The 57671-nt window shown below is 55.8% G+C and carries 50 protein-coding genes, 1 tRNA gene, 1 pseudogene and 1 other annotated feature (1 of these 53 only partly in view); of the genes and pseudogenes, 22 read left to right on the top strand and 30 right to left on the bottom strand.

The window, feature by feature from the left end:
* Positions 1 to 217: 217 nt before the first annotated feature.
* Both EBA31_RS04640 and EBA31_RS04635 read right to left on the bottom strand, forming a co-directional pair.
* Positions 218 to 294: transfer RNA gene (locus EBA31_RS04640), tRNA-Arg, on the bottom strand.
* Positions 295 to 439: 145 nt separating this feature from the next.
* The gene (locus EBA31_RS04635) at positions 440 to 736 is read right to left on the bottom strand and encodes a hypothetical protein (protein WP_044548777.1); all 297 of its coding nucleotides are present in this window, start codon (positions 734 to 736) and stop codon (positions 440 to 442) included.
* A 414-nt stretch (positions 737 to 1150) separates the two neighbouring features.
* On the opposite strand from EBA31_RS04635, the gene folD reads away from it, so the two are divergent.
* Both folD and ybcJ read left to right on the top strand, forming a co-directional pair.
* Positions 1151 to 2017, top strand: a complete 867-nt coding sequence (gene folD, locus EBA31_RS04625) for a bifunctional methylenetetrahydrofolate dehydrogenase/methenyltetrahydrofolate cyclohydrolase FolD (protein ID WP_115059808.1) — start codon at positions 1151 to 1153, stop codon at positions 2015 to 2017.
* A 10-nt stretch (positions 2018 to 2027) separates the two neighbouring features.
* Positions 2028 to 2240 carry a ribosome-associated protein YbcJ gene (gene ybcJ, locus EBA31_RS04620; protein ID WP_012005606.1) on the top strand — a complete coding sequence of 71 codons (213 nt, stop codon included), beginning with the start codon at positions 2028 to 2030 and terminating at the stop codon, positions 2238 to 2240.
* A 68-nt stretch (positions 2241 to 2308) separates the two neighbouring features.
* Here the strand turns inward: ybcJ and cysS are convergent, their stop codons facing one another.
* Complete coding sequence (cysS, locus tag EBA31_RS04615) at positions 2309 to 3694, bottom strand: cysteine--tRNA ligase (RefSeq protein WP_046374321.1); 1386 nt, start codon at positions 3692 to 3694, stop codon at positions 2309 to 2311.
* A 309-nt stretch (positions 3695 to 4003) separates the two neighbouring features.
* Here cysS and ppiB point away from each other — a divergent pair, with 309 nt between their 5' ends.
* The 4 genes from ppiB (at position 4004) to purK (ending at position 6986) form a co-directional block, all read left to right on the top strand.
* Positions 4004 to 4498, top strand: a complete 495-nt coding sequence (gene ppiB / locus EBA31_RS04610; protein ID WP_020825563.1) for a peptidylprolyl isomerase B — start codon at positions 4004 to 4006, stop codon at positions 4496 to 4498.
* Between the two features lie 10 nt (positions 4499 to 4508).
* Positions 4509 to 5231 (top strand): UDP-2,3-diacylglucosamine diphosphatase, encoded by a 723-nt coding sequence (gene lpxH / locus EBA31_RS04605; protein ID WP_046374322.1) that lies wholly within the window; start codon positions 4509 to 4511, stop codon positions 5229 to 5231.
* Positions 5232 to 5397: 166 nt separating this feature from the next.
* Positions 5398 to 5922 carry a 5-(carboxyamino)imidazole ribonucleotide mutase gene (gene purE / locus EBA31_RS04600; protein ID WP_020825561.1) on the top strand — a complete coding sequence of 175 codons (525 nt, stop codon included), beginning with the start codon at positions 5398 to 5400 and terminating at the stop codon, positions 5920 to 5922.
* Positions 5919 to 6986: a 5-(carboxyamino)imidazole ribonucleotide synthase gene (purK, locus tag EBA31_RS04595; RefSeq protein WP_020825560.1), complete on the top strand. Its 1068-nt coding sequence runs from the start codon at positions 5919 to 5921 to the stop codon at positions 6984 to 6986. The genes purE and purK overlap by 4 nt, the downstream gene beginning before the upstream one ends.
* A gap of 65 nt (positions 6987 to 7051) precedes the next feature.
* Here the strand turns inward: purK and galE are convergent, their stop codons facing one another.
* From galE to ybbA, 4 genes are all read right to left on the bottom strand, one after another.
* Complete coding sequence (gene galE, locus EBA31_RS04590) at positions 7052 to 8068, bottom strand: UDP-glucose 4-epimerase GalE (protein ID WP_046374324.1); 1017 nt, start codon at positions 8066 to 8068, stop codon at positions 7052 to 7054.
* 73 nt (positions 8069 to 8141) lie between these two features.
* Positions 8142 to 9548: a sugar porter family MFS transporter gene (locus tag EBA31_RS04585; RefSeq protein ID WP_020825558.1), complete on the bottom strand. Its 1407-nt coding sequence runs from the start codon at positions 9546 to 9548 to the stop codon at positions 8142 to 8144.
* Positions 9549 to 9954: 406 nt separating this feature from the next.
* Positions 9955 to 12387 (bottom strand): putative ABC transporter permease subunit YbbP, encoded by a 2433-nt coding sequence (gene ybbP, locus EBA31_RS04580; RefSeq protein ID WP_122077547.1) that lies wholly within the window; start codon positions 12385 to 12387, stop codon positions 9955 to 9957.
* Positions 12384 to 13070: a putative ABC transporter ATP-binding protein YbbA gene (gene ybbA, locus EBA31_RS04575; protein ID WP_020825556.1), complete on the bottom strand. Its 687-nt coding sequence runs from the start codon at positions 13068 to 13070 to the stop codon at positions 12384 to 12386. The genes ybbP and ybbA overlap by 4 nt, the downstream gene beginning before the upstream one ends.
* Between ybbA and tesA the strand changes: the two genes are divergently transcribed.
* From tesA to EBA31_RS04560, 3 genes are all read left to right on the top strand, one after another.
* A complete protein-coding gene (gene tesA, locus EBA31_RS04570) occupies positions 13041 to 13679 on the top strand; it encodes a multifunctional acyl-CoA thioesterase I/protease I/lysophospholipase L1 (protein ID WP_044548763.1) in 639 nt (212 codons plus the stop codon). The two genes, ybbA and tesA, sit on opposite strands and share 30 nt — an antisense overlap.
* A 25-nt stretch (positions 13680 to 13704) precedes the next feature.
* Complete coding sequence (locus EBA31_RS04565; RefSeq protein ID WP_046374326.1) at positions 13705 to 14481, top strand: SDR family oxidoreductase; 777 nt, start codon at positions 13705 to 13707, stop codon at positions 14479 to 14481.
* Positions 14482 to 14559: 78 nt separating this feature from the next.
* Positions 14560 to 15414 (top strand): co-chaperone YbbN, encoded by an 855-nt coding sequence (locus EBA31_RS04560; RefSeq protein ID WP_041414284.1) that lies wholly within the window; start codon positions 14560 to 14562, stop codon positions 15412 to 15414.
* Between the two features lie 271 nt (positions 15415 to 15685).
* On the opposite strand, the gene cfa is transcribed toward EBA31_RS04560, so the two are convergent.
* The gene (cfa, locus tag EBA31_RS04555; RefSeq protein ID WP_122077543.1) at positions 15686 to 16837 is read right to left on the bottom strand and encodes a cyclopropane fatty acyl phospholipid synthase; all 1152 of its coding nucleotides are present in this window, start codon (positions 16835 to 16837) and stop codon (positions 15686 to 15688) included.
* 242 nt (positions 16838 to 17079) lie between these two features.
* On the opposite strand from cfa, the gene EBA31_RS04550 reads away from it, so the two are divergent.
* Positions 17080 to 17985 carry an SPFH domain-containing protein gene (locus EBA31_RS04550; protein ID WP_020825551.1) on the top strand — a complete coding sequence of 302 codons (906 nt, stop codon included), beginning with the start codon at positions 17080 to 17082 and terminating at the stop codon, positions 17983 to 17985.
* Between the two features lie 2 nt (positions 17986 to 17987).
* Positions 17988 to 18458, top strand: coding sequence for an NfeD family protein (locus EBA31_RS04545; RefSeq protein WP_122077541.1), 471 nt, complete (start codon positions 17988 to 17990; stop codon positions 18456 to 18458).
* Positions 18459 to 18586: 128 nt separating this feature from the next.
* Here EBA31_RS04545 and EBA31_RS04540 read toward each other — a convergent pair whose 3' ends face one another.
* Entirely contained in the window at positions 18587 to 20260 is a 1674-nt protein-coding gene (locus tag EBA31_RS04540; RefSeq protein ID WP_238387430.1) for a hypothetical protein, read from the bottom strand.
* 140 nt (positions 20261 to 20400) lie between these two features.
* Complete coding sequence (gene cueR, locus EBA31_RS04535) at positions 20401 to 20808, bottom strand: Cu(I)-responsive transcriptional regulator (protein ID WP_122077539.1); 408 nt, start codon at positions 20806 to 20808, stop codon at positions 20401 to 20403.
* 107 nt (positions 20809 to 20915) lie between these two features.
* Between cueR and copA the strand changes: the two genes are divergently transcribed.
* From copA to ybaK, 3 genes are all read left to right on the top strand, one after another.
* The gene (gene copA / locus EBA31_RS04530; protein WP_122077537.1) at positions 20916 to 23636 is read left to right on the top strand and encodes a copper-exporting P-type ATPase CopA; all 2721 of its coding nucleotides are present in this window, start codon (positions 20916 to 20918) and stop codon (positions 23634 to 23636) included.
* Between the two features lie 149 nt (positions 23637 to 23785).
* On the top strand, positions 23786 to 24589 hold the full coding sequence (locus tag EBA31_RS04525) for a TraB/GumN family protein (protein ID WP_122077535.1): 804 nt from the start codon (positions 23786 to 23788) through the stop codon (positions 24587 to 24589).
* Between the two features lie 225 nt (positions 24590 to 24814).
* Positions 24815 to 25294, top strand: a complete 480-nt coding sequence (gene ybaK, locus EBA31_RS04520) for a Cys-tRNA(Pro)/Cys-tRNA(Cys) deacylase YbaK (RefSeq protein WP_020825546.1) — start codon at positions 24815 to 24817, stop codon at positions 25292 to 25294.
* Between the two features lie 47 nt (positions 25295 to 25341).
* On the opposite strand, the gene EBA31_RS04515 is transcribed toward ybaK, so the two are convergent.
* Complete coding sequence (locus EBA31_RS04515; RefSeq protein WP_122077533.1) at positions 25342 to 26082, bottom strand: isoprenylcysteine carboxylmethyltransferase family protein; 741 nt, start codon at positions 26080 to 26082, stop codon at positions 25342 to 25344.
* Positions 26083 to 26318: 236 nt separating this feature from the next.
* Entirely contained in the window at positions 26319 to 27971 is a 1653-nt protein-coding gene (gene ushA, locus EBA31_RS04510) for a bifunctional UDP-sugar hydrolase/5'-nucleotidase UshA (RefSeq protein ID WP_122077531.1), read from the bottom strand.
* Positions 27972 to 28151: 180 nt separating this feature from the next.
* On the opposite strand from ushA, the gene EBA31_RS04505 reads away from it, so the two are divergent.
* Positions 28152 to 29369 carry an MFS transporter gene (locus tag EBA31_RS04505; protein ID WP_020825543.1) on the top strand — a complete coding sequence of 406 codons (1218 nt, stop codon included), beginning with the start codon at positions 28152 to 28154 and terminating at the stop codon, positions 29367 to 29369.
* A 247-nt stretch (positions 29370 to 29616) separates the two neighbouring features.
* Positions 29617 to 31308 (top strand): YbaL family putative K(+) efflux transporter, encoded by a 1692-nt coding sequence (gene ybaL, locus EBA31_RS04500; protein WP_122077529.1) that lies wholly within the window; start codon positions 29617 to 29619, stop codon positions 31306 to 31308.
* A gap of 270 nt (positions 31309 to 31578) precedes the next feature.
* Here the strand turns inward: ybaL and EBA31_RS04495 are convergent, their stop codons facing one another.
* The 12 genes and pseudogenes from EBA31_RS04495 to EBA31_RS04440 all read right to left on the bottom strand — a co-directional run bounded on the left by EBA31_RS04495 (position 31579) and on the right by EBA31_RS04440 (position 44917).
* Positions 31579 to 32883, bottom strand: a complete 1305-nt coding sequence (locus EBA31_RS04495) for an inosine/guanosine kinase (protein ID WP_020825541.1) — start codon at positions 32881 to 32883, stop codon at positions 31579 to 31581.
* 91 nt (positions 32884 to 32974) lie between these two features.
* Positions 32975 to 33937: a ferrochelatase gene (gene hemH / locus EBA31_RS04490; protein WP_044548739.1), complete on the bottom strand. Its 963-nt coding sequence runs from the start codon at positions 33935 to 33937 to the stop codon at positions 32975 to 32977.
* A gap of 146 nt (positions 33938 to 34083) precedes the next feature.
* Positions 34084 to 35232: a glycerate kinase gene (locus tag EBA31_RS04485; protein WP_122077527.1), complete on the bottom strand. Its 1149-nt coding sequence runs from the start codon at positions 35230 to 35232 to the stop codon at positions 34084 to 34086.
* A gap of 9 nt (positions 35233 to 35241) precedes the next feature.
* Positions 35242 to 36507: a GntP family permease gene (locus tag EBA31_RS04480; RefSeq protein ID WP_122077525.1), complete on the bottom strand. Its 1266-nt coding sequence runs from the start codon at positions 36505 to 36507 to the stop codon at positions 35242 to 35244.
* Positions 36508 to 36625: 118 nt separating this feature from the next.
* A pseudogene (locus EBA31_RS04475) lies at positions 36626 to 37758 on the bottom strand (sugar diacid recognition domain-containing protein).
* 166 nt (positions 37759 to 37924) lie between these two features.
* Entirely contained in the window at positions 37925 to 38569 is a 645-nt protein-coding gene (gene adk, locus EBA31_RS04470; RefSeq protein WP_020825536.1) for an adenylate kinase, read from the bottom strand.
* Between the two features lie 202 nt (positions 38570 to 38771).
* Positions 38772 to 40637, bottom strand: coding sequence for a molecular chaperone HtpG (gene htpG, locus EBA31_RS04465; RefSeq protein WP_162302866.1), 1866 nt, complete (start codon positions 40635 to 40637; stop codon positions 38772 to 38774).
* Positions 40638 to 40780: 143 nt separating this feature from the next.
* Complete coding sequence (recR, locus tag EBA31_RS04460; protein WP_020825534.1) at positions 40781 to 41386, bottom strand: recombination mediator RecR; 606 nt, start codon at positions 41384 to 41386, stop codon at positions 40781 to 40783.
* The gene (locus tag EBA31_RS04455) at positions 41386 to 41715 is read right to left on the bottom strand and encodes a YbaB/EbfC family nucleoid-associated protein (RefSeq protein WP_020825533.1); all 330 of its coding nucleotides are present in this window, start codon (positions 41713 to 41715) and stop codon (positions 41386 to 41388) included. The genes recR and EBA31_RS04455 overlap by 1 nt, the downstream gene beginning before the upstream one ends.
* A 41-nt stretch (positions 41716 to 41756) precedes the next feature.
* Positions 41757 to 43709 (bottom strand): DNA polymerase III subunit gamma/tau, encoded by a 1953-nt coding sequence (gene dnaX, locus EBA31_RS04450; protein ID WP_046374335.1) that lies wholly within the window; start codon positions 43707 to 43709, stop codon positions 41757 to 41759.
* Positions 42360 to 42424: a sequence feature (DnaX frameshifting element), on the bottom strand. Its footprint overlaps the gene before it by 65 nt.
* A gap of 83 nt (positions 43710 to 43792) precedes the next feature.
* Positions 43793 to 44344 (bottom strand): adenine phosphoribosyltransferase, encoded by a 552-nt coding sequence (gene apt, locus EBA31_RS04445; RefSeq protein WP_020825531.1) that lies wholly within the window; start codon positions 44342 to 44344, stop codon positions 43793 to 43795.
* A 192-nt stretch (positions 44345 to 44536) separates the two neighbouring features.
* A complete protein-coding gene (locus EBA31_RS04440; RefSeq protein ID WP_020825530.1) occupies positions 44537 to 44917 on the bottom strand; it encodes a DUF454 family protein in 381 nt (126 codons plus the stop codon).
* 150 nt (positions 44918 to 45067) lie between these two features.
* Between EBA31_RS04440 and priC the strand changes: the two genes are divergently transcribed.
* Positions 45068 to 45604: a primosomal replication protein PriC gene (gene priC / locus EBA31_RS04435; RefSeq protein ID WP_020825529.1), complete on the top strand. Its 537-nt coding sequence runs from the start codon at positions 45068 to 45070 to the stop codon at positions 45602 to 45604.
* Between the two features lie 101 nt (positions 45605 to 45705).
* Positions 45706 to 45885: a pleiotropic regulatory protein RsmS gene (rsmS, locus tag EBA31_RS04430; RefSeq protein WP_020825528.1), complete on the top strand. Its 180-nt coding sequence runs from the start codon at positions 45706 to 45708 to the stop codon at positions 45883 to 45885.
* 37 nt (positions 45886 to 45922) lie between these two features.
* Here rsmS and mscK read toward each other — a convergent pair whose 3' ends face one another.
* The 3 genes from mscK to acrR all read right to left on the bottom strand — a co-directional run bounded on the left by mscK (position 45923) and on the right by acrR (position 50472).
* Positions 45923 to 49318: a mechanosensitive channel MscK gene (gene mscK / locus EBA31_RS04425; protein WP_122077520.1), complete on the bottom strand. Its 3396-nt coding sequence runs from the start codon at positions 49316 to 49318 to the stop codon at positions 45923 to 45925.
* A gap of 100 nt (positions 49319 to 49418) precedes the next feature.
* Positions 49419 to 49772, bottom strand: a complete 354-nt coding sequence (locus EBA31_RS04420; protein WP_020825526.1) for a DsrE/DsrF/TusD sulfur relay family protein — start codon at positions 49770 to 49772, stop codon at positions 49419 to 49421.
* Between the two features lie 10 nt (positions 49773 to 49782).
* A complete protein-coding gene (gene acrR, locus EBA31_RS04415) occupies positions 49783 to 50472 on the bottom strand; it encodes a multidrug efflux transporter transcriptional repressor AcrR (protein ID WP_020825525.1) in 690 nt (229 codons plus the stop codon).
* Positions 50473 to 50614: 142 nt separating this feature from the next.
* Between acrR and sdeX the strand changes: the two genes are divergently transcribed.
* The 4 genes from sdeX (at position 50615) to ykgO (ending at position 55551) form a co-directional block, all read left to right on the top strand.
* The gene (sdeX, locus tag EBA31_RS04410) at positions 50615 to 51802 is read left to right on the top strand and encodes a multidrug efflux RND transporter periplasmic adaptor subunit SdeX (protein ID WP_122077518.1); all 1188 of its coding nucleotides are present in this window, start codon (positions 50615 to 50617) and stop codon (positions 51800 to 51802) included.
* Between the two features lie 17 nt (positions 51803 to 51819).
* Complete coding sequence (gene sdeY, locus EBA31_RS04405) at positions 51820 to 54966, top strand: multidrug efflux RND transporter permease subunit SdeY (protein ID WP_044548724.1); 3147 nt, start codon at positions 51820 to 51822, stop codon at positions 54964 to 54966.
* Positions 54967 to 55143: 177 nt separating this feature from the next.
* Positions 55144 to 55398 (top strand): type B 50S ribosomal protein L31, encoded by a 255-nt coding sequence (locus tag EBA31_RS04400; RefSeq protein WP_020825521.1) that lies wholly within the window; start codon positions 55144 to 55146, stop codon positions 55396 to 55398.
* A gap of 12 nt (positions 55399 to 55410) precedes the next feature.
* Positions 55411 to 55551 (top strand): type B 50S ribosomal protein L36, encoded by a 141-nt coding sequence (gene ykgO / locus EBA31_RS04395; RefSeq protein WP_012005563.1) that lies wholly within the window; start codon positions 55411 to 55413, stop codon positions 55549 to 55551.
* Positions 55552 to 55663: 112 nt separating this feature from the next.
* On the opposite strand, the gene EBA31_RS04390 is transcribed toward ykgO, so the two are convergent.
* The 3 genes in view from EBA31_RS04390 to EBA31_RS04380 are tightly spaced (at most 25 nt apart) and all read right to left on the bottom strand, a layout consistent with a single transcriptional unit that may run on beyond the window.
* Positions 55664 to 56542, bottom strand: a complete 879-nt coding sequence (locus tag EBA31_RS04390; RefSeq protein ID WP_020825520.1) for a metal ABC transporter substrate-binding protein — start codon at positions 56540 to 56542, stop codon at positions 55664 to 55666.
* A 25-nt stretch (positions 56543 to 56567) separates the two neighbouring features.
* A complete protein-coding gene (locus EBA31_RS04385; protein ID WP_041414279.1) occupies positions 56568 to 57425 on the bottom strand; it encodes a metal ABC transporter permease in 858 nt (285 codons plus the stop codon).
* Positions 57412 to 57671, bottom strand: the final stretch of a protein-coding gene (locus EBA31_RS04380; RefSeq protein ID WP_048759568.1) for a metal ABC transporter ATP-binding protein. 463 nt of this gene lie beyond the right edge of the window; the window shows 260 of its 723 coding nt (coding positions 464–723); the start codon falls outside the window, past its right edge; the stop codon is at positions 57412 to 57414. Before EBA31_RS04380 ends, EBA31_RS04385 begins: the two co-directional genes overlap by 14 nt.

Here is a 57671-nt window from a genome sequence, read left to right as displayed (position 1 = left end):
GTTTAATTTTCGAAAAAAATTAAGCCACTTAAATTAAAAAACGATTTAATTTATTATTTACACTTAAATTAATATCCATTTTTTCTGGCGTGAATTTATTTAGGATGTAAATAAATGATCAGAGGACGATAGCGCGATGCCGGTTTTTTGAGCCCAAAGGGCGTCCATATCAAATCGAGACAATGGAGGAGATATTGATGCTATTGGCGAAGCTTAATGGTACGCCCTACAGGGCTCGAACCTGTGACCTACGGCTTAGAAGGCCGTTGCTCTATCCAACTGAGCTAAGGGCGCATTGGGATGCGGCAACCGGGAGTTGCGGGTTGGATTATACGGTCAGAGATCATTGAGTCAATGCCTTTTCATGACGTTACGGCAGTCGCCGTGCTTTATGATGAATTTTCAACCATTGCCGCCGCTCTGCGTTGAGTTAACCGCGTCATTTTCCTTGGGTTAAATCCGACAGTTGGCGGCTGTTGCGCTGGGCCAGGCCGGAATCAGAGGGCTCAGGAAGACGATCCGACTGTTGCTGTTCTGCCGGGCGCTGCAGGCAAACGCGGGCCGAGCGCACCATCGCGTTGATGTTTCCCCAATCGGCATGCTGAGCCGTCAACAGGGTGCAAGCCGCCGATAACGGTTGCTGTAAGACTGCGCTAACCGGTGCGGCGTTTAACGAAGCCTGCGCCATTGGCCCCCATACCAGCAGCATAAAACCCATCCCTTTGATGTTTCTCATGCGCGCAGCCTCCGGCACAATGCGCCCAGGCGCGTTCTCCATGAGGGCGGTGTTTTGTGTGCGGCAAGCTGATGCAGCGCAATTAACTGCGCGACGTCAGCCGGGTGCAAGGACGAATCGAATACCGTTTCCCCCACGTGCCTTGGCTGGCATGCCTGGCTATCAAGAGGCAGATGTAAAAAGTGCAACCGGGTAATGAGCATCATGATTTTGACTCCCGTACCGCAGTGTGAATAGCCACAGCTTACGCAGCGAGCGGTAAAAAAGGCGTAGAGGATCATTCCGTTGGTATAAAAAAAGCGTAAATCGCCCCCGACAAACGCCGTCGATCGCGATTCAGCGCCTGACAGCGCGCTCCGCTTCTGACAAAATAGCGCTATCCCCGCTTTTCTTAATTGATGGATTTCCTCACTGATGTCAGCAAAGATTATTGATGGTAAAACGATTGCGCAGCAGGTTAGAAACGAAGTGGCTGAGCAAGTTAAACAACGTCTGGCTGCCGGGAAACGCGCGCCGGGCCTGGCGGTAGTATTGGTTGGCGAGAACCCGGCCTCACAGATTTACGTCGCCAGCAAGCGCCGCGCCTGTGATGAAGTGGGCTTCCTCTCCCGCTCTTACGATCTGCCTGCCACCACCAGTGAGGCTGAACTGCTGGCGCTGATCGATCGGCTGAACGCCGACGCTGAGATCGACGGCATTTTAGTGCAGCTGCCGCTGCCGGCCGGTATCGACAACGTCAAGGTGCTGGAGCGTATTCATCCGGATAAAGACGTCGACGGTTTCCATCCGTACAACGTTGGCCGCCTGTGCCAACGTGCGCCAAAACTGCGCCCCTGCACCCCACGCGGTATCGTCACCCTGCTTGAGCGTTACAACATCGATACCTATGGCCTGAATGCCGTCGTGGTTGGCGCGTCCAACATCGTCGGCCGCCCAATGAGCATGGAGCTGCTGCTGGCCGGGTGCACCACCACCGTAACCCACCGTTTCACCAAGAACCTGCGCCACCACGTTGAAAACGCCGATCTGCTGGTCGTGGCGGTCGGCAAACCGGGCTTTATTCCGGGCGACTGGATAAAACCTGGCGCTATCGTGGTGGACGTCGGCATTAACCGTCTGGAAAGTGGTAAAGTGGTCGGCGACGTGGATTTTGACGCCGCAAGCGAACGCGCCGCCTACATAACTCCGGTTCCGGGTGGCGTGGGTCCAATGACCGTTGCTACACTGATCCAAAATACCTTGCAGGCCTGCGAGGAATATCACGACGTTCAACCTAAATAAGTAAGGCAGTATGGAAACTTTTAATCTGGATAATCACCCGCACGTCGAACTGTGCGACCTGCTCAAATTCCAGGGCTGGTGTGAAAGCGGCGGTGCCGCCAAAGAAGTCATCGCCGATGGGCAGGTGAAAGTGAACGGCAAAGTCGAAACGCGCAAACGCTGCAAAATCGTTGCCGATCAGGTCGTGGAGTTTAACGGCGGTAAGGTTGTAGTTAAGCCGTAATCCCCGCTCCATAGAAAAAGGCGCTGAAGATTAACTCAGCGCCTTTTTTGTTTGTAGCCTAAAGCGGATTACTTACGGCGCCAGGTGGTTCCCTGCGGGCCATCTTCCAGCACGATGTTCATCTCATTCAAGCGATCGCGCGCGGCATCCGCCAACGCCCAATCTTTGGCTTTACGCGCATCGTTGCGCTGCTTGATCAAGGCTTCGATCTCCGCCACTTCACCATCATCGACCTGTGCGCCGCTCTGCAGGAACTGTTCAGGTTCCTGCTGCAGCAGACCGAGCACCTTCGCCAGCTTGCGCAGTTCTGCAGCCATGCCGTTCGCCGCCGTCATGTCTTCAGCTTTCAGACGGTTAACCTCACGCGCCAAATCAAACAGCGCCGAGTAAGCTTCCGGCGTGTTGAAGTCGTCGTCCATGGCTTCACGGAAACGGGCTTCAAACACGTCGCCGCCGGCCGGTTGGGCGTTGGCATCTGTGCCACGCAGCGCAGTGTACAGGCGTTCCAGAGCGGTACGGGCCTGCTTCAGATTCTCTTCGCTGTAGTTCAACTGGCTGCGATAGTGGCCGGACATCAGGAAGTAACGCACGGTTTCAGCGTCGTAGTAACCCAGCACGTCGCGAATAGTGAAGAAGTTATCCAGGGATTTCGACATTTTTTCTTTGTCGATCATCACCATGCCGGAGTGCATCCAGTAATTGACGTACGGGCCGTCGTGGGCGCAGCTCGACTGGGCAATTTCGTTCTCGTGGTGCGGGAACATCAGATCGGAACCGCCACCGTGGATATCAAAATGGGTGCCAAGCTGCTTGCAGTTCATGGCAGAACATTCAATGTGCCAACCCGGACGCCCTGCGCCCCAAGGCGACGCCCAGCTCGGTTCGCCCGGCTTGGACATCTTCCACAGCACGAAGTCCATCGGGTTGCGTTTCACGTCGTCGATTTCTACGCGCGCACCGGCCTGCAGCTGATCCAGATCCTGGCGTGACAGCAAACCGTATTGCGGATCGCTGTCGATGGAGAACATCACGTCGCCGTTGCTGGCCACATATGCGTGATCGCGATCGATCAGGCGCTGGGTGATCTCAATGATCTCGGCGATATGCTGGGTCGCACGCGGTTCAATGTCCGGTCGTTCGATCAGCAGAGAATCGAAGTCGGCGTGCATCTCCGCCAGCATGCGTGCGGTCAGTTGATCGCAGCTTTCGCCATTTTCAGTCGCGCGGCGGATAATTTTGTCGTCAACGTCGGTAACGTTACGCACATAGTTCAGCGAGTAGCCGAGATAGCGCAGATAACGTGCCACCACGTCGAAAGCAACGAAGGTACGCCCATGTCCGATATGACACAGGTCATAGATGGTTACCCCGCACACGTACATGCCCACTTTACCGGCATGAATGGGTTTAAATTCCTCTTTTTGACGACTCAGGGTATTAAAAATCTTTAGCATCGGGACATTCCGTGGTGTGCGTGATAACAAAAATGATAACCAGGGTTAAGGTTGTTCACCCAGCAGCGTATTGAAACCCGAAGCCTGATCTAATGCAAGGTTAAGGCCGCGCTTTGCTGAGCTCAGAGGTGGAAAACGGTGATAAATCAGCGATTGCCACAGATGTTATAATATAACAAATTGCGATTTACCACAGCCTGAGCGCGGTTTAGCCGCTGCTGACTCATTACAGGAGATATGTTATAACGGCGGTCTGATAGTTCACTCGCTCCATGTGACATCTCACTTCATCTTGTTAGGACTAAAACTATGGTTACTTTCCACACTAATCACGGCGACATCGTTATCAACACCTTCGCGGACAAAGCACCGGTTACCGTTGAAAACTTCCTGAACTACTGCCGTGACGGTTTCTACAACAACACCATTTTCCACCGTGTTATCAATGGCTTCATGATTCAGGGCGGCGGTTTTGAGCCGGGTATGAGCCAGAAAGACACCAAAGCCACCATCAAGAACGAAGCCAACAACGGTCTGAAAAACACCATCGGTACCCTGGCAATGGCGCGTACTAACGATCCACACTCCGCGACCGCACAGTTCTTCATCAACGTAGCAGACAACGACTTCCTGAACTTCCGCGGCGAAAACGCCCAGGGTTGGGGCTACTGCGTGTTTGCTGAAGTGGTTGAAGGCATGGACGTGGTTAACAAGATCAAAGCCGTGAAAACTGGCCGCAGCGGCATGCACCAGGACGTACCGGTAGAAGACGTGATCGTCACCAGCGTTACCGTCAGCGAGTAATCGCAGCTGAATGAACACGCTGTTCATTGCAGATCTGCACTTAAGCGCACAGGAACCGGCAATTACTGCCGGTTTTCTGCGTTTTTTGCGGCAAGATGCCATACACGCCGAAGCCCTGTACATACTCGGCGATCTGTTCGAAGCCTGGATCGGCGATGACGATCCCGAACCGCTGCATGCTGAAATCGCCGCGGCGCTGAAAACGCTGCAACAGGCAGGCGTGCCCTGCTACTTTATCCACGGCAACCGTGATTTTCTGGTGGGCAGGCGCTTTGCCCGTGCCAGCGGCATGCAACTGCTGCCGGAAGAAAAGGTGCTGGACCTGTATGGCCGCAAAATCCTGATCCTGCACGGTGACACGCTGTGTACCGACGATCGGGCCTACCAACAGTTCCGCCGAAAAGTACACAACCCACTGATTCAAAAATTGTTCCTGGCAATGCCTTTACGCTGGCGCCTTAAGATCGCCGCTAAAATGCGTGCCCGCAGCCGGCAAAGCAACCAATACAAATCGGACGCCATCATGGACGTCAACCCGCAGGCGGTTGAGCAAACCATGCTGAACCACCAGGTTCACTGGATGATCCATGGCCACACGCATCGTCCGGCCGTGCATGAGTTGACGCTGAGCAACGGCAAAGCTCACCGTTTAGTGCTGGGTGCCTGGCATGAAGAAGGCTCGATGATCAAAGTCAGCGCCGACGCCGTCGAACTGATCCAATTCCCTTTCTAAGCTTCTGACTTAACGCGCGGGTATAAAAATTCGCGCTTTTGACGATCAAAACCGGCGACGCAACCGTTTTCCTTGCCGTTCGCTCATGGTATGCTCTACGCCCTCATTCGGCCTCCCGCCGCAGGCAATCGGCCGTCGTTTGTACAATTACAGGAGCCTTACACCCATGGGAGCCAACGCCGCTTCAGCCACTCACGCTGAGGTTAAAATCGCAATTGTAATGGGATCGAAAAGTGACTGGGCCACCATGCAGTTTGCGGCCGAAGTCCTGACCTCACTCGACGTCCCGTTCCATGTCGAAGTCGTTTCCGCTCATCGCACGCCAGACAAGCTGTTCAGCTTTGCCGAACAGGCAAGCGCCAAGGGTATTGACGTGATCATTGCCGGTGCGGGCGGTGCTGCGCACCTGCCGGGTATGCTGGCGGCGAAAACCCTGGTGCCGGTGCTGGGTGTGCCGGTGCAAAGCGCTGCCTTGAGCGGCGTGGACAGCCTGTATTCCATCGTGCAAATGCCGCGCGGTATTCCGGTGGGCACCCTGGCGATCGGCAAGGCCGGCGCCGCCAATGCTGCACTGCTGGCAGCGCAAATTCTGGCGTTGCATGACGCTGAGTTGGCGCAACGCCTGGCCGATTGGCGTCAGGCGCAGACTGACGAGGTGCTGAATAACCCGGACCCGCGGGAGGAAGCATGAAGCCGGTTTGCGTACTGGGTAACGGTCAATTGGGGCGTATGCTGCGCCAGGCCGGTGAGCCGCTGGGGATCGCCGTCTATCCGGTTGGCCTCGACGCCGAGCCGGAAGCGGTACCTTATCAAAACAGCGTGATCACCGCCGAAATCGAGCGTTGGCCGGAAACCGCGCTGACGCGTGAGCTGGCGACCCACAACAGCTTCGTTAACCGCGATATTTTCCCCCGTCTGGCGGACCGCCTGACGCAAAAACAGTTACTCGATCAGCTCGGCCTGGCCACTGCCCCCTGGCAGTTGCTGACCGACGTCGCCGAGTGGCCGCAGGTTTTCGCGACCCTGGGCGAACTGGCTATCGTTAAACGTCGCGTCGGCGGTTACGACGGCCGGGGTCAGTGGCGTCTGCGCCCAGGTCAGGAAGCCGAACTGCCGGCCGATGCCTATGGCGAATGCATCGTCGAACAGGGGATTAACTTCTCCGGCGAGGTCTCATTGGTCGGCGCACGCGGACACGACGGTAAATCGGTGTTCTATCCGCTGACCCATAACCTGCATGAAGAAGGCATTCTGCGCACCAGCGTGGCGTTGCCGCAGCCCAATCCTGCGCTGCAACAGCAAGCTGAACAGATGCTGACGGCGATCCTTGATGAACTGAACTACGTCGGCGTCATGGCGATGGAGTGTTTTATCGTTGGCGATCGTCTGCTGATTAACGAACTGGCGCCTCGGGTCCACAACAGCGGCCACTGGACGCAAAACGGCGCGTCTATCAGCCAGTTCGAACTGCACCTGCGTGCCATTCTCGCCCTGCCGCTGCCGAAGCCGGTCGTGAGCACCCCGTCGGTGATGGTCAACCTGATCGGTACCGCGGTAAATCAGCAGTGGCTGGCGTTACCGCTGGTGCATCTGCACTGGTACGAGAAAGAGGTGCGCGAGGGCCGCAAGGTTGGGCATCTCAACCTGAACGATCCCGACGCCGGTGCGTTGCAACAGGCATTGCAGGCTTTGGCGCCGCTGTTACCGGCCGAATACCAAAGCGGTTTGGCCTGGGCGCAACAAAAGCTGGCTTAAGCGTTACGCCGCACTAAAAACAAAGGGTTCAGCAAGCTGAACCCTTTTTTACTGTCGATGAAAAACTATTGGCGGTAGCCCTGCGGGTTTTTACTTTGCCAGTTCCAGGTATCGCGCATCATCAGATCAAGGCCGCGTTGCACTTGCCAGCCCAGCTCCTGTTTCGCCAGGCTGGCATCGGCCCAGAAGGCAGGCAGATCGCCCGCACGGCGCGGTAAAATCTGGTAGGGAATGGTTACCCCCGAGGCTTTCTCAAACGCCTGCACCATTTCCAACACCGAATACCCTACCCCCGAGCCCAAATTATAGGCTTTGAAACCGGCGATCTGTTTTAAGTGGTCCATCGCCGCCAGGTGACCCTGAGCAACATCCATCACGTGAATGTAATCACGCACGCCGGTGCCGTCTTTGGTCGGGTAATCGCCGCCGAACACGCTCAGGCTTTCACGCTGGCCAATAGCGACCTGCGCGATATACGGCAGCAGGTTATTGGGAATGCCGCTGGGATCTTCACCAATCAGCCCCGACTCATGGGCGCCTACCGGGTTGAAGTAGCGTAGCGCGATAATCGAAAATGCCGGTTCGGCCTTGGCAAAATCCTGCAGGATCTGCTCCACCATCCATTTTGAGGTACCGTAAGGGCTGGTGGTACCGCCAATCGGCATATCCTCGCGATAAGGCACCGGCGCATTTTCACCGTACACCGTGGCGGAGGAGCTAAAGATAAACCGGTGAACGCCGGCCTGACGCATCGCTTCCAGCAGGACCAAGGTGCCCGTCACGTTGTTTTGATAATACTCCAGGGGTTTCTGGGTCGACTCCCCTACCGCCTTCAGACCGGCGAAGTGGATCACCGAAGCAATCTGCTGCTCGTTAAAGATCCGCTGCAAGCAGCCTGCGTCCTGTATATCACCCCGATAGAACTTTGCGGCTTTGCCCGTCAGCTGCGCTACGCGTCGCAAGGACTCTTCAGACGCATTGACCAAATTGTCCAGCACCACCACATCCTCACCCCGTTCCAGCAGCGCCAATACGGTGTGCGAACCAATGTATCCGGCACCGCCGGTCACCAAAATCGCCATAATATCCTCCTGTCGTCAGCATCTGGCGTTAACGCCAGATGCCTGAACGAATATCCTATGCCCAGCCTGTCGGCTAGCGCGAACCAATGTTGCGTAACGGTTTACCGGCCATCAGATTGCGTTCGATATGCTCCAGCGAGATATTTTTGGTTTCCGGAATCAACGCCAGCGTGATGAAGATAAATACCAGGTTAAGCGCTGCGTACACCCAGAAAGTGTGCGCGCTACCCAGCGAATTGAGCATGGTCAGGAACGTCGCCCCGACGATCATGTTGGCAATCCAGTTGGTGGCGGTAGAACAGGTTATGCCAAAATCGCGGCCTTTCAGCGGCTGGATCTCTGAACACAGCACCCAAATCAGCGGGCCGGCGCTCATGGCAAAACCGACAATAAACATCAGCAGCATGATGATGGCAAAGTATTGCTCGGCCGGCGAGGTCATGCCCACATTCATCATGGTCCCCAGCGCGCCCATGCCCACCGCCATGACGACAAAGCCCAGCGTCAGCGTCGGTTTGCGCCCCCAGCGGTCAACCAACCCGATGGCGATAAAGGTCGCCAGCACGTTAACCAGGCCGACAATCACCGTCCCCCACATCTGCTGTGCGGTACTGGCAAAGCCCGCCAGGCCAAAAATTTTCGGTGCGTAGTACATGATGACGTTCATCCCGGTGAACTGTTGCATCACCTGCAGCAGGACGCCAAGAAACACGGCACGGCGGAAGTTTTTATTGTCTTTAAACAGCGCCCAGCCGCTCTGTTTCAGCTTAAGGCTTTCGCGAATTTCATTCAGTTCGTGCTGCGCCTGAGCGCTGGTGTCACGCAGCTTTTCCAATACCTGGCGCGCCTGCTCATGGCGATTGCGCGAAGCCAGCCAGCGCGGGCTATCCGGCAAGAAGAACACGCCGATCAACAGCAATACCGCAGGGATGGTGATCACGCCCAGCATCCAGCGCCAAGCGCCGGTATAGCTGAATGCGGTATCCGACAGGTAGGCCGCCAGAATGCCGATGGTAATCATCAACTGATACATCGAGATCATGCTGCCGCGAATTTTCTCCGGGGCAATTTCAGACAGATAAATCGGCGCGGTATAAGAAGCCACCCCCACCGCCAGCCCAAGCAGCACGCGAGAAATCAGCAAGATTTCCACGTTGGGAGCCGCGGCTGAGCACAGTGAACCGACGACAAACAACACGGCGCCAATCATCAGGCTGTATTTACGCCCGATACGGAAATTCATCCAGCCACTGCCCACGGCGCCGACCGCCGCCCCAAACATCATTGAGCTGACCACCCACTCCTGCTGGGAGCTGGTGATGTTAAACGAGTCGGTGATAAACGGCAGAGCACCCGCAATAACCCCGATATCCAGACCGAATAGCAACCCAGCCAGTGCGGCCAGAAAACAGACGAAAAAAGTCATCCCTGCATTGCTCTGGCTCTTTTCAGCCGCCGACACTTTGACGGTAGTACTCATACAGCCTCCAAACGATAACGTGCTTAAGTTGCCCGTATGATAGGAGGCAATTCGCCAGAGAGAAGTGAGTGCGATCACATTAGTGGAAACGATTACATTTATTATTTGTTTAGATAAAAACAGAAACACAACCTTAAAAACAACACTCACCACTGATTTTAAAGGCTAAACATAAGCATTCATGCCCTAATATGGTGGTGACAGCAATATCATTTTACCTTGGCCGCTCCCAATAAATTGAGTAACCCGAAGGCAGAGTGTAACCGATTTCACGCAGAGTTCGGCCAAGAGGATGGCCGACAGATCGAGGCAGGGATTGAAAGCGGTAGTGTTAACGAGAAACGGGTCGTGCGGAGAGTAACGTCGACCGGCCCCTGACAATGGGCCGGTCGATAACCTGAAGGAACTAGCCGTCGTAGCTGCGGAACAGCGCCTGACCACGTAGCAAACGCACGCCCAGCCAACCGCCACACAGCGACAGCAACAGCGCGCTGAGCAACGGCAGTGCCCACCACAGCACCGGTGTCGGTGCCCACGGGAAGTCAAACACCTGGCTTTGCAACAGCCACAGTGCCGCCTCAGCGCCCACCGCAGCGGCGATGCCCGCCACCAGCCCCAGCAGGGCAAATTCACACCACAGCGTACTGCGCAACAGGCGCTTGCCTGCGCCCAGTGTGCGATACACCACCAACTCCTGACGTCGCTGACGCATCCCCACCTGCACCTGAGCCATCAGCAACAGGCCGCCACACAGCACCACCAGCACCACCATCACTTCCAGTGCGCGGCTGACCTGCTGCAGCACGCCGCCCACCTGTTTGAGGATCGAGCCGATATCCAGCAGGCTGAGCGTCGGGAACTGGCGATTAAGCTGGGTTAACATCTGGCCGTCCCCGTCATAGCGGAAACTGGTGAGCCAGGTTTGCGGCTGGCCATCCAGTGCACCCGGCGGGAAGATAAAGTAAAAGTTCGGCTTCAGACTTTCCCAATCCACCTGCCGCAGGCTGGTCACCTTGGCGCTGAACGACTGGGTATCGCCACTGAAGGTCAGCGTATCGCCCAGCTTGATCTTGAGCCGCCCGGCAATACCCTGATCCATCGACACTTCGCCGGTCTTAGGCGGCCAACTGCCCGCAAGCAAAGGATTGTGCGCTGGCAAATCCGCCAGCCAGGTCAGGTTCAGTTCGCGATTCACCGCTTCACCGCCCGGATCGTCCTCGTGCACCCGTTCGGTCGCCACCTGCTGGTTAATCTCGGTCAGGCGAACACGGACAATCGGATAGTAGGTCTCAGGTGCAATTTGATGCTGTTGCAGGAAAGTCTTCACCTGCGGCACCTGCGCTTCGGTCAGGTTCAACAGGAAGTAGTTTGGGCTGTCCGGCGGCAGTTGTTGCTGCCAGCGCTCGAGCAGATCGCCACGCAACACCAGCAATAACGCCAACAGCATAAACGACAGCGAAAAGGCCGCCAGTTGGCTCACCGTCACCCAAGGCTGATGCAACAGACGGTTAACCGCCAGACGCAGCGCCAGGTTTTTAAGCGTAATACGACGCAGCAGCAGCAGGCTGCCCCAACCGATAGCGCCCAACAGCAAGGCCAGCACCAGAATACCGGCCAGGATCGACCACAGCAGCGTGCTGGCGCCCATCAGCGCGGTCAGCAACGCTACCACAATCACCGCCGTCACCGGCAGGAAGTAGCGCAGCGGCCAGACGTTAGCCACCACATCGCGACGTAGCACCCGCAGCGGCTGAGTCGCCAACAGCTGCCGGTATGGCCGCAGCCCCACCAGCAGCGAAATCATCAGCAACGCGCCGATCGCCCACAGCCACGGCCAGGTCCCGGCGGCAGGCAGCTCCCCCGGCAACACCGGAGCCAGCAGGCGGATCAACACCGCCTCAAATCCCAACCCGATAATCCCCCCGCATATCGCAGCCAGCAGGATCACCGCCAGCCACTGGCCGACAATCAGCTTACGCAGCGCACTACGACCGGCACCCAGCGTTTTCAGCACCGCGATCAGATCGTAACGACTGCGGCAATAGTGGCTCATCGCCACCGCTACGGCGGCAATCGACAGCAGCAAAGTCAGCAATGCGGACAACAGCAAGAACTGCTGCGAACGCTGCAGCGATTTGCCTAATGCGCTGCCGGATTCCTGCAGTCCGAACCAGCGCTGATCCGGCCCAAGCTGCGGCGTCAGGCGATCTTCGTAACGCTGAATATCCTGCGCAGCTCCGGCAAACATATAACGGTAGGTCAGGCGACTGCCCGGCTGCACAGCCCCGGTTTTATCCACGTCCGCCAGATTGATCATGATACGCGGCGCGGTCTGGAAGGGGTTAAAGCCGGAATCCGGCTCCTGAATGATTTCACCGGCAATACGCAGTTGGGTGTCGCCCACGTCCAACGTATCCCCCACCTTTACGTTCAACAGCGCCAGCAAACGCGGTGCGACCAATACGCTGCCCGGCGTCAGCTTGGCATTAGCCGGACGGGTCTCCAGCTTGCCGTACAGCGGATAGGCCAGATCGGTGGCCTTCACGTCCGCCAATTGCGGCCGGTCTCCGGCGTAGGTCATGGTGGTGAACGACAGCTGCCGGCTGACCTTCAGCCCCTGCTGCTGCGCATCCAGCAGCCAGCCTTCCGGTACCGGCCGGGCGCTGCGCAGCACACGGTCACCGGCGATAAAATCGCGGCTCTGTTGGCTCAGGCCCTTGTCCATACGATCGCTGATGCTGCCCAATGCCAGTACGCAGGCCATCGACAGCGTCAGCGCCAGCCAAACGATCAGCAGCGACGGCGAGCGCCACTCGCGCCAGAACCAGCGCCAGATCATGCTTCCTCCCACAGCTTGCCTTCGCGCAGGCGCAGCCGCCGCTGGCAGCGCGCCGCCAGGGTTTCATCATGAGTGACCAGGATTAAGGTGGTGGAGAAATCGCGGTTGAGTGAAAACAGCAAATCGGCGATGCGCTCGCCGGTCTGGCGATCGAGATTGCCGGTCGGCTCATCGGCGAACAGCACCCGTGGCCGCCCGCTAAACGCCCGCGCCAGCGCCACCCGCTGCTGTTCGCCACCGGAGAGCTGCGCCGGCAAATGATCAAGGCGCTTGCCCAAACCCAACTGTTCCAACAGTTGCACCGCCTGCTCACGGCTCTGGCGGTCACTTTCACCGCGCAGCAGCGCCGGCAACTGCACGTTTTCCAGCGCATTGAGCGTCGGTACCAGCATAAATGATTGAAATACAAAGCCGACATTTTTGGCACGCAGCGCGGCGCGGCCCTCTTCGTCCAGCGCGGTCAGCGATTCGCCCAACAAATGCACCTCCCCTTCGCTGCCGTCGTCCAGCCCGGCGAGGATCCCCAGCAGCGTTGACTTGCCCGAACCGGACTCGCCAATCAGGGCAATTGTCTGCGCGGGTTTGACAACCAGCTCGACTCCGGTAAGGATGGAGAGCTGATGCTCACCCTGACCAACGTGTTTACTAAGATGATGAACTTCAAGAACGTTTTCCGCTGGCATCTTCCCTTCCTTTTGCTGTTGGGATTATTCAGTTTACGCGCTGTCGCCGCCGATACCCTGTTGATTTTAGGCGACAGTTTAAGCGCCGGTTATCGCTTGCCGGTGGCGCAGGCCTGGCCGACGCTGTTGGCCGATCAATGGCAGAAAAAGCCGGGCGATCCGCAACTGGTCAACGCCAGTATCAGCGGCGACACCGCTGCACAGGGGCTGGCCCGCCTGCCCGAATTGCTTAAACAGCACCAGCCGCGCTGGGTGCTGATTGAATTAGGCGCCAACGATGGTCTGCGAGGTTTCCCGGCACAGGACCTGCAGCGCGATCTCGGCCAAATCATCACCTTGGTACAGCAGGCCGGCGCACAGCCGCTGCTGATGCAGATCCGCATCCCGCCCAACTATGGTCGCCGTTATACCGAGGCCTTCAGCGCGGTTTACCCTCAGTTGGCTAAACAGTTCAACATTCCGCTGCTGCCGTTCTATATGGAGCAGGTGGTGGTAAAAGCGGAATGGATGCAGGATGACGGATTGCATCCCAATAAGGATGCCCAACCGTTTATCGCCACCTGGATGGCGGAACGTCTGGAACCTCTAGTAAAACATGAGTCTAACTAAATAGCGTTGTACACTAGGTAAAGTTATGCAAAAAGCAGTGTTGATAACCGGCTGTTCCAGCGGGATTGGATTGATTGCGGCACAGGATCTGCGTAACCGTGGCTACCGCGTGCTGGCCGCCTGCCGCAAACCGCAGGACGTGGAAAACATGCGCCAGCTTGGGCTGGAAGGCATTGAGCTGGATCTGGACGACAGCGACAGCGTCGAACGTGCCGCCGCACAGGTGATCGAACTGACCGGCAATCGGCTGTACGGCCTGTTCAACAACGGCGGCTTTGGCGTTTATGGGCCGCTGAGCAGCATTTCGCGCCAGCAGCTGGAACGCCAATTCGCCACCAACCTGTTTGGCACCCATCAGTTAACCCAGTTGCTGTTGCCGGCAATGCTGCCGCACGGCGAGGGGCGCATTATTCAGACCAGTTCGGTGATGGGGCTGGTTTCCAGCGCCGGACGCGGTGCCTATGCCGCCAGCAAGTTTGCGCTGGAAGCCTGGTCCGATGCTCTGCGCATGGAGCTGCACGGTACCGGCATTCAGGTCAGCCTGATTGAGCCTGGCCCCATCTCCACCCACTTTACCCAGAACGTCAATCAGGCGCAGAGCGACAAACCGGTGCATAACCCCGGTATTGCCAAGCGCCTGACGCTGCCGCCGGAAGCCATTTTGCCCAAATTGCGCCACGCGCTGGAAAGTCCAAGGGCTAAACTGCGTTACCCGGTGACCCTGCTGGCGCACGCGCTCAGCGTATTGCGTCGCATCCTGCCGGGCCGCTGCCTGGACTGGCTGCTGCGCAGCAACGGTTAATTGGGCCGGCGGGGTTGAAGAACGCCACTCCGCCCCCATTTAAAAGCCAATGGCTCCGCAAGATCAGAGAGAAAATACATGCTAGCTCAAGCTGTTGTTGATATTAACGAAACTAACCTGCACCAGACGCTGGAACAGTCAATGTCCCTGCCGGTGGTGTTCTACTTCTGGTCGGATCGCAGCCAACACTGTCTGCAGCTCACCCCGATACTGGACAAACTGGCGGCGGAATATGCCGGTCAGTTCGTGCTGGCAAAAGTGGATTGCGACGCCGAACAGGCCATCGCGGCCCAGTTTGGCCTGCGTTCTTTGCCGACGGTGTACCTGTTCAAAGACGGCCAGCCGGTCGACGGATTCCAGGGCCCGCAGCCGGAAGAGATGATCCGCGAATTCCTGCAGCGTTTCCTGCCCAAAGAAGAAGATTTGAAGCTGGCGCAGGCGACTGAATTGCTGGCCGAAGGTAATGCCACTGAGGCGTTACCGCTGTTGAAAGACGCCTGGCAAGCCAGCCAGCAACGCAGCGATATTGGCCTGACACTGGCAGAAACCCAGATAGCGCTGAACCGCACTGAAGATGCCGAAACCGTGCTGGCGACCATTCCGCTGCAGGATCGTGATACCCGCTATCAGGGTCTGGTGGCGCAGATTGAGCTGCTGAAGCAGGCTGCCGACACGCCGGAAATTCAACAGTTGCAACAGCAGGTGGAACAGCAACCGGAGAACGTCGATTTAGCCGTGCAGCTGGCGCTGCAACTGCATCAGGTCGGGCGCAATGAAGAAGCGTTGGAGCTGCTGATGGGGCATCTGAAGAAAGATCTCGCCGCCGCCAATGGCAACGCGCGCAAGACGCTGATGGATATTCTGGCCGCGCTGGGCACCGGTGACGCATTAGCAGCTAAGTACCGGCGTCAGTTGTATTCATTACTGTATTAATACCCGTCATACTTGAAGCTGCATCTGTGTTGGCTGCGTTTGCTCACCCCAGTCACTTACTTAAGTAAGCTCCTGGGGACTTACAAACTTGCCGCCGTGATGCAACTCCAATTATTTAGGGTATGGCCTTAGTTATTTGGGACAGATCCCCAATGGATTTCCCGCCACATCTAGGCGGCAAACGCGAGAAGCCCTGGGAGCTTAGATAACTAAGTGACCAGGGCTCGAGCGTGCAGCCAACAACGATGTGGCTGGAAAGACGAAGGGGATATCAGCGATAAACACGAACCCCACCGTCCACCCCCTTCGGGCTGAACAACACCTGCCATAGCTGAATATCCCGTGCACGGAACGCGCCGGCGCAGGCATTCAGGTAATAGGTGAACATCCGCTCGAACCGCTCGGAATACTCTTCGGCCAGCTGCGGCCACGCCCGTTTGAAATTTTCATACCAGGCCATCAGCGTTCGATCGTAATCGGCGCCGATATTGTGCCAATCCTCCATTACAAAACGCCCTTCGCTGGCCTCGGAAATATGCCGTACCGATGGCAGGCAGCCGTTGGGGAAAATGTATTTGTCTATCCAGGCGTCGACGTGCAAATTGGTTTGATTGGCACCTATGGTGTGCAGCAGGAACAGCCCATCGGGCTTGAGGTTGCGCGCTGCTACGCGGAAATACGTGTCGTAGTTCTTCGGCCCCACGTGTTCGAACATGCCGACGGAGACAATGCGGTCAAACTGACGGTCAAGATCGCGATAATCCTGCAGTTGTATCTCCACGTCTAATCCCTGGCAGCGTTCCTGCGCCAGCTTTTGCTGTTCGGCGGAAATCGTCACGCCATACACGGACACGCCGTAGTTTTCTGCCGCATATTGAGCCAATCCGCCCCAGCCACAGCCGATGTCCAGCAGTGACATACCGGGTTTCAGCTGCAACTTCTCGCAGATCATTTTCAACTTGGCCTGCTGCGCCTGCTCCAGCGTGTCAGCGTCTTTCCAATAGCCGCAGGAATATTGCATATAGGGATCGAGCATCGCGCGGAACAGATCGTTACCGATATCGTAATGCTCCTTACCCACCTGCCAGGCGCGTTTACGCGACTGACGGTTAAACAGCCGGGCATAGGCGATGCGCGCAACGTCGCTCAGGTTTTTAGGCAAGCGCTCATCGACGCCCGCCTGCAGAATGCGGGTAAATAGCACATCCAGTCGCTCACAGTCCCACCAGCCATCCATGTAGCTTTCGCCGAACCCGAGCGATCCCTCCTGCAAAATGCGTTTAAACAACGCCGGATTATGTACCTTGATATCGCAGGCGCGGTTGCCGTTGATGGCTACATCGGCGGAGGACAACAATTCCTCCACAATGCGATACCAACGATCTTTTTTCGGGGCGAGTTCATCAACACTGATTGAGTCCATAACAATCCTTGGCGCTAGATGTCATTTCAAAAAGCATAGTCGCAAATATAAATGACAAATATTTGAAGTGAAAAACGGCAATGCTTTTTACTCTAGCCAAGGCGGACAACGTCATGAAATGAATTAAAATTATTGGAAACATGCCAATTTGGAATGTTAATGGCACAACGCCCCTGATTTATTAGTCTTTGCACGGTAGCTGGCGTAATATTCGTTTACATATGTCCGACAGGAGGTTTGCCATGTTTACCCTTATTCCCATCGTGATTGTCGTCGCGCTAATCATCGTATTTGCCGGCGTCAAAATTGTTCCGCAGGGGTTCCAATGGACGGTGGAACGCTTCGGCCGCTACACCAAAACGCTGATGCCAGGTTTAAACCTGGTGGTGCCTTTTATGGACCGCATCGGCAGAAAAATCAATATGATGGAACAGGTACTTGATATTCCATCTCAGGAAATCATCTCGCGCGATAACGCCAATGTGGCCATCGATGCGGTGTGTTTTATCCAGGTGGTGGATCCGGCCCGTGCCGCTTATGAGGTCAGCAACCTGGAACTGGCGATCGTCAACCTGACCATGACCAACTTCCGTACCGTGCTCGGCTCGATGGAGCTGGACGAAATTCTCTCGCAGCGTGACAGCATCAACAGCCGCCTGCTGCACATTGTCGATGAGGCCACCAACCCCTGGGGCATTAAAATCACCCGTATCGAGATCCGTGACGTACGTCCACCGGCAGAGTTAATCTCGGCAATGAACGCCCAGATGAAGGCCGAGCGAACCAAGCGTGCGGATATTCTGGAGGCTGAAGGCGTACGTCAGGCTGCTATCCTGCGTGCCGAAGGCGACAAACAGTCGCAAATCCTCAAGGCGGAAGGTGAGCGTCAGTCTGCGTTCCTGCAGGCGGAAGCCCGTGAACGTGCCGCGGAAGCCGAAGCTCGTGCGACTCAACTGGTGTCCGATGCTATCGCCAGTGGCAATATCCAGGCGGTGAACTACTTTGTGGCGCAGAAATACACCGATGCGCTGCAGAAGATCGGCTCCGCCAATAACAGTAAAGTCATCATGATGCCGCTGGATGCCAGCAGCCTGCTCGGTTCAATTGGTGGCATTGCCGAGCTGTTGAAAGACACCAAAGGCAAGTAACCATGCTCGAACAAATTGCAGCAAACCCGCACTGGTTCTGGCTCTCCCTTGGCGGGCTGCTGCTGGCGGCCGAAATGCTCGGCGCCAGCGGCTACCTGTTATGGAGCGGCGTATCCGCGGTGGTGGTCGGCGCGATTGTCTGGTTGTTGCCGCAGTTGGCCTGGGAATGGCAGGGGGTGATTTTTGCCGTGCTGACCGTGGTGGTGGCCTACCTGTGGTGGTATTGGCTGCGCCAACGTCCGGCGGCGGCCTCCAGCGGTTCGCAGGTACTGAACCAGCGCAACCGCCAGCTGATTGGCACCCGCGCCACGCTGACGGAACCCATGCACAACGGCATGGGGCGCATTAACATCGGCGACAGCAGTTGGCGTGCGCAGGCCAGTGACGATCTGGCGGTGGGCACCGAGGTGGAAGTGATCGCCGTCGAAGGCATAACGCTGGTGATCCGCGCGCTACCTCAACAATCCCGTTAACTCATTAAGCCGGGAGGGTCCCGGCTTTTTTGTTTATGCAATCAATGCCGAGTTTAGAACAATGACTTTTGAGGTTGCAGGATAGGTCACTTTCCATGGCAGACTGTCGGAAGGATAGTGTTCAATAGTTAATTGTGTATCTGCCCCCGAAGACTTGGCAGGACTGTCGGGTTGCCTTTGATCTGCCAGGTTTTAACGAATAAGGCTCCGTCTCCGAATATTTTAACCGCTGAGTCAATGGCATCTGCCGTTTGTTGGATTGTCAAATTCTGTGGCAGTTGGGTGACGCTTGCCATAGTTTGTAAACTAACGGACTTGTTGTTGTTCACAATCAGATTATCAATGTTCGCATTTGCCTCCATCAACACTACCGGCAGCATGTTATTTGCCGACTTGCTGTTAAATACCAAGCTACCAATTGTTGCTGGTTTCTTAATGCTGCAAAGACTCCCTCCACTTCCGAAAGCACTTGCATATTCATTAACCGTAATCTGATCTATAACCAGACCACTCATGTTAAGATCTAAAGCCTTATTGCCAATCAGACGACCGAACGTTAATTTACCAATGCGACTATCCAACTGAGTACCAGACGCACTTAATCCTGGATGTACCCGGCACGATGCTATAGAAATATTGTCAATGAGGTTGCCTTCTGAACCATCATGTATTTCCACTCCTCTAATACAGTGCCCAACAGTAACATTATTGATTCGGTGTTTGCTGCCACCGACATACACTGCCGGCGCTCCGTTTAGAATGGCAGAAGCATTCGTCTGTTCAAGATAGTAACAGTCGCCACCCACAATATTGTCGCAAAAATTATTTTTTCCATCGACAATGACCCCACCACCACCCCATGTTCCACATTTAACATCAATGACATAACAGTTTGAAGTCATTCCATCGAGTTGACTATCCTGCCCTAAAGCAACAATAGAACCAGACACATAACCAGGCTCAAAAGTACTGGCTGGTATTCCCGCGCCAGCAATAGTGACTTTAGCAACAATATTTTTATTGCCCTTAACTAAAACCCCATCGCCAAGGCAATAACCACCTGTTATATTACTGACCACATTATCATTGTTCTTAACGACAATTAAATTATCCCTACACTCATCGACACTCACGTCGAAAGCGACGGAGTCGCCCATTAATACCATACCGTCACAAAATCCCCGCACTGTCATATGATAGAAGTAACTTTTGTCTCCCGCGACAAAACCGTTATGTGAAGACACCTGGTGATAAACACTTTCACGCTTTACCCAGCCATATAACGTGCCACCAAACATTTCCACACCATGCAAATAGTCATAAGCCTCAGAAGTAGAGGTTTGATTAGCAAAAAATGGTTTCAGATGACCTGGCTTAGCCTTAATAGTTGCACCATTCAGATTAATAACTTTCTTACCAGAATTACCATTCTTAATACGTACGGTGTCAGACGTCATATAAGTTGCCCCCTGCTGACAAACCGTATCATATGTTGTCAAAAAAGCGGCCGTTAGTGCGTTAGTATCATCTGCACTACCATTGCCACGGGCACCAAACATATTTGGCGATACCAGAGACTGACTGTTTAACGCACGAACCCATGTCCACTGTGAATTGGGTTTTATATAAATTCCTGCATCATCAATAAGGTCAGGATCAGTAGAAGAAATGAAAACCCCACCGCCAGACTGCAATTGATCATCTCCGTGCCAGCCTGAATAATAAGAAACAACCTCGATAAATTCATTAGCCGAGGTAGGGATAATAGTTCGTAATGTTGCGATATCAGGACAAGTATTCATAACGAAAAACCTCTTAGTAAGCGAAGTCCTTATGGACATAGCAACAATAAAAGGCATTTGGTAGGGGATAAATGGGAGTAAGTTGTATGGTTGATCAATGAACATAAGTTCTGTGATCTAGCTAATAACCGTTATCTTTTTCACCGTTTCTCTGTGTGGCAACACCCTGCCAGGTTATTAATGATCGGGCACTCTGCTCCGTCATCCCCCGGGCACTGATCCGCCAGCGCCAGTAAACGCTGGCGCATCTCACCCAACTCGGCGATGTGCTTTTCAATGTCCGCCACTTTTTGCAGGGTGCGTGCTTTCACATCGGCGCTGTGACGGGCCGGATCGTTGAACAACGCCACCAGTTCGCCGCATTCGTCCAGGTTAAACCCCACCTGCCGCGCCTGACGCAGCAACGTCAGCTCCTCAATGTGCTTCGGGCTGTAGCTGCGGTAGCCGTTATCGGTGCGGATCGGCGCGGTAACCAGCCCTTTCTCTTCATAGAAGCGGATTGCCTTGCTGGTTAAACCGGTTTTTTTCGCCACGTCGCTGATATTCATTTATCCCCCTTGACCTTCCCCTTGCTGGAAGGTTTAGACTCCATTCTTAGTGAAAATAGGCTAAGCGGTCAACCTTTAAACACCGCACCTGAGCGAGGAATCGAATCATGTCACAAACCACAGTGCTGGCATTGCAGGGGCTGACCTGCATGAACTGCGCGCAGCGGGTGAAAAAAGCCCTGGAAAGCCGCGAAGATGTCGAACAGGCAGAGGTCAATGTCCACTATGCCAAAGTCACTGGCGAGGCGTCGAGCCAGGCGCTGATCGACAGCGTAGTCGCTGCCGGCTATCAGGCCGCCGTGGCGCAACAGCCGGATACCGAGCTGCAGTTGAACGGTCTGAGCTGCATGCACTGCGCTGCCAGCACCCGCAAAGCGCTGGAAGCGGTGCCGGGGGTGATTGCCGCCGACGTCAGTATCGACAGCGCCAAGGTTTACGGTGACGCCGCTTCCGAGGCGTTGATCGCCGCAGTTGAAGACGCGGGTTATCACGCGAGCCTTGCCGGAGCCGCTACCTCCCCAAAAACTGAGCCGTTGACTGAATCAGTCCCTGTATTGCCGGAAACCCAGGCAACGGCCTCGTCTCCCCTTCCGGCAACCTCTAATGGCGATGATGATGACAGCGTGCAGCTTTTGCTCAGTGGCATGAGCTGCGCCAGCTGCGTCAGTAAAGTGCAAAATGCACTACAAAGCGTATCCGGTGTAGATCAGGCGCGCGTCAATCTGGCGGAACGCAGCGCGCTGATCACCGGCAGCGCCGATCCACAAGCGCTGGTCGCGGCGGTCGAGAAAGCCGGTTACGGCGCAGAAATGATCCAGGACGAAACCGAACGCCGCGAGCGCCAACAGCAAACTGCGCAAGCCAATATGAAGCGTTTTCGCTGGCAAGCCGCGCTTGGCCTGGCGCTGGGTATCCCCTTGATGGCCTGGGGGCTGTTTGGTGGCAGCATGTCACTGACGCCGGAAACTCAGCGTCCGTGGCTGCTGGTCGGCCTGCTCACGCTGGCGGTGATGGTGTTCGCCGGCGGGCATTTCTATCGTAATGCCTGGCGCGCGCTGATGAACGGCAGCGCCACCATGGACACCCTGGTCGCACTGGGCACCGGTGCCGCCTGGCTGTATTCAATCAGCGTCAACCTGTGGCCGGATTTCTTCCCGATGGCGGCGCGGCATCTGTACTACGAAGCCAGCGCAATGATCATCGGTCTGATAAACCTGGGCCATGCGTTGGAACAACGCGCTCGCCAACGCTCATCGCAGGCGCTGGAACGGCTGTTGGATCTGACGCCGCCGACGGCGCGCCTGGTGACCGACGATGGCGAGAAAAGCATCCCGTTGGCGCAGGTGCAGCTCGGCATGACGCTGCGGCTGACAACCGGCGATCGTATTCCGGTAGACGGTGAGATAATTCAGGGTGAAGTCTGGCTGGATGAAGCAATGCTGACCGGCGAGGCGGTGCCGCAACAAAAAAGCGTGGGTGATACCGTACATGCCGGGACGGTGGTCGATGACGGCAGTGTGCTATTCCTTGCCGGCGCTATCGGCAGCAAAACCACCCTGGCACGCATCATCAAGCTTGTGCGTCAGGCGCAGAGCAGTAAGCCTGAGATCGGTAAGCTGGCGGATCGCATTTCTGCAGTATTCGTCCCGACGGTAGTGGCTATCGCCCTTTTCAGCGCCGCAATCTGGTATTTCTTTGGCCCGCAACCGCAGCTGGTTTATACGCTGGTGATCGCCACCACGGTCTTGATCATCGCCTGCCCTTGCGCACTGGGTTTGGCGACGCCGATGTCGATCATCTCCGGAGTGGGCCGCGCCGCCGAATTTGGCGTGCTGGTACGTGATGCCGATGCCTTGCAGCAGGCAAGCCAACTCGACACCCTGGTGTTTGATAAAACCGGCACCCTGACCGAAGGTCAGCCGCGGGTGGTGGAAATCCTCACGTTTAACCAGGTGAGCGAGCAGCAGGCACTGCGCTGGGCTGCCGCATTGGAACAGGGCGCCAGCCACCCGCTGGCCCGTGCCATCGTTGATCACGCCGAAGGACAAGCGCTGCCGCAGGTTGAGCAGTTCCGTACCCTGCGCGGTGCCGGCGTTAGCGGCGAAGTGGACGGCATGAAGTTGCTGCTGGGCAATGCTGCGTTATTACAACAGCATCAGGTAGCCATCGCCGAGCTGGACACACAGATGCAGCAACAGGCAGAGCGCGGCATTACGCCGGTGCTGCTGGCCGTCGAGGGTAAGCCGGCCGCGCTGTTCGCCATCCGTGATCCGCTGCGCGCCGACAGCGTGGAAGCGCTACAGCGCTTGCACCGTCAGGGCTATCAGTTGGTGATGTTAACCGGCGACAACCCGGTGACCGCCAACGCCATTGCCAAAGAGGCCGGTATCGACCGGGTGATTGCCGGCGTGTTGCCGGAGGGCAAAGCCGAAGCGATCAAACAGCTGCAGGCGCAGGGTCACCGCGTAGCCATGATCGGCGACGGCATCAACGACGCGCCGGCGCTGGCGCAGGCCGATGTCGGCATCGCCATGGGAGGCGGCAGCGATATCGCCATTGAGACTGCCGCCATCACCCTAATGCGCCACAGCCTGAACGGCGTCGCCGATGCGCTTGAGCTGTCTAAAGCCACATTGCGCAATATGAAGCAGAACCTGCTGGGAGCCTTTGTTTACAACACGCTCGGCATCCCGATTGCCGCCGGGGTACTGTATCCGTTAACCGGCACCCTGCTCAGTCCGGTGGTGGCGGGCGCGGCTATGGCGCTGTCCTCCATTACCGTGGTCAGTAACGCCAACCGACTGCTGCGTTTTAAACCCAAACGCTAAATACCCAAGGGGCGCAAATAGTGCGCCCCTTTTTCTTTGGGATAATTCCTTCACTCTTCAGGCTTTCTTGTCCGGCGGATAGCGTTTAGCATGGGGAATCCTCACCTTGCCAAGCCAAGGGTGAACACGCTATTCAGGAGCCACGCTGTATGGGTCAACTGTTACGCCGAATCGCCGCCTTTCTCGGCCTGATATCCCCGATGACTTACGCCTACCCGGCGCTGGATATTCGACTGCCCGGCGATCGTCAGTTCCATCTGGTGGGCAGCATTCATATGGGCACGGTGGATATGTCGCCGCTGCCGGCCAAGCTGGCAGCTCGCCTCAAACAGGCAGATGCCCTGATTGTTGAAGCCGACATCACCGGTTCCGCCTCGCCCTTTGACCGCATCGAACAGCAACCGGAACTTGAACAGCGGCTCTCAGAGTCAGAATTTCAGCAATTACTGACGCTGTGCCAGGAGCTGGGTGCCGACGTCGACAGTTTTTCCACCCTGCCCGGCTGGCAGGTAGCGTTAATGATGCAAGCCCGTCAGGCTCAGCGATTGGGATTACGCGCCGAATACGGCGTGGATTATCAACTGTTGCAGGCGGCCAGAGACCAGCATAAAAAGGTGATTGAGCTGGAAGGGGCGGAACACCAGATGAGTATGCTGGAACAGTTACCGGAGGGAGGAATGGCATTGCTGCGCGACACGCTGGAGCACTGGCACACTAACGCGCGCTTGCTGCAAACCATGGTGAGTTGGTGGATAGACGCGAAACCCAGCGGTATGCTCGAAACCCTGCCCGCCACATTCAGCGCCGATTTGTACGACGTGTTGATGCACCAACGAAATCGCGACTGGCAACAAAAGCTGGAGGCGTTACCGCCAGGAAATTACGTGGTGGCGGTAGGCGCACTGCATCTGTATGGCGAGGATAATCTGCCGGCGATGCTGCAGGCGCAGTAAAAAAGTGGCCAATATCGCTACTGGCCAGTCAAAGAGGAATTTCTTGTATTTTAGTTATACGCATAGCAACCGTGTTAACGGTTACAACAGACAGGGTAGCAACCCAGTGAACATCTTGGCAACCCGCTTTACGCGGCTGCCACTCAGGTTGCTGTTACCGTTATATTTTTGTAATTTTGTTGCATCCGTTTGCAACCTCCCACTTAACGGGGAAGAGGAAAACACATGACGCCCGCAGTGATCCTGCTTGAGAAACAAAAAGTCGCTTTTACCCTTCATCCTTATCATCACGACAGTGCTGAAACCAACTTCGGCGATGAAGCAGTGAAAAAATTGGGGCTGGATGCAGACCGCGTCTATAAAACGTTACTGGTGGCGCTGAACGGCGACGCCAAACATCTGGCAGTGGCGGTCACGCCGGTAGCTACACAGTTGGATCTGAAAAAGGTCGCTCGTGCGCTCGGCGCCAAAAAGGCAGAGATGGCCGATCCGCTACTGGCGCAGCGCGTGACGGGTTATCTGGTCGGCGGCATCAGCCCGCTGGGGCAAAAAAAGCGGCTGCCAACGGTGATCGACAGCCCGGCACAGCAGTTCGCCACCATTTATGTCTCCGGCGGTAAACGCGGGCTGGACATCGAACTGGCGGCGCAAGATCTTTGCCGGCTGTTGGCCGGCAGCTTCGCCGATATCGCCAAGCGCGACTAGAAGCCTGATGACGCGGCCGCAGTCCCAACGTCGGCCGCGGGATCTGATTACTCCGTCGGCTTATTCCGTATCCCCATTCGCGGCAACAACATGGGAACATGTCGGCAATACCGCTGATAATCCGCCCCTAAAGCTTTAAGCAGGCTACGTTCTTCAAAATAAACACCCACCAAAATATATAATGTCATACCTGAATTAAATAATAGACGCCCAGCGGTCATCTCTGGCGTGAACCAAAATGCCAGTAACATTCCCGTCATCATGGGATGCCGTGTCAACCGGTAAAATCCTCTTACCTGAAAAGGCAAATCGGTATATTGGCGTTCTCTCCATTGCAGCCAGGATTGTCGCAAGCCAAATAAGTCGGTGTGGCTGATCATGCAGGTTGACGCAAAGACCACGAGCCAGCCTAGCGCACTAATACCGTTAAGCCCCCATGCGGCAACACTGTCTGGCGGTAGCCGCCACAAGACGCCCGGCAGTGGTTGCCACACAAGCGCCAGCAGCGCCAACGACGCACCGGCAATTAACACATAGGAGCTTCTTTCCAATGCCGGGGACAGCGCCAAACGGGCCTTGAACCTCTCATGGGCCATAACGGAATGCACCAAGCCAAACAGCAAAAGCAAAACGATATTCACCAGCCAGGGCCATACGTCGGTATCCTCCCTAACGGCGACCATATTTCTCAGCCCCCAGCCGTTAAGTAATAAAATAAGCAAAACAAAGCCAACCAACCCCAAAAAATAGCCGACGACGCCATATAAAAGCACTGCTGCCCTGTACATTTCATTTCCTCTTCAATCACGATTATTTCGCTGAGTTTTATTCCCTGGAAAAATTATGATTTAAGCAAGATAAAATCATTAACCCTAAAGGTATAGACAAAGAAAATAGAAATACAATTATGCAAGACAGGGAAAACAATATTGAAATTAATAATATTCGAATTCTTTTATACTGGAAGTGTGGTAATGCGGGGAAAATCGACGGCGGCTTTTAACCGGTAAAAGCCGCCATAATATTATTGATAAACGATCTCGCCTTTAGGCTCATAAGCCGCTGCGTCCAGCGGTGAGTGCTTCTCGATGTATTGCTTCAAGACTTCGGCATCGATAAACCCGGTGTTGACGTAGCTTGGCAGGGTATCCAGCTTCGGATAACCGTCGCCGCCCAACGCATTGAAGTTCAACGTGGCCATACGGTAGGTTTTGTCCGCCTGCAGCGGTTCCCCCTTGATCTTGACGTTGCTGACGCCCTGACCGTCCGCCGTTAGGCTAACGTTGGCAAACTGCGCATAGGCCCCGGAATCTACCTTCATGTTGGCGACTACAGCCAGGTATTTTTCCACGTCGCTGCCTTTCATCTCGACGTAGACCAGCGTATTGCCGAATGGCTGCACTTTCAGCACGTTTTTATAGGTGATATCGCCGCCTTCAATCGAGTCACGCACCCCGCCACCGCTCATCACCGCAAAGTCAGCCTCGGCACGTTCCATCTGCGCTGCCAACAAGACGCGTGACAGGTTGGTCTGTACAAAGCGCACTTTGCTGCGGTCGCCTTCCAGCTTGCCGTTGACGCTGCCAATCTTGACGTCCAACTGCGCCTTACCTTTTTCCTGGAACGGCGTCAGCAGCTTCATCATGGAAGGATCTTCTGCGATCTGTTGGGTGTAAAACACGCGCTCACTGGTGCCGTCGGCTTTCTCCACCTTCTTCTTCAGGTTGACCGGGATCAGTTGGTAATGCACCAGCTTCAGCTCACCGTTACGGAACTGGAAATCGGCGCGGCCCACGTACTTGCCCCACTCATGCGCCTGCACAATCCAGGTGCCGTTCTGACGATCCGGCGCGCACGGCGTGCCCGGCACATAATCCACCTGCTTGTGGTTCTCGCCCGCCATACAGACCGGATCCTGCGAATGACCACCAACGATCATGTCCAGATAGCCGGCAGGCAGGCTGCGCGCCATCTCAACATCGCCCGGCGCGTTGGAGCCGTGATTGCCGTCATCGTAATGGCCCATGTGCGTTGCGGCGATAATCACGTCCGGCTTTTCGTCCTTACGCAATTGCTCCACTACCTGTTTGGCTTCCTGTGCAGGAACACGGAACTCGATGTCGGTAAAATACTCCGGGTTGCCAATCTTGGCCGTGTCATCCGTCGTCAGGCCGATGACCGCAATCTTGATCCCCTGCTTGTTAAATAAGGCATAGGGCTTGAACAGACGCTGCTGGGTGCTTTTTTGATAAATGTTGGCCGACAGCAGGGGGAAGGTCGCCCACTTTTCCTGCTGACGCAGCACGCTGAGCGGGTTGTCGAATTCATGGTTACCGATCGCCATTGCGTCGTAACCCACCAGATTCATGCCGCGGAAGTCCGGTTCGGCATCTTGCAGATCGGATTCCGGCACGCCGGTGTTGATATCACCGCCCGACAGCAGCAACAGACTGCCCCCCTGCGCTGCGACTTCCTGACGGATGCTGTCTACCAAGGTTTTCTGTGCACCCAAGCCATATTCGCCATGATCGTTCTGCCAGAAATGGCCGTGGTGATCGTTGGTGTGCAAAATGGTGATGTCGTAGGTCTTATCCTTTTCCCAGGCGCTGGCGGCTCCCGACAGGAAAGTCAGGGATACGGCCAGAGCGCATGCGGTGGTTTTTAGCGAAAAGCGCATGGCAGAACTCCATATGATCATTAACGGCTTTTTTGAGGTGACCGAAATTGTAACGCGAAACAAAGCCCTTTGATTTCAAATTTTTGCGATATACGTCAAATTATGTCGGATATGGCAAATATTGAACAACTTGCTAAGATATCTGCTCTGTCCTCTAAAACTTACCAGGCTAATAATAAAATGACCGACCGTAGCGATACTGCCATGCCACCGGCCAAGGGCAGCGCGGTTAAAGGGACTGCATTCTCGATTCTCGGTGCCATCAGCGTCTCTCACCTGCTTAACGACATGATTCAATCGCTGATCCTGGCGATTTACCCGATCCTGCAGGCTGACTTCAGCCTCAGCTTCGTGCAGATCGGCATGATTACTCTGACCTATCAGCTCACGGCTTCCTTATTGCAACCGTTAATCGGTTACTACACGGATAAACACCCGCAGCCCTATTCGTTGCCGATCGGCATGGGCTTTACGCTTTGTGGGCTGCTGCTGCTGTCCGTCGCCAATACCTTCCCGCTGGTGCTGCTGGCGGCGGCGCTGGTCGGCACCGGTTCCTCGGTATTCCACCCTGAGTCCTCCCGCGTTGCGCGCATGGCCTCCGGTGGCCGACATGGCCTGGCTCAATCGTTGTTCCAGGTCGGCGGTAACTTTGGCAGCTCTCTCGGCCCCCTGCTGGCCGCGCTGATTATTGCGCCTTATGGCAAAGGTAACGTGGCCTGGTTCTCACTGGCCGCGCTGTTGGCTATTGTGGTGCTGTTGCAAGTCAGCAAATGGTATCAACATCAGCACCGGGCAACAAAAGGTCAGCCAAAAGCGTCCTCGACGGTGAAACCGCTGCCAAAACGTACTGTCACCTATGCGCTGGGCATCCTGCTGGTGCTGATTTTCTCCAAATACTTCTACTTGGCCAGTATCAGCAGCTATTACACCTTTTATTTGATACATAAGTTCGGCGTTTCCGTGCAGAATGCGCAGTTTCACCTGTTTGCATTCCTTTTTGCCGTAGCAGCAGGAACCATAATTGGCGGGCCTCTCGGCGACAAGATAGGGCGTAAATATGTCATTTGGGGCTCAATACTGGGTGCGGCGCCATTTACGCTGGCTTTACCCTATGCTTCTCTCTACTGGACCGGCATTTTAACCGTCATTATCGGGGTAATTCTCGCTTCGGCATTTTCGGCCATTCTGGTTTATGCACAGGAGCTGATCCCCGGGAAAGTGGGTATGGTTTCCGGTTTATTCTTCGGTTTTGCTTTTGGTATGGGGGGATTAGGCGCAGCCGTTCTTGGTTATGTCGCAGATTTGACCAGTATCGAATTGGTCTACCAAATCTGTGCTTTCTTGCCACTGATCGGCATTATCACCGCATTACTGCCTAATATGGACCATAACTCGTAATACCCCTGATAAAACCCGGCTGAATCATTGCGCTCAGTCGGGTTATCTCCCGAACAAACCAACGTTATTTGACTTATTTAGTGTTAAATCTCCTTACTGCCCTGCCCAAAGCGGAATCCTCTGCTTTTTCGCAAAAAAGCTCAATTTAGCTAAGCAAGACGCGAACAAATGCAATAAACTAAATGTATCTTTTCGTAACTTTGTTGCGTTTCCCCTCTGCTGCCATGCATAGCTAGAAGGAGTCTGGATGCATAATTCAACACCCTTAATCACCACCATTGTCGGAGGGTTAGTACTTGCCTTCCTCCTCGGAATGCTGGCGAATCGCCTGCGCATCTCCCCGCTGGTGGGGTATCTTGCCGCAGGCGTGCTCGCCGGCCCTTTTACCCCCGGTTTTGTTGCCGACACCTCGCTGGCACCGGAACTGGCGGAAATCGGCGTGATCCTGTTGATGTTCGGTGTTGGCCTCCATTTCTCGCTTAAAGACCTCCTGGCAGTTAAACATATCGCTATTCCCGGTGCCGTAGCACAGATTGCCGTCGCCACTCTGTTGGGTATGGGGCTATCAAAGCTGCTCGGCTGGGATTTGATTTCCGGCCTGGTGTTCGGTCTCTGTCTTTCTACCGCCAGTACCGTGGTGCTGCTGCGTGCGTTGGAAGAACGCCAACTGATCGACAGCCAACGCGGGCAAATCGCCATTGGCTGGCTGATCGTTGAAGACCTGGCGATGGTGCTGACGCTGGTATTGCTGCCTGCGTTCGGCAACATGCTGGGCAATGACAACGCCAGCAGCGGCCAGTTGCTGACTGAGCTGGCAATCACCATTGGTAAAGTCATCGCCTTTATTGCGCTGATGATTGTGGTGGGCCGCCGGCTGGTGCCGTGGATCCTGGCGAAAACCGCCAGCACCGGCTCGCGCGAGCTGTTTACCCTTGCCGTGTTGGCACTGGCGCTCGGCATTGCCTATGGCGCGGTGAAGCTGTTCGACGTTTCCTTTGCCCTGGGAGCCTTCTTCGCCGGCATGGTGCTGAACGAGTCGGAGCTGAGCCATCGCGCGGCCCACGATACCTTACCGTTGCGCGATGCCTTCGCCGTGCTGTTCTTTGTGTCGGTCGGCATGCTGTTTGATCCGATGATCCTGATCAACGAGCCGCTGGCGGTGCTGGCAACGCTGGCGATTATCGTGTTCGGGAAATCGGCGGCAGCGTTCCTGCTGGTGAAAATGTTCGGCCACTCCAAACGCACCGCGCTGACTATTTCTGCCAGTCTGGCGCAGATTGGCGAGTTCGCCTTCATTCTGGCCGGCCTTGGGATCACGCTGGGCATGATGTCGGAGCACGGCCGCAATCTGGTGCTGGCCGGGGCTATCTTGTCGATTATGTTGAATCCGTTGCTGTTCACGCTGCTTGAGCGTTATCTGGCCAAAACCGAAACCATGGAAGACCAGATAATGGAAGAAGCGGTGGAAGAAGAAAAGCAGATCCCGGTCGATATGTGCAACCATGCGCTGGTGGTCGGCTATGGCCGCGTCGGCAGCCTGCTGGGGGCAAAGTTGGCCGAAGTCGGTATTCCGCTGGTGGTGATTGAGAACTCCCGCCCACGGGTGGAAGCCCTGCGTGAACAAGGCATCAAAACGGTGCTGGGCAACGCTGCCAATCCGGAAGTGATGGATCTGGCGCGACTCGACTGTGCACGCTGGCTGTTGCTGACCATTCCCAACGGTTACGAGGCCGGTGAAATCGTGGCTTCGGCACGTACCAAGCGGCCGAACATCGAGATCATCGCCCGTGCGCACTACGATGACGAAGTGTCTTATATCTCCGATCGCGGGGCGAATCAGGTAGTGATGGGCGAACGAGAAATCGCCAACAGCATGCTGAATATTCTCAAACTGGATACGCTGAGCGAAGAAGAGAAAATGGGCGGTTGCCCGATCTGATCGGCGATTCGATATAAAAAAGGTCCGGCATGCCGGACCTTAATCTGATAACAAGTTGTTTTTGAACCCGAGATAGCCGGGCCTAGCGCACCGAGGGGCGGTTATGGGACACATCCTTGTGTCCCACCCTGCGGGCCGACTTGGACGTCGTTCCCATTTGCTCCCGGCAAATGGGTCGGCGGGCAAGCCGCTACGACCCCTTCGGCACGCTCTCCCTAATAACGGGCTTTATGAGTAATCTAAGGTCCGGCTTGCCGGACCTTTTGCTTGTTAGCGTTCCCAGTAAGACTCTTCCAGACTGTCTTCCCGCTCCGGCAGGCCACGCGTCAGGCGCGGCGAATGCTGATTCAGCACCTGATAGCTGACACGGTTAGCGTATTTACACACCTGCGCCAGCGAGGAATAGGTCAGATAGCTGCGAACGTGCTTGCTGGAATTAGGCACGTTATTGCGGTGATAACCGTTGGCGGCGATATCATGCAGCAACGCCGACAGTGCGCCATCGCCGGCACCGTTGGTGTTCATGATTTTCTCCGGCCCGCCCATGTAAGGCGCGATGTGCGAATAGATGCGGAACGGATTTTCACAGCTTTCACGGCGCATAGCGCGGCTGAACTCATAACGGTTGAATTCGGCAATATGCCCCGGCAGCAGCGGATGCTGGGTTTCCCGCTTATTCGACTCTTCGGTATAACCCGCCATATACAGACCGTTTGGCCCGGCGGTGCACAGCACCAGATCCACCCATTCGAGCGCCATGTCAGAGGCAGTCAATGGATCGCTCAACCCGGTCAACTCCAGCGCTTCATCTTCGTTCATCGCCAGGATCGACACGTGTTGTTGCAGGAAGTCGCGCCACCATTGCGGGTTATCGGCGATCACGTACTTGGTGCCCAGCGTCAGTACTACCGGTACGTCGTGCTTTTTGGCAAATTCAATTGCCTGCATGGTGGCAGCCGGCATAGGCTCCCCTTCCTTGCAGCGCACCAAATATGACGTCAGCACCAGCGCCGAAGCACCGGCAATCACCTCTTCCTTCACGCTTTCCGGCCGCAGTTGATTCATCTGCCCGGGGCTGATGGCAAAGGTCCGTTCGCCGCTTTCGCCGATCAGCGTAAAGCAGCGGCCAATAGCACCGTCAACCGCCTGCAGGTGGTTAAGATCGGTACGGCTGGAGGTGTTGCACAGATAGCGATAGGCGTAGCTGCCAATCTTGATATTGCTGCACATCACGCCGAGCAGAACGGAACGGTCGTCCGCCAGCACGGAGTAGTTGTGCAGAGTATTGCCGATGGTGCCGCCGGCAAATTGGTGGGTGATCAGATTATTGTCGATCAGTTCCTGATACAGCGCCTCGGCGACGTCATCCTCAATCACCAGGGAGTGCCCCAGGCTCAGACCGTAACGCTGGACGAAGGCATCGTCCACTTTGGCTTCGATATCCACCAGCGTCTGATCGATACCGACGATATAGGAGGTGCTGATTTCATTTTCAGGCTGAGCTTGCTGCAAGAGCGGATCGCGGGCGTTCACCGGAAAATAGTGTTTGGACTTACGTTTACCAGGAAATTTCATTTATTTGGCGGCAGTGGCAGTTAACAGGCAGAGAATGTTAGCACATTCCTGCCCGATTGATGATGACTGTCACTATTTTGCGCTCTGGGGATCAGAGGTGCTGCGCCACCAGTTGCTGCATCATATCAATGTGCGCCGGTTCGTCGTTCAGCGCAGAAATGTACTCAAACTTCTCGCCGCCCGCCTCGAGGAAGATTTCGCGGTTTTGCTCTTTGATTTCTTCCAGTGTTTCCAGACAGTCCGCCGAAAAACCTGGGCAGATAAGCTGAATATGTTTAACGCCTTGCGCAGGCAGGCCTTTGAGGGTTTCGTCGGTATACGGCGTCAACCAGGGTTCACGGCCAAAACGCGACTGGTAGGTCATCATGACCCGATCCGGCGCCAACGGCAAAGTGTCGGTCAATGCACGAAACGTATCCTCACAACGCTGCGGATAATCGTCGCCAAGGCGTGCATAGCGCTTGGGAATGCCGTGGAATGACAGCACCAGCCGGTCCGGTTGGCCATGCTCGGCAAACGAACGCTCCACGCTTTGACGCAATGCGGCGATATAGGCCGGGTGTTCGGCATAGTCGCGGATAAAGCTGATCGACGGCAGGCGGCGATAGCCTTTCAGTATGCGCGCCACGCCGTCCCACACGGCTGCACTGGTTGAACAGGAGTATTGCGGGTACAACGGCAGTACTACCAGATTGGTCACGCCCTGTGCCAACAGCTTGTCTATCGCTTCGCCCAGGCTCGGTGAACCGTAGCTCATGCCCAATTCAACCGGCGTGTTCGGCATACGTGCGGCCAATGCGCGCTGTTGACGGCGGCTGTAGACCAGCAGTGGTGAGCCTTCGTCCATCCATACCGACTTATACAGCTTGGCAACGCGCGGCGAACGGATCGGCAGGATCGCACCGTTGAGGATCGGCCACCAGATCAATGGGGCTGTATCCACTACGCGGTCGTCACTGAGGAATTCCTTCAGATAGCGTTTTACCGCCGACGAGGTCGGAGCATCCGGCGTGCCCAGGTTCACCAGTAATACCCCGTGTTTCTCTTGCTTCATCTCAGTTCCCCTTGATTCCTTGCAAGCTAACCCCCTGTTCTGGGTCAGGGGGTTAACGTCGATTAATGGCGCCTATTGTAACGGAAAAGCGCCTCGTCGGAACCGATATCAGCAACAGGCGTTGCCCATGATAAAGGGGAATGATATTAACTCTGCGCCAGTCGCCAGACCGCCGCCACATTACGCGCCGTCACCTCCAGGTTATCGGCCGCTTCCGCCAACGCTTCCTCCAGAGAGACAACGCGATCGAGCACCGAAAAAGCGGCGTCAATACCGTGCTGGTGCACCACCTGATAATCTTTCGACAGGCTGCCGGCAATGCCGATCACCGGCAAACCAAAGCGTTTGGCCACCCGCGCCACGCCAATCGGCGTTTTGCCGTGGATAGACTGACTGTCCAGTCGCCCTTCGCCGGTGATCACCAGGTCGGCATCACGCAACGCCTCTTCCAATTGAAGGGTTTCGATCACGATCTCAATACCGGGGCGCAACCGGGCGTTTAGCATGCCAAGCAACGCCGCCCCCATTCCCCCTGCCGCTCCTGCACCGGGCGCGTTGATAACCTCACGCCCGGTAGCCTGTTCCAGCAATGTGCCGTAATGGCGCAGCGCCGCATCCAACTGCGTGACCATTTCCGGCGTGGCCCCCTTCTGCGGGCCAAACACCGCGGAGGCTCCGTTAGCACCACACAAAGGATTATCCACGTCGCAGGCCGCCGTGATGCTCACCTGCTGCAGACGCGGATCCACCCCGGAAAGATCGATATAGGCCAACTGCGCCAGCGCGGCCCCTCCAGGCGGCAAAGCCTGTCGATTATCGTCCAGCAGTCTGGCCCCAAGCGCCTGCATCATGCCGGCCCCGCCGTCGTTGGTGGCGCTGCCGCCAATGCCAAGAATAATCGTCTTAACGCCGCGATCCAACGCAGCCTGGATCAGCTCACCGGTGCCATAACTGGTGGTCATGCGCGGATCTCGCTGCGCCTTGGGAGCCAGATGCAACCCGGAAGCCGCCGCCATCTCGATAACGGCAGTTTCTCCCTCTCCCAGCAAACCATAGAAGGCCTGTACCGGCTGGCCCAACGGCCCAGTGACCGCGACCGTGACGATTTCCCCGCCCGTAGCTGCCACCATCGAATCCACCGTGCCTTCGCCGCCGTCCGCCATGGGTAGCTTCACATACTGTACCTGCGGGAAGATCTGGCGGAAGCCGCGTTCGATGGCTTCCGCCACCTCCAACGCACTCAGGCTTTCTTTAAACGAATCCGGCGCAATCACCACTTTTTTCAGCGTTTTCATTACTCTTCCTTATCCCGCCAGATTAAATACGCCAAACATCAACGCCGAGACGGCCGCGATGGTAAAGCCGACCAGTGTTTCATAAGGCAGTAGCTTCAACCGTTGATGCACGGCCATATTGACGCTGCCGCCGGTGGCATGGAAGAAGCTGCCGTGCGGCAGGTGATCCAGCACCGTCGCGCCGGCATGGATCATAGCCGCCCCCGCCAGCCCGCTGACGCCCAGCTCCAGCAGAGTGCTGCTGAAGACCCCGGATGCCACGGCGGTACCGGCAGTTGTCGAAGCGGTGGCCATCGACATTAATGCCCCAGAAAGCGGAGCCAGCAGCCAGGCCGGCATGCCGGTGCTGCTCAACCCGCTGATGAGCACGTCCTTCAGCGAAGAGTTGGCGATAATGCCTGCCAGCGTACCGGTGCCAAGCAGCATAATCGCCACCGGCGCCATACGGGACAGGCCGGAAACCATAAACTGGTTGCACTGGCGGATGCGGCCCATCAGCAATGCGCCCACCAGACCGCCCAGCGGCAGCGCTATCAGCGGATCGATGGCAATACCGGCGATCGGCCGCAGCGACAGCAGAACAATGGCAACCAAGGGTGCGCTGATCGCCGCCGCAAAGCCCGGACTAATGCCTTCGGCTTGCTGCGTCAGCTCTTCCGCCATCACCTTATCGCCCTTATCACTCAAACGGCGGGCCAGCAGATAGGCCACGATCAATCCGCACAATCCTGGCACGATACCGGCCATCATCACCGAGGTCAGCGGCACGTGGAAGTTGTCGGCTGCGGCAATGGTGTTGGGGTTTGGTGACATCACGTTACCGGCCTTGCCGCCGCCGATCATCGCCAGCAGTATCGCCGCACGCGAGATCCCGGCCTTCTGAGCGATGGAAAGGGCAATCGGCGCCACGGTGATCACCGCAACGTCGATAAATACGCCCACTGCCGTCAGGATCAGTGTAGCTACCGCCAGCGCTAACAGCGCACGGGTTTCCCCGACTTTGCGGACGATGGTTTCAGCGATGGTGTGCGCCGCGCCGGACTCGATCAACACCCCGGCCAGCACCCCCGCCGCCAAAATGCGCATCACGGCATTGGTAATGCCCTGCGCACCGGTGATCATCAGCGTCACGGTCTGCACCAGATCGGCGCCGCCGCATAATCCGCCCGCCAGCGCACCGGCAATCATGCCGTAGGCAGGCGGGACCTTGCGTAAAATCAGGACGATAGCGACGACCAATGCCACCAGCGCCCCAAGCGTGGATACCGTTGTCATTATTGTTTTCCCCGTTGTTGGTGTGGGGAAAACATATCCTGAGCGCCGGACATTGGCGTGAGAGAAAGCCACAAAAACATGCGCGCGCACACAGCGGAAAGTTGTGGTTTTACACAACTCAGCCGTGCATCAGCATGCCGATATACAGCTGCAAGGCGTCCGTTAACTGATTGATTTTTAATTCAGTAATGGCTTCAATACGCTGCAGGCGATAGCGCAAGGTATTGACGTGAATATGAAGCTCGGCGGCGGTCTGCGTCTGATCACAATTCCGCGAAAAATAGTGCCTCAGCGTGCTGCGTAATACCCCTTTTTCATCCTGTTCGCCCAAAACCTGCCAGGGGCGGGAAAGCTCTTGAGCCCGCCAGTCTTCACCCAGATCGCACAGCAGTGACGGTAGCGGATAATCTTGGTAAAACAGCGTCTTGTGCCGTAACTTCAAGCGTTTCGCCATCGCCTGGGTGGCGCGAGCCGTCAGGCTTGAACGGTGCAACCCTGCTTCGCCGCTAAAGAAACCACCGACAATCAACCGCAGGTTGAAACGCGACTGAAGCTGGCTCTGTAACTGCTGCGCCTGTTTGCGCTCCTGCTTCACATTCCACTCCCCTGCACCAGACTGGCAGGACGCAGCAGGATCATTTCGTTGAACCCGGTGATGGCGATCAGCGCTTCGCGCTGAGTCTGCTCCAGCTCCGTCAGCAATTCACGCAGCAGGTGCGGCTGCGTGTCCTGTAATTCCGCGATCCAGACAATCCGTGGCTGTTGCAGATCTAACCCCAGGTAGGCGGCCATCGCCTCCAGCGAGCCTGATGCCGGCTGCGGCTGCAGCAACTGATTGGCCAGTTCCTCGCGGTAGCGTTTTTCCCACTGATGTTGATCCAGCAACGCCGCCTGCTCCACCATCATTTCGGCCGCCATTTTCACCAGTTCGGCATAGGCACGTACCTGCGCGGGTTCACCGGAAATACCGATCACCCCCACCTGTTGGCTGTGAAAACTGAAGGGCAAATTGATGCCGGGCCGCACTCCCTTGAGGTGCGCGGCAGTCACCGCATCGATTTCCACCACCCGGTTTTCGGTCAGCGCCAGAACAGCGCCTTCATGACGCTGAAATAGGCGTGAGGGATTGCCGGAAGCGATGATGACGCCGTTGCTGTCCATCACATTGACAGAATGGCTGATGATGCTCATCGCCCGCTGCACGATCTGGCGTGCGGTGGATTCTGCCAGCAAATGGGTTGGTCTGAGCATGCGGATTGTCCCCGGGGATTAAGATGGGGGAGTTATACGCCATTTCTCTCGGTGGATTAAAGGGCACAGGCGCAACAAGCCACGGCGATCACAATTCGGCGGGTAAATAATAAAAAAAACGCCAGGCGGATGAGGCCTGGCGCTATGCACAGCAATGAAAAACCGATTAGCCGAGGATGTTCGCCAGTTCGGCGCTCACTTCGGTCACTTTGCGGGTGCCGTCGATTTTACGGTATTGGGTGTTACCTGCAGCAGCTTCTTTGCTGTAGTAGGAAATCAGCGGTGCAGTCATCTGATGGTATTCCACCAGACGTTTACGTACGGTTTCTTCCTGATCGTCTTTACGAGTTGTCAGTTCTTCACCGGTCGCGTCGTCTTTACCTTCCACCTTCGGTGGATTGAATTTAATGTGGTACACGCGGCCAGAAGGGGCATGTACGCGACGGCCAACGATGCGATCGATAATCAGCTCGTCCGGTACGTCAAATTCCAGCACGTAATCCACATTGATGCCGGCTTCTTTCATCGCGTCAGCCTGTGGAATGGTGCGCGGGAAACCGTCCAGCAGAAAACCTTTACGGCAATCTTCCTGGGTGATGCGTTCTTTAACCAGTGCAATGACCAACTCATCGGTCACCAGCTTGCCGGCGTCCATGATTTCTTTCGCCTGCTTGCCCAATTCACTGCCGGCCTTCACGGCTGCGCGCAACATATCACCCGTGGAGATTTGCGGAATACCGTATTTCTCCATGATGAATTGAGCCTGAGTACCTTTACCAGCGCCCGGAGCGCCCAGCAGAATGATACGCATTGCGTAAATCCCCTTGCTATGTAGTTTTTATAAAATTGCGAAAACGCTCAACCATACCATTTCAGGGGGGCTGGCTCAAGGTACGCGAGGAAATCGATTGCGGCGCCAAAGGGAGGAAACAGAGAATAAAGCGCGGAAAATCGGCAGGAAAAACAAAAAAATACGCCCAAAATTCGCGGATTTTGGGCGTATATACTCGGAATTATGCGGACAACAGTTTATTCATACGACGGATAAACTGATTTGGATCCTCCAGGGTGCCGCGTTCAGCCAGCAGTGCCTGATCCAATAACAGATCAATCCATTCGGCGAATTGTTCGTTATCGCCCACATCGGATGCGCGTTTGACCAACGCATGCTCCGGATTCAGTTCGAAAATGTACTTCACCGCCGGCGCTTCCTGGCCCGCAGCGGCAAACAGCTTCGCCATCTGGGTGCTCATTTCGTCGGCATCGGTGATAACGATAGCCGGCGTGTCGGTCAGACGGTGCGTCAGACGCACGTCCTTCACGCGATCGCCCAGCAGGGTTTTCACACGGTCAACAAAGGGCTCCAGCTGCTTCTCGGCGGCCTTCTGCTCTTCGGTTTCGTCTGCCAGCTTGTCCAACGCGTCATCTGCCTTGCTGACGGATTGGAACGGCTTGCCGTCGAACTCGGTCAGGTAGCTCATCATCCATTCGTCGATGCGGTCGGAAAGCAGCAGCACTTCGATGCCTTTCTTGCGGAACAGTTCCAGGTGCGGGCTGCTCTTGGCGGCGGCATAGCTGTCGGCGGTGATGTAATAAATCTTCTCCTGCCCTTCTGCCATGCGGCCCACGTACTCTTCCAGCGAGACGGTTTGCGCCGAGCTGTCATTGTGGGTGGAAGCAAAGCGCAGCAGCTTGGCAATGGCTTCTTTGTTGCCACCATCTTCCGCCGGGCCCTCTTTCAACACCAGACCAAACTGCTGCCAGAACTTCTGGTAGCCTTCCGCATCGTCTTTAGCCAGTTTCTCCAGCATCTGCAACACACGCTTGGTCAGCGCACCGCGCAGGTTCTGGGTCACACGGCTGTCTTGCAGGATCTCACGCGAAACGTTCAGCGGCAGATCGTTGGAATCTATCAGGCCACGCACGAAACGCAGGTAGTTCGGCATGAACTGTTCAGCGTCGTCCATGATGAACACGCGCTGCACGTACAGCTTCAGCCCGTGCTTGTGATCGCGGTTCCACATGTCCCATGGCGCCTGGGCAGGAATGTACAGCAGGCTGGTGTATTCCTGCTTGCCTTCCACCCGGTTGTGGCTCCAGCTCAGCGGATCGGTAAAGTCGTGCGCGATGTGCTTGTAGAACTCTTTGTATTCTTCGTCGGTCACGTCAGCCTTGCTGCGGGTCCACAGGGCCTGCGCCTTGTTGATTTTTTCCCAGGTGACGGTGCCGTCTTCTTCGTTTTTGCTTTCAATCTCAACCGGCAGTGCAATGTGGTCGGAGTATTTGCCGATCACGGAACGCAGACGCCAGGCATCGAGATACTCATCTTCGCCTTCGCGCAGATGCAGGGTAATTTCGGTACCGCGATCTTCTTTGCTGATATCGGCAATGATGTAATCGCCTTCGCCGACAGATTCCCAGAACACGCCTTGATCGGCCGGAGCGCCCGCGGCACGAGTGCGCACGGTGACTTTATCCGCCACGATGAACGCGGAGTAGAAACCCACGCCGAACTGACCAATCAGCTGGCTGTCTTTGGCCTGATCGGAACCGATGGATTCCAGGAAGGCTTTGGTACCTGACTTGGCGATGGTACCCAGGTTTTCAATCACTTCCTCACGGCTCATGCCAATACCGTTGTCGGCAATGGTCAACGTACGCTGTTCTTTATCGAAGGAAAGGCGCACACGCAGCTCGCCGTCACCTTCATACAGCTCAGGCGTCGACAGTGCGCGGAAACGCAGCTTATCGGCGGCATCCGAGGCGTTGGAGATCAGCTCGCGCAGGAAAATTTCTTTATTGGAGTACAGCGAATGAATCATCAAATGAAGCAGTTGTTTTACTTCAGACTGGAAACCACGGGTTTCTTGACCTTTCATACTCATTGATTACCTCAAAGACAATAGCTACCAAAAGCGAACAATGAGGATTAAGTGGGGACAAGGGCGTTGTTTTTCAAGCGGCTGGCGGGAAATTTTTGCAGATAGCTGACGGGGCCAAATAGCCCCATCAGAGGAAAACATCAAAACTTGATAACGTGACGACCGGCCAATGAATGCGACAACGTGGTACCGTCGACCATTTCCAGTTCACCGCCCACCGGCACGCCGTGGGCTATGCGGCTGGCGACCACGCCATACTGGCCGCACATCTCGGCGATATAGTTGGCGGTTGCCTCACCTTCCACCGTCGGGTTGGTGGCCAGGATCACTTCAGTGATGCTTTCTTTTTCCAGCCGTTGCTCCAGCCGATCCAGACCGATATCACCGGGCCCAATGCCGTCCATCGGCGACAGATGGCCCATCAGCACAAAGTAACGTCCGGCGAACTGGCCGGTCTGCTCGATGGCGTGAATATCCGCCGGGCTTTCCACCACGCAGATCTGGCCGTTTTGCTGACGGCGCGGATTGGCGCAGATGGTGCAAACGTCCTGCTCGGTGAACGTACGGCAATCGGCACAGTGGCCGATCTCTGACATGGCGCGGGTCAGCGCCTGCGCCAGACGCATCCCACCGCTGCGATCGCGCTGCAACAGCTGGAACGCCATACGCTGCGCCGACTTCGGGCCAACGCCCGGCAGGCAGCGCAACGCCTCCATCAGTGTTTCAAGGAGCGGGCTGGTCTGCATTAGAACGGCATCTTAAAGCCAGGTGGCAGTTGCATGCCGCTGGATACAGACGCCATCTTCTCTTTCTGGGTTTCGTCGATACGGCGCGCAGCATCGTTAATCGCAGCGGCGATCAGATCTTCCAGCATGTCTTTGTCGTCTTCCATCAGACTCTGATCGATCTCCACACGACGGCAGTTGTGCGCACCGTTGATGGTGACTTTCACCAGACCGGCGCCAGATTCGCCAGTCACTTCCAATTTGGCGACTTCTTCCTGCATCTGCTGCATTTTTTCTTGCATTTGCTGGGCTTGCTTCATCAGGTTGCCCAGACCGCCTTTACCAAACATAGTCGTCTCTCGTCGCTAGGGCCGCGCACTTTACGCGGCGTTTAAATGGGGCGAATACTCTCTTCATCCAGGTCTGCGTCGAAGAACCGGCGCAGCGTTTGGATATTGGTATCCGCAACGATCGACTGGCGCGCCTGCGCCAGTTTTTCTTCATAAATGGCTTGGCGCCACTCCAGCGGAGTCCGCTCCGCCGGATTATCGTCTTCCACCACGGTCAGTTCAACCGGACTGCCGTACAGCTCGGTGAGTGCATCGGTCAACACCTTCTGCGCCGAAGGCGAGTTCAGATGGCGCTGCGACGACCGCAGATGGAGACAAATTTTACCTGGTTCCAGCACTTCTTTAACCGCGTTCAACGCCAGTTGCTGCACCAGTTTTGGAATTTTCAGCTTATCGATTTCTGCCGCCCAGGCATCGCGTTCCAGCGACTCCACCACCAGCTTGGCTGACAGTTCGGGCGTTTTTTCATGCTCAAGAGCCGTGCGCAGCGCTTTTGGCGTCGCCAGCGGTTCCGGCTCGGCCTCTGGCTCGGTCTGTGCACGCCAGCGATAAGCTTCCGGCTTGGCCGGTTTTTGCTGAACAAGTTTTTCCGCCTGGCGCTGCTGGCTGCGCTCAGTCACGGAAGCCAACCGCTCCAGTGCTGAGTTTGCCGGCCGCGCTTTTCCTGGCGCCGCCGGTTCACTCTTTTTTGGTGTGGATGCTCCCTGCCGCAACAGCTGGGTGCGCGCCTTTAATAATTGCGCGGTGGCATCCGGTAAATTAGCCTGCTGATTATTCTGTGGCGCAACCTGGCCTAACGGCGGTGGCGCGTCCTGAAACTGTGGTGGCTGAGCCACCTGCTGAGCCTGCGGTTGCGCCATCTGCGCCGGTGCGGTTTGCACCATCGCCACCGGCTCCGGGATCACCGCTTTCGGGTGAAACGCCAGCGCACGCAGCAGGGTCATCTCAACCCCCATACGGCGATCCGGGGCAAAGGCCAGCTCTTTACGGCCGACCAGCAGCGTTTGGTAATAAAGCTGTACGTCCGTCGGCGGCAAAGTACGCGCCAGCTCACGCAGCCGCTGTTCAATGGCAGCGTAATGATTGTCCAGTACCGATGGCAGTAACTGCACCATCGCGATCCGGTGTAGCAAGGCCAGCGTTTCGATCAGCAGGTTTTCCCAGTCAACACCGCGTGAAGCGGCTTGCGCGACCTGCGCCATCACCTTTTCGCCATCTGCGCTCACCAACGCTTCGAGGATTGCCAGCGGCTGTTCGTCGTCCAACGTACCGAGCATTTGGCTGACGGTGGTGGTGGTCACCTGCCCTTGCCCCATCGCGATAGCCTGGTCGGTGAGGCTCAACGCGTCACGCATACTGCCGTCGGCAGCACGTGCTATCAGCTGCAGCGCGCGCTGGTCGCTGGTGATTTGTTCTGCCTGCAGAACCGTTTCCAACTGGTTGCGGATCTGCTCGACATCCAGAGCCTTAAGATGAAATTGCAGGCAGCGCGACAGGATAGTGACCGGCAGCTTTTGCGGATCGGTCGTCGCCAGCAGGAATTTGACGTGAGAAGGCGGCTCTTCCAGCGTTTTCAACAGCGCATTGAAGCTGTGACGCGAGAGCATGTGCACTTCGTCAATCAGGTAAACCTTGAAGCGGCCGCGGGCGGGTGCGTACTGGACGTTATCCAGCAGATCGCGGGTATCTTCCACCTTGGTTCTGGACGCGGCGTCGATCTCGATCAGATCAACAAAGCGCCCCTGCTCAATCTCGCGGCAGTTGTCGCATTGACCGCACGGCGTGGCGGTGATGCCGGTTTCACAGTTCAGGCCTTTGGCCAGCAAGCGCGCAATGGTGGTTTTACCCACGCCGCGCGTGCCCGAGAACAGATAGGCGTGATGAATCCGCCCCAGCGAGAGGCCGTTAGCCAGCGCAGTCAGGACATGTTCCTGTCCGACAACATCTGCAAACGTTTGAGGGCGCCACTTACGGGCAAGAACCTGATAGCTCATTAATACCGGAAAAGTCGAGTAATCTGGAGGGTCATGCTAACACAGCCCCGCGGCGATCCGCGAGGCCGTTGTGGTAATGCAGATCAGTGGCCGGCGAAGTTGACCAGGCAGTAGCATTCAATACCCAAAGAGTTCAAACGCGCTTCACCGCCGAGATCCGGCAGGTTGATAATGAAAGCGGCGTCTTTAACCTCACCGCCCAGACGGCGGATCAGTTTTGCGGTGGCTTCGATGGTGCCACCGGTTGCCAGCAGATCGTCCACCACCAGCACTTTATCACCGGCACTGATGGCATCGGTGTGTATTTCCAGTTGGTCAGTACCGTATTCCAGCTCATAGCTTTCGCTGAGCGTCGCGCGCGGCAGCTTACCCGGTTTACGCACCGGAACAAAACCTACGCCCAGCGCCAATGCTACCGGTGCGCCAAACAGGAAACCACGCGCTTCGGTGCCAACCACTTTGGTCACGCCCGCTTCGCGAAAGCGCTCAACCAGCAATTCGATGCTGGCAGCATAAGCCAGCGGGTTTTCCAGCAGGCTGGTGACGTCACGGAACAGTATGCCCGGCTTAGGGTAATCCGGAATGGTTTTGATACTGTCTTTAATAAACTGAAGCTGCTGTGCAGTAGCGGTCATAATTATTGCCTGATAAAACTGCCTGATGACTTGCGCGCCGATCGTCTGGAACCCGATCCCGGCATAAACAGGGAATGGGAGGCCACCCGCGCACGAAAACGCCCAAATCTATGCAAACTGACGGACAAATGCAACTTTCCCCTGCATCTTTCAAAACGCAGCCTGAAAGCTATTGAATATCATAGGCCACAATCAGCGCTGTTTTTGTTGCGATAAGTCAACAACCGGCAAGCGCAACATGAAGGTCAGCAAAATAGCCAGCATCAGCAACAGCACTCCACGCACCCACCAGATTTTCACTAGCCACAACGAAAGTGCGAATGTCAGCACAATCACCACCACCGCCTTCCATTTAGCCCCTGGCGGTAAGGCGCGATGCTGCTGCCAATGGCGCAGATAAGGCCCGAACCAGGAGCGGTACAATAGCCAACTGTGGAAGCGTGGTGACGAACGGGCGAAGCACCAGGCGGCCAACAGCAGAAACGGCGTCGTCGGCAGCAGTGGTAATACCACGCCCAACGTCGCCAACACCACCGCCAACCAACCGAGGATAATCAATAACCAACGCGTCATGCGAGCCCTTGTCCATCAACCTGTCTGGCGTTACTTTATCACCGCCTTCCCCCGTGCCACCAGCCGCAACGGGCGGAATATATGCACGGCGCTTGTTTCACGACGCGATCGCGGGCAAGCTGAGCCCACTAACACCCCAATGGAGCCGACGTGAGCACCCAGCGTCTTTTAGAAGCGTTAGAACAACAAATCAAGGTATTGGCCAGCGAGATCACGCCCCGCGGCGACGCGCCGATCCCTCAGGCACGCTTCGATACTGCGCTGTTTTCTAACCGCGGTACACGGCTGCGCGATTATCTGGCCGAAGTGCAAAAGAACTTCGCCCAGTTGCAGACGGCGGCCAACGACAATCGCACCACTCAGGTGGCCTTTCTGGCTGAAAAGTTGCTGGCACAGCTCACCGCACTGCAACGCGAGCTGGCAACCCAGACGCTGCGCCGTAAGAATCAGCCCAAAGAGGTGGCAGCGGTCGATCTGTATCACAAGCTGGCCGAACATCAGGATTATGAACGTCGGATCATTGCAATGATTCAGGATCGGGAAAGCCTGCTGGGAAGGCAGACGACGCTGGCGGCACAGCAAAAGCTTCAACATGAACTGGCTGCGTTAGAAGGCCGACTGACGCGTTGCCGTCAAGCGCTGACGCGCATTGAGCGCAGTATTGAACGTAAAGAAAACGGTTTTTGAAGATTTATCACAATATTTTAATGATTATTCCCCCCAATCGGGCTTGTTCACTATACTCAGCCGAACGAAGTATCATTCATCTCAATTAAAACGTGGGTTTTATGTCTCTAGAAAATGCCTCACCAGAATTGCAACTGGCGGTAGATCTGATTTACCTGCTGGAATGCAATGAGATCGATCCCGCCACCGCGCTGGCGGCGCTGGATATTGTCAAACGTGACTACCAGGAAAAGCTGCAGCGCAACGGCGTTACCTCCCCATATCTGCCTGTCGGGCAGTGAAAAGGGTTCAGCCTGCGCTGAACCCAGGATCCTCGTGCTACTCCCCTACCGATGAGCCGTCCTTATCCGACGATAGCGTCCGTTTTACTTCCTGCACCTCGTTGCCCTGCTGATTGTGCAAATAGACCTCGAGCTGGTTGAAAGCAATGTTGATGTCGTTTTCGCGACACAGGCGTTCGATAGAGCGATTCAGTTCGTCAACGGTATAGCTGCGGTCGCGTAGCTCACGTACGTAAAGGCGCAGTTCATGATCCAGCGTGCTGGCACCGAAATTCAGGAAGAACACCTGCGGCTCCGGATCGCTCATCACGCGTGGGTTATCATGCGCCGCCTTGAGCAGCACCGCTTTCACCTTATCCAAATCGGAGCCGTAGGCCACCCCTACCTTGATTAAAACGCGGGTGATGGTGTCTGACAGCGACCAGTTGATCAGCCGTTCGGTCACAAATGCCTTATTCGGAATGATCACCTCTTTGCGGTCAAAGTCAGTGATGGTGGTGGCACGAATGCGGATTTTGCTGACCGAACCGGAGAAAGTGCCAATAGTAATGGTGTCGCCGATACGGATCGGCCGTTCGAACAGGATGATCAGGCCGGAAACAAAGTTGGCGAAAATCTCCTGCAGCCCGAAGCCCAACCCGACGGTCAAACCGGCGGCCAACCACTGCAATTTATCCCAGGAAACACCCAGCGAGCCCAGTGCAGTGACCGCGCCCACAGTGGTGATCAGGTAGGTGAGTATGGTGGTGACGGCGTAAGACGTCCCCTGCCGCAGTTGCAGCCGCGACAACACCACCACTTCCAGCAGACCGGGCAGGTTGCGCGTCATCACGTAAGCGACAATCACCGCCGCTATCGCTACCATCATGTTGCCCAGCGTCACCGCCTGCGCCACGCTGCTGCCGGCGACAGTGGTGGTGTAATGCCACAGCGTAATGCTGTCCAGGTACGAAATGACCGTCACCAAATCTGACCAAATGCCATACAGGGCGCTGGCGAAGATAATAAACAGCACCATGGTGGTCAGCCGCAGCGACTGCTGGTTGATCTGATCGAGCGCCAAAGGCGGCTCCTCAACCGGTTCAACCCCTTCAGCCCCCTCTTTCTCCTTGGCCAGGCTCTGACGACGAGCTATCGCGCGGCGGTAAGCCAGACGGCGCGCCGCGACGCTCAGCCCGCGAATGGCGGTCAGATAGACGATATTCCACAGGAAGAACAGATACAGGCTGTCGATCCAGCGGCCGGCTAACCGCAACGTGGTATAGAAATAGCCGGCGAACATCAGCCCCAGCAGGATCAGCGGCGTAGCGGCAATGGCGGTGACAATGATCAGCCGTACCGCGTGCGAGCCCTTTTCACGCCAGCTGTCGCGGCACAACGGAAACACCAGCACTGCCAGCAGTGCCAACGTCAACATCACCACCACCTGGCCGATAACGTCTTCCACCAACCGCAGTGGTGCTTTCTCGCCCAGCACCGACCAGAAAATCAGCGGTAACAGCGCCAGCCCAAGGCGCACCGTCTGACGACGATAATGCGCACAAAGCTCGGCGGCGAAGTTGAAATGCCGTTCGCAGATGCCGCCAGGTGCCAGCGTGCGGTAGGTAAAGCCGAATATCAGCCAGAACAGCGCCAACTGTTGCGACAACGCCCAGAGAAAGTCACTGAGACCGATTTCTACACGGTAACACCAGAAACCCACCCCCAACAGCAATGCCGAACCGGGCAGGACCTTCAGCAGAGTCAACACAATGGCCCTGGGGGTGTGCATCTGGCTATCACGCTTTAACTGCCCCACGTCATTGGCCAGTTTCTGCAAATGGGTGTCTATCAGCTTGTAACGCCAGCGCAACAGGCCGATCAGCAACAGCAGCGGGATCAGCATGACCAGTGAATTCAGTCCGCCCTGCAATATTTTGCCGAAGTCGACTTTGAAATCGAGCGCAGCCAGTTGATCTCTAACCGCCCCTGGCAAAGCTTTCAGCCACGCCAGATCGACCGGTTTGTTGCTGTTTACCCAGAAAATCTGCTGAGTCAGGGTATCGCGCAGCGAGCTGTTAACGCTGGTTAACTGCTGTTGGTTGATCTGCAGGCTGATCGATTGTGCCAACTGATTGCTGAGCTGTTTATTTAACTGATCCAACAGTTCACGGCGCATATCGACGATTTCATTCAGAGCATCCAGCACGTCGGCGCTGGCTTTTTCTTTGCTGTCGGCGACCAGTTTGTTGATGTAATCGTCCCCCTTGAACAGGTCGTCGCGCTGCTGGTTGATATCAAACTGTTCCAGGCGCAGATCGGCAATACGCGTGCCCATATCCGCCACCAACGTGCCCTGCGGCAGGCTTTGTTGCTGCTGATACAGAATGCGCGACAGCACCAGACTGCCTTTCAGCACCTGGATCTGCTCCTTGAGATTACGCTCCGCCTGCAGGCCGCGATCCAGCCAGTTCTTCACCCGAATATTCTGCTGGAACAGTACGTTGCTCTCTTCCGTGGCGGCAATCAGCCGCTGGCTGAGCTGGCGGTTAACGTCCAGCTCTTTGCTGACCAACTGGTCGTGCTGGATATCCGTAGCGTCTTCCGGATTCTGCGCCTCTTTGGCGGTTTTTTCCGACAGCGTCAGGCGCTTGCTGTTGACCACTTCTTGCAACAGTTGCACGTTGTGGTCGAGCGCATCGATATGCCCGGTCGTATAATCGCGCTGCTTCTGCAGCAAATCTTGCAGGGTAGTGTTGGCTTCCAGACTTTTGCGTTGCAGATCTATCTGCGCGTTGAGCAGCGTTTGCTCGGTGGCCAGCATCACCAGTTGGCTGTCACGCAACGAGTTTTGTCCCGGCGTCTGATCGTTGATCTGGTTACGAATTTCCTGCAGCCGCTGAGACGCGGTATACATGCTGCTCTGCACCCGTTCCGGTTGAGTCTGTAGCGAAACCAGCTGGCTGTTATAGGTGGACAGGTTTTCCTGCGCCGTCTGCAGGTCATCGAGCGTCTGGTAAAGCCGGGTTTCCAATTGGCGCAGGGAAAGCTGCAGCAGTTCGGCCCGGGCGGCCGCACTGTCGACCGGCGTTTTGAGCGCCGCCAGATCGTCGGTGACCTGGCGCAGTTTGCCCGGTGCCAGCTGCAGCTGTTGCTTAAGCTGCGCGCCATCCTGCCTGGTGCGATCGATGGCATCCAGCAGTTCTAGGGTTCGGGTAAGGTCTTGCTGCGTGAGTTTATTGATCGGCGTCAGCGTCTTTTGCTTATTCAGCGCATCAAGCTGGCTTTGTATTTCACTGCGTGACGGCACATCGCCATTGAGTGCCGCATAGGCTGCAGGTTGGCAAACCGCACAGAAAGCGATCAACAAAAACAGGGCGAAGGCGCGGGAGAACTCCACACCGAACAACGACACGAGCGGCAGAAAAAGGCGTTTGGCTAACCTGCGATGCATGATTTGGCTTCGAATCAATAAAGAAGCCTAAAGATTATCACGATCGCAGAGAGCCAAAGAATAAGAAAAGCGTTGCGGGTGATGTACAAATGTCGCGGGCTTAGAAGGTCAATACTTTCTCCGCCGCCAACGTCCACTGTGCCAGTTCCACCAGCGTTCCGATTTCCACCCCGTCCGCCAGCGGCAGCCGACTGACTCCGCGCGCATCGGCACAGGTTTTACACAATTTCACCGGCACCTGCTGCGCGGTAAGAATTTCCAGCATTTGCTGCAGGTGATAGCCTTCATGCGGCTGCTGCCCGGCAATGCCCGCGACCACCGCATCGGACATCAAAAACAGTTTCAGGTTGAGATCGCTCTGCTGCTCTTTCAGCGCAATCGCCAGACGCAGCGCGTTAAACAGCGATTCGTGACCATAAGCGGCGCCATTGGCGATCAAGACAACGGATGACATGGTATTTCTCCTATAAATGATGATGTTCTGCACTCAACGGTTGTGCCGCCAGCTCCCCCTCCTCCGGTTTTATTCGCAAGGTGGGGCTGAATTGGGCCATTTCGATAAATGAGTCGATCAACACCGCCGCCTCGGCTTTCAGATCAAAGCTTTCTGGCATAAAAAGCCAGTTTTCCATCAGGCCGGTAATGTAGGCGCGCAGAATGATAGAAGCGCGGCGGGTATGTAAATCAGCCGGCAGTTGGCCGTGGCGCATACTGTTGCGCAGCACGGACTCAATACGGTCGTAACCTTCCAGATAGAGGACTTTACGGGCATCTTGCAACGGGAGCATCTCACCGACAAATTCACACTTATGGAAAACGATCTCCATCAGGGCACGTCTGCGTGCGTCATCTACCGTAGCCGTCAGAATATAAATTAGAATTTCGCGTAAAATACGCAGTGGATTCTCAGGGTACTTTGCCTGATACTCTAGTTCGAGATCGCCTATTTTCGACTCTGATAACTCCCAAACTTCGTTAAACAGGTCTACCTTATTCTTGAAGTGCCAGTAAATTGCGCCACGCGTCACCCCAGCAGCGGTGGCTATATCGGTGAGGGACGTTGCAGAAACGCCACGTTCAGAGAATTCTCGCACCGCAGCGTCAAGAATGTGCTGTCGAGTTTCTTGCGCTTGCTGTTTGGTTTTTCGTGCCATGGCGTTGTTTTTTCGGGGAAGTGAGATTTACATACATTCGTGTATGTATGTACCATAGCACGCACTAATAATTAACGCAGCAATGGGTTTTAAAGCTTGTGATCCATTGATCATTTTGAAATCGGACACTTGAGGTTTTTCTATGAACAAAAACAGAGGGTTAACGCCTCTGGCGGCAGTTCTGATGCTTTCAGGCAGCTTAGTGCTAACAGGATGTAACGATAAAGAAACCCAACAGCAAGGCGCCCAGGCACCGGCTCCCGAAGTGGGTGTAGTGACATTGAAGGCAGAACCTCTCAACATCACCACCGATCTTCCTGGCCGCACCGCTGCGTATCGTATCGCCGAAGTTCGCCCTCAGGTTAGCGGCATTATCCTGAAACGTAACTTCGTAGAAGGCAGCGATATCAAGGCAGGTACTTCCCTGTATCAAATCGATCCTGCTACCTACCAGGCGGCCTATGACAGCGCTAAAGGCGATTTGGCGAAAGCCCAAGCCAGCGCGTCTATCGCACGCGTGACGGTCAACCGCTACAAACCATTGCTGGGTACCAACTACATCAGTAAGCAAGATTACGATAACGCCGTTTCTACTCTGCAGCAGGCTGACGCCGCTGTGGTCGCCGCAAAAGCGTCCGTTGAAACTGCCCGCATCAATCTGGCTTACACCAAGGTGACTTCGCCAATCTCCGGCCGCATCGGCAAATCTGCCGTGACCGAAGGGGCTCTGGTTACCAACGGCCAAGCCACTGCTCTGTCCACCGTGCAGCAGCTTGATCCGATGTACGTCGACGTGACTCAGTCGAGCAACGACTTCCTGCGTCTGAAGCAAGAACTGGCAAGCGGTGCGCTGAAGCAAGAGAACGGCAAAGCCAAAGTGAAACTGCTGCTGGAAAACGGCGCGCAATACGCTCAGGAAGGCACGCTGGAATTCTCTGACGTCACCGTTGATGAGACCACCGGTTCCATCACCATTCGTGCGGTCTTCCCTAACCCGAACGATACGCTGTTGCCGGGCATGTTCGTTCGCGCCCGTCTGGACGAAGGCGTGCGCAGCGACGCATTGCTGGTGCCGCAGCAGGGTGTGACGCGTAACCCCCGTGGCGATGCTACTGCACTGGTGGTAGGTGCTGACGACAAAGTTGAATTGCGTACGCTGAAGGCCGATCAGGCTATCGGCGACAAATGGCTGGTTACCGACGGTTTGAAAGCCGGCGACCGCGTGATTGTCACCGGCTTGATGAAAGTCCGTCCGGGCGCTCAGGTAAAAGTGCAGGAAGTTGACACTCAGGCGCAAAAGCAGCCGCAGTCTGAAGCGCAGAAGTCATAAAAAGGAGCCGGTAAGACATGGCTAAGTTCTTTATAGATCGCCCGATTTTCGCCTGGGTAATCGCCATCATCATCATGTTGGCGGGTGTGTTGTCAATAATGAAACTGCCGATTGCGCAGTATCCTACTATTGCACCACCGGCGGTCAGTATTTCCGCAAACTATCCAGGCGCGGATGCCAAAACGGTGCAAGATACCGTCACTCAGATTATCGAACAGAACATGAACGGTATCGATAATCTGATGTACATGTCTTCCACCAGCGATTCCTCTGGTAGCGTCACCATTACATTGACGTTTGAATCCGGTACCGACCCTGACATTGCGCAGGTTCAGGTCCAGAACAAACTGTCGTTAGCCACCCCGTTACTGCCGCAAGAAGTGCAGCAACAGGGTCTGAAAGTAGAAAAATCCAGCAGCAGCTTCCTGATGGTGGCCGGCTTCGTTTCCGACGATCCGAACATGACCCAGGATGACATTGCGGACTACGTAGCTTCCAACATCAAAGATCCTATCAGCCGTTCATCCGGCGTGGGTGAAGTGCAGCTGTTCGGTGCCCAGTACGCCATGCGTATCTGGCTGGATCCGAACAAACTGAATAATTTCCAGTTGACCACTTCGGATGTCACCTCATCCATTACCGAGCAAAACAACCAGATCGCCGCAGGGCAGCTGGGCGGTATGCCACCGGTACCGGGGCAACAGCTGAACGCCTCGATCATCGCGCAGACTCGCCTGACCTCTCCTGAAGAGTTCGGTAAAATTCTGCTGAAGGTGAATAGTGATGGTTCTCAGGTTCGCCTGAGCGATGTTGCGCACATTGAACGCGGTGCAGAAAGCTACGCGGTAACCGCACGTTACAACGGTAAACCGGCAGCAGGTTTGGGGATCAAACTCGCCACCGGCGCCAACGCCCTGAATACCGCTAAAGGCGTAAAAGATGCACTGACCAAAATGGAACCGTTCTTCCCGCAGGGGATGAAAGTGGTTTACCCATACGACACCACCCCGTTCGTTAAAATCTCCATCAACGAAGTTGTGAAAACGCTGATGGAAGCGATCTTGCTGGTGTTCCTGGTTATGTATCTGTTCCTGCAGAACTTCCGTGCGACGTTGATCCCAACTATCGCGGTACCGGTAGTATTGCTGGGGACCTTTGCGATCCTGGCGGCGTTCGGATTCTCGATCAACACCCTGACGATGTTCGGTATGGTGTTGGCGATAGGCTTGTTGGTGGATGACGCCATCGTGGTGGTGGAAAACGTCGAGCGTGTAATGTCCGAAGAGGGACTGTCGCCGAAAGAAGCCACCCGCAAATCGATGGGCCAAATCCAGGGTGCGTTGGTCGGTATCGCCATGGTGCTGTCAGCGGTATTCGTGCCAATGGCGTTCTTCGGTGGTTCAACCGGTGCCATCTATCGTCAGTTCTCGATCACCATCGTTTCCGCGATGGCCCTGTCGGTTCTGGTAGCGATGATCCTGACGCCGGCACTTTGCGCCACCATGCTCAAACCGGTTCCGAAAGGCGATCATGGGATTAAAACAGGCTTCTTCGGCTGGTTTAACCGCATGTTCGAAAAGAGCACCAACCACTACACCGACAGCGTAGCCAATATTCTGCGCAGTACCGGGCGTTATCTGGTGATCTACCTGCTGATCGTCGTTGGCATGGGCCTGTTGTTCCTGCGCCTGCCGTCCTCGTTCCTGCCGGAAGAAGACCAGGGCATCCTGTTGACCATGGTTCAGCTGCCGGCGGGTGCGACTGAAGCGCGTACCGCTAAAGTGCTGGAAGAAGTCACCGACTACTTCATGACCAAGGAAAAGGACAACGTGGTCTCGGTGTTTACCGTAGCGGGCTTCGGCTTCAACGGTAACGGCCAGAACAACGGTCTGTCATTCGTCAGCCTGAAAGACTGGTCCGAACGTTCCGGTGAGCAGAATAAAGTGCCTGCGATTGCCGGCCGCGCGATGGGTGCGTTCTCTCAGATTAAAGAAGGCCTGGTGTTCCCGTTCAACCTGCCGGCGATTATCGAACTCGGCACCGCGACAGGCTTCGACTTTGAACTGATCGATCAGGGCGGCTTAGGCCATGAAAAACTGACCGAAGCGCGTAACCAGTTGTTGGGTATGGCGGCCGAACATCCGGACCTGCTGGTGGGCATGCGTCCTAACGGCCTGGAAGATACGCCACAGTTCAAACTGATCATCGATCAGGAGAAAGCCAAGGCGCTGGGCGTGAGCATCACCACCATCAACAGTACGCTGACTACCGCACTGGGTGGCACCTACGTTAACGACTTCATCGACCGCGGTCGTGTGAAGAAGGTCTACGTTCAGGCTGATGCGCCATTCCGTATGCTGCCAGAAGATATCAATAAATGGTTTGTTCGTGGCGGCACCGGCCAGATGGTTCCTTTCTCCGCGTTCTCTACGGCGAAATGGGAATACGGTTCTCCGCGTCTGGAGCGTTATAACGGCCTGCCATCCATGGAAATTCTTGGACAAGCGGCACCGGGTAAGAGTACCGGTGAGGCGATGAACATGATGGAAGAGCTGGCGTCCAAACTGCCGAGCGGTATTGGTTACGATTGGACCGGTATGTCCTATCAGGAACGTCTGTCCGGTAACCAGGCGCCTGCGCTGTACGCCATTTCGATTCTGGTCGTATTCCTGTGTCTGGCAGCGCTGTATGAAAGCTGGTCGATTCCGTTCTCGGTCATGCTGGTACTGCCGCTAGGGGTTATCGGTGCTCTGCTGGCAGCAACCATGCGCGGCATGAACAACGACGTTTACTTCCAGGTGGGGCTGTTGACCACCATAGGTCTGTCGGCGAAGAACGCCATCCTGATAGTGGAATTCGCCAAGGATCTGATGGAGAAAGAGGGCAAGGGTCTGATCGAAGCGACGCTCGATGCGGTACGTATGCGTCTGCGTCCAATCCTGATGACCTCACTGGCCTTCATCCTCGGGGTACTGCCGTTGGTTATCAGTAACGGTGCAGGCTCCGGCGCACAGAACGCGGTAGGTACCGGCGTTATGGGCGGGATGATTACCGCCACCGTGCTGGCCCTGTTCTTTGTTCCGGTGTTCTTCGTGGTGGTTCGCCGCCGCTTCGGCAAGAAGTCTGAAGACATAGAACACAGCCATCCGGTCGAGCATCACTGATAACTCAGTGCTGTTTCCCTCCTGAAAAAAGGCCGCTTATGCGGCCTTTTTCTTTTGCTTCATCTGCTTAATGCAAATCACTCTCATTAATTTCGCTGCGGATGCATTTTGTACTTGATCCGCTCTGCCGTGCAGCGCATAATTATTGTTATAGTATAACATTACATGGGGTGCATCATGAAAGCAGGTATCCATCCAAATTATCGTACCGTGGTATTCCACGACCTGAGTGCCAATGCCTACTTTAAGGTGGGATCGACCATTAACACCGATCGCACTATTGAGTTGGACGGTGAAAACTGGCCGTATGTCACTATCGACGTCTCTTCCGCTTCGCATCCGTACTACACCGGCAAGCAGAAGGAGTTCTCCAAAGAGGGCAGCACTGCACGTTTCCAGCAGCGTTTTGGCCGTTTTCTTGGCAAGAAGTAAAAGGGAATCAACATGCAGGTTTTGAGTTCATTGCGTTCGGCGAAGAATCGCCATCCGGATTGCAAAGTCGTGCGCCGCAAAGGTCGCATCTATGTGATCTGTAAAACCAACCCGCGTTTTAAAGCGGTACAGGGACGTAAGAAAAAGCGTTAACTTCCGTAGTGTCATCTGTCGCAAAGCCCCGTTGCTGCTCAACGGGGCTTTTTTTATGGAGAAAGCCGAAGTGTCATCAGTGTCCCCGCCATCATAACGGGGACATGAGGGTTTATTTCATACTGCTCAGTAAGGTATCGACATTGTGTTTGAATGCCTGCACGTAGTTCGCTGCCGGCCCCTGCGGTTGGGATAACGCCTCAGGATATAGCTCACCACCGGCTTTTGCCCCGGTCGCCGCAGCAATCTGCTTCACCAGGCGCGGGTCGGTCTGGTTTTCAATAAAGTAGGCGGTCACCTTTTCCTGTTTGATCTGCTTGATCAAACCGGCCACGTCGCTGGCGCTGGCCTCTGCTTCGGTAGAGAAACCGACCGGGGCAAGGAAGGTTACGCCATATTCTTGCCCAAAGTAGCCAAAAGCATCGTGGCTGGTCAACACCTTACGCTTTTGCTGCGGTACTGCGGCAAACTGCGTTTTGGCCCACAAATCCAGCTTCTGCAACTGTTGGATATACTCTGCGCCGCGCTGGCGGAAATAATTGGCGTCTTCAGGATCGGCGGCAATCAGCGCGTTCATCACGTTTGTGGCGTACTGCACACCATTTTTCATGCTGTTCCAGGCATGAGGATCGGTGATCTCTTTGCCATCGTCTTCCATCTGGCGCGAATTTATTCCCTGCGATGCGGTAATGACCTGCCCTTTATACCCCGAGGCGCTAACCAGCCGATCGATCCAACCTTCCAGGCCTAAACCACTGACGAACACCACGTCGGCCTGTGACAGCACCTTGCTGTCCTTAGGCGAAGGCTCAAAGCTGTGCGGATCGCCGTCCGGCCCTACCAAGGTGGTGACCTTAACGTGCTCCCCCCCTACCTGCTTGACGATATCGCCCAGGATGGAAAAACTGGCAACGGCATCTACGGTTTTCGCCATCGCCAACGGGCTGGACAGCAGAGCAGCGACTGCCAGCGTAATAGGTAAACGTTTCATACTTTCTCCTTGCACATGACACTTCTCAACGGCGCGCCAGGGAAAAGATCCCCCCACGCGTCCCAAATAGAATCGACCCAAAAAAGATCACGCTGGCACTGAGCACAATAGCCGGGCCGGCAGGCAACGAGGCGTAATACGACCACTCCAGGCCGATCAAACTCGATAGCATGCCGATGCCCATCGCCACCGCCAACGTATGTGGCAGATTACGGGCCCAAAAACGTGCGCTGGCGGCAGGCAGCATCATTAGCCCTACCGACATCAAGGTGCCGAGGATTTGGAAACCGGCCACCAAATTGATCACGACCAGCGCTAAAAATAACCCGTGGATCAGTGCTAACCAGCGCGGGGCGCTAACGCGTAAAAAGGTCGCGTCGAAAGACTCAATCACCAGTGCGCGATACAGCGCCGCCAGCGACAAAAGTGAAAAACTGGCTATCGCCCCGACCATGAAAATGGCGTGCGTATCCACGGCAAGGATTGAGCCGAACAGCACGTGCAGCAAGTCGACACTAGAGCCACGCAAGGAGACAAGTGTGACTCCCAGCGCCAGGGATCCCAGATAGAAACCGGCAAAACTGGCGTCCTCTTTCAACGGCGTTCGACGACTGACAAGCCCGGACAGCATGGCCACGGCGAGCCCGGCGATAAATCCCCCCACGCCCATCGCCACCAGCGACATACCGGAAATCAAATACCCTATCGCCGCCCCCGGCAGCACCGCATGCGACAGTGCATCACCCACCAGGCTCATGCGCCGTAGCAGTAAAAAAACGCCCAAAGGTGCGGCGCTGATCGACAAGGCAAAGCAGGCCACCAGCGCACGCCGCATAAAACCGAAGGAAGCAAAGGGATCAATTAATGTCTCAAGCAACATCACTGCGCCCTCCTCTGCTGCACAGCGGAGCGCTGGCAATATTTAACGCAGGAATATGTTCCAACACGCTGTCGGCTTTACCCCAGTGGCAACACTCTGCGGTCAGCAACAGCGCCTGTGGGAAGTGATTCGCCACCATCGACATATCGTGCAATACGGCAATTACCGTTTTTCGTTGTTGATGCAAACCTGCGATCACCTGAAGCAATAACTGAACGGTGGAACTATCGATGCCGGTAAAGGGTTCAT

The sequence above is a fragment of the Serratia sp. P2ACOL2 genome (assembly GCF_003691565.1).
Taxonomy (GTDB): domain Bacteria; phylum Pseudomonadota; class Gammaproteobacteria; order Enterobacterales; family Enterobacteriaceae; genus Serratia; species Serratia liquefaciens.
This window is presented reverse-complemented; position numbering and strand designations above follow the sequence as displayed.

Bases quoted from the DNA above. Each gene is read 5' to 3' on its own strand.
- EBA31_RS04635 (WP_044548777.1), bottom strand. From the start codon at position 736: ATGAGAAACATCAAAGGGATGGGTTTTATGCTGCTGGTATGGGGGCCA.
- folD (WP_115059808.1), top strand. From the start codon at position 1,151: ATGTCAGCAAAGATTATTGATGGTAAAACGATTGCGCAGCAGGTTAGA.
- ybcJ (WP_012005606.1), top strand. From the start codon at position 2,028: ATGGAAACTTTTAATCTGGATAATCACCCGCACGTCGAACTGTGCGAC.
- cysS (WP_046374321.1), bottom strand. From the start codon at position 3,694: ATGCTAAAGATTTTTAATACCCTGAGTCGTCAAAAAGAGGAATTTAAA.
- ppiB (WP_020825563.1), top strand. From the start codon at position 4,004: ATGGTTACTTTCCACACTAATCACGGCGACATCGTTATCAACACCTTC.
- lpxH (WP_046374322.1), top strand. From the start codon at position 4,509: ATGAACACGCTGTTCATTGCAGATCTGCACTTAAGCGCACAGGAACCG.
- purE (WP_020825561.1), top strand. From the start codon at position 5,398: ATGGGAGCCAACGCCGCTTCAGCCACTCACGCTGAGGTTAAAATCGCA.
- purK (WP_020825560.1), top strand. From the start codon at position 5,919: ATGAAGCCGGTTTGCGTACTGGGTAACGGTCAATTGGGGCGTATGCTG.
- galE (WP_046374324.1), bottom strand. From the start codon at position 8,068: ATGGCGATTTTGGTGACCGGCGGTGCCGGATACATTGGTTCGCACACC.
- EBA31_RS04585 (WP_020825558.1), bottom strand. From the start codon at position 9,548: ATGAGTACTACCGTCAAAGTGTCGGCGGCTGAAAAGAGCCAGAGCAAT.
- ybbP (WP_122077547.1), bottom strand. From the start codon at position 12,387: ATGATCTGGCGCTGGTTCTGGCGCGAGTGGCGCTCGCCGTCGCTGCTG.
- tesA (WP_044548763.1), top strand. From the start codon at position 13,041: ATGAACTTCAAGAACGTTTTCCGCTGGCATCTTCCCTTCCTTTTGCTG.
- ybbA (WP_020825556.1), bottom strand. From the start codon at position 13,070: ATGCCAGCGGAAAACGTTCTTGAAGTTCATCATCTTAGTAAACACGTT.
- EBA31_RS04565 (WP_046374326.1), top strand. From the start codon at position 13,705: ATGCAAAAAGCAGTGTTGATAACCGGCTGTTCCAGCGGGATTGGATTG.
- EBA31_RS04560 (WP_041414284.1), top strand. From the start codon at position 14,560: ATGCTAGCTCAAGCTGTTGTTGATATTAACGAAACTAACCTGCACCAG.
- cfa (WP_122077543.1), bottom strand. From the start codon at position 16,837: ATGGACTCAATCAGTGTTGATGAACTCGCCCCGAAAAAAGATCGTTGG.
- EBA31_RS04550 (WP_020825551.1), top strand. From the start codon at position 17,080: ATGTTTACCCTTATTCCCATCGTGATTGTCGTCGCGCTAATCATCGTA.
- EBA31_RS04545 (WP_122077541.1), top strand. From the start codon at position 17,988: ATGCTCGAACAAATTGCAGCAAACCCGCACTGGTTCTGGCTCTCCCTT.
- EBA31_RS04540 (WP_238387430.1), bottom strand. From the start codon at position 20,260: ATGAATACTTGTCCTGATATCGCAACATTACGAACTATTATCCCTACC.
- cueR (WP_122077539.1), bottom strand. From the start codon at position 20,808: ATGAATATCAGCGACGTGGCGAAAAAAACCGGTTTAACCAGCAAGGCA.
- copA (WP_122077537.1), top strand. From the start codon at position 20,916: ATGTCACAAACCACAGTGCTGGCATTGCAGGGGCTGACCTGCATGAAC.
- EBA31_RS04525 (WP_122077535.1), top strand. From the start codon at position 23,786: ATGGGTCAACTGTTACGCCGAATCGCCGCCTTTCTCGGCCTGATATCC.
- ybaK (WP_020825546.1), top strand. From the start codon at position 24,815: ATGACGCCCGCAGTGATCCTGCTTGAGAAACAAAAAGTCGCTTTTACC.
- EBA31_RS04515 (WP_122077533.1), bottom strand. From the start codon at position 26,082: ATGTACAGGGCAGCAGTGCTTTTATATGGCGTCGTCGGCTATTTTTTG.
- ushA (WP_122077531.1), bottom strand. From the start codon at position 27,971: ATGCGCTTTTCGCTAAAAACCACCGCATGCGCTCTGGCCGTATCCCTG.
- EBA31_RS04505 (WP_020825543.1), top strand. From the start codon at position 28,152: ATGACCGACCGTAGCGATACTGCCATGCCACCGGCCAAGGGCAGCGCG.
- ybaL (WP_122077529.1), top strand. From the start codon at position 29,617: ATGCATAATTCAACACCCTTAATCACCACCATTGTCGGAGGGTTAGTA.
- EBA31_RS04495 (WP_020825541.1), bottom strand. From the start codon at position 32,883: ATGAAATTTCCTGGTAAACGTAAGTCCAAACACTATTTTCCGGTGAAC.
- hemH (WP_044548739.1), bottom strand. From the start codon at position 33,937: ATGAAGCAAGAGAAACACGGGGTATTACTGGTGAACCTGGGCACGCCG.
- EBA31_RS04485 (WP_122077527.1), bottom strand. From the start codon at position 35,232: ATGAAAACGCTGAAAAAAGTGGTGATTGCGCCGGATTCGTTTAAAGAA.
- EBA31_RS04480 (WP_122077525.1), bottom strand. From the start codon at position 36,507: ATGACAACGGTATCCACGCTTGGGGCGCTGGTGGCATTGGTCGTCGCT.
- adk (WP_020825536.1), bottom strand. From the start codon at position 38,569: ATGCGTATCATTCTGCTGGGCGCTCCGGGCGCTGGTAAAGGTACTCAG.
- htpG (WP_162302866.1), bottom strand. From the start codon at position 40,637: ATGAAAGGTCAAGAAACCCGTGGTTTCCAGTCTGAAGTAAAACAACTG.
- recR (WP_020825534.1), bottom strand. From the start codon at position 41,386: ATGCAGACCAGCCCGCTCCTTGAAACACTGATGGAGGCGTTGCGCTGC.
- EBA31_RS04455 (WP_020825533.1), bottom strand. From the start codon at position 41,715: ATGTTTGGTAAAGGCGGTCTGGGCAACCTGATGAAGCAAGCCCAGCAA.
- dnaX (WP_046374335.1), bottom strand. From the start codon at position 43,709: ATGAGCTATCAGGTTCTTGCCCGTAAGTGGCGCCCTCAAACGTTTGCA.
- apt (WP_020825531.1), bottom strand. From the start codon at position 44,344: ATGACCGCTACTGCACAGCAGCTTCAGTTTATTAAAGACAGTATCAAA.
- EBA31_RS04440 (WP_020825530.1), bottom strand. From the start codon at position 44,917: ATGACGCGTTGGTTATTGATTATCCTCGGTTGGTTGGCGGTGGTGTTG.
- rsmS (WP_020825528.1), top strand. From the start codon at position 45,706: ATGTCTCTAGAAAATGCCTCACCAGAATTGCAACTGGCGGTAGATCTG.
- mscK (WP_122077520.1), bottom strand. From the start codon at position 49,318: ATGCATCGCAGGTTAGCCAAACGCCTTTTTCTGCCGCTCGTGTCGTTG.
- EBA31_RS04420 (WP_020825526.1), bottom strand. From the start codon at position 49,772: ATGTCATCCGTTGTCTTGATCGCCAATGGCGCCGCTTATGGTCACGAA.
- acrR (WP_020825525.1), bottom strand. From the start codon at position 50,472: ATGGCACGAAAAACCAAACAGCAAGCGCAAGAAACTCGACAGCACATT.
- sdeX (WP_122077518.1), top strand. From the start codon at position 50,615: ATGAACAAAAACAGAGGGTTAACGCCTCTGGCGGCAGTTCTGATGCTT.
- sdeY (WP_044548724.1), top strand. From the start codon at position 51,820: ATGGCTAAGTTCTTTATAGATCGCCCGATTTTCGCCTGGGTAATCGCC.
- EBA31_RS04400 (WP_020825521.1), top strand. From the start codon at position 55,144: ATGAAAGCAGGTATCCATCCAAATTATCGTACCGTGGTATTCCACGAC.
- ykgO (WP_012005563.1), top strand. From the start codon at position 55,411: ATGCAGGTTTTGAGTTCATTGCGTTCGGCGAAGAATCGCCATCCGGAT.
- EBA31_RS04390 (WP_020825520.1), bottom strand. From the start codon at position 56,542: ATGAAACGTTTACCTATTACGCTGGCAGTCGCTGCTCTGCTGTCCAGC.